Annotated in this window: 45 protein-coding genes; 12 read left to right on the forward strand and 33 right to left on the reverse strand. The window is 54.5% G+C overall.

The annotated features are described in order from the left end of the window. The 4 genes from araJ to fdnG form a co-directional block, all read right to left on the reverse strand. On the reverse strand, positions 1-1,005 hold a 1,005-nt coding region (araJ, locus tag RW65_RS00615), incomplete at its 3' end, for an MFS transporter AraJ (RefSeq protein WP_039054717.1). Positions 1,006-1,179: 174 nt separating this feature from the next. After that, entirely contained in the window at positions 1,180-1,836 is a 657-nt protein-coding gene (fdnI, locus tag RW65_RS00620; RefSeq protein WP_039054718.1) for a formate dehydrogenase-N subunit gamma, read from the reverse strand. Next, positions 1,829-2,710: a formate dehydrogenase subunit beta gene (fdxH, locus tag RW65_RS00625; RefSeq protein WP_039054719.1), complete on the reverse strand. Its 882-nt coding sequence runs from the start codon at positions 2,708-2,710 to the stop codon at positions 1,829-1,831. The genes fdnI and fdxH overlap by 8 nt, the downstream gene beginning before the upstream one ends. A gap of 12 nt (positions 2,711-2,722) precedes the next feature. Continuing rightward, the gene (gene fdnG / locus RW65_RS00630) at positions 2,723-5,770 is read right to left on the reverse strand and encodes a formate dehydrogenase-N subunit alpha (RefSeq protein ID WP_156123939.1); all 3,048 of its coding nucleotides are present in this window, start codon (positions 5,768-5,770) and stop codon (positions 2,723-2,725) included. Between the two features lie 220 nt (positions 5,771-5,990). On the opposite strand from fdnG, the gene yddG reads away from it, so the two are divergent. Beyond that, entirely contained in the window at positions 5,991-6,881 is an 891-nt protein-coding gene (gene yddG / locus RW65_RS00640; RefSeq protein WP_039054722.1) for an aromatic amino acid DMT transporter YddG, read from the forward strand. Here yddG and RW65_RS00645 read toward each other — a convergent pair. Then, entirely contained in the window at positions 6,878-8,365 is a 1,488-nt protein-coding gene (locus tag RW65_RS00645; RefSeq protein ID WP_039054723.1) for a SmvA family efflux MFS transporter, read from the reverse strand. The genes yddG and RW65_RS00645 overlap by 4 nt on opposite strands. 120 nt (positions 8,366-8,485) lie before the next feature. On the opposite strand from RW65_RS00645, the gene RW65_RS00650 reads away from it, so the two are divergent. Then, positions 8,486-9,061: a TetR family transcriptional regulator gene (locus tag RW65_RS00650; RefSeq protein ID WP_039054724.1), complete on the forward strand. Its 576-nt coding sequence runs from the start codon at positions 8,486-8,488 to the stop codon at positions 9,059-9,061. Here the strand turns inward: RW65_RS00650 and RW65_RS00655 are convergent. The 4 genes from RW65_RS00655 to RW65_RS00670 all read right to left on the reverse strand — a co-directional run bounded on the left by RW65_RS00655 (position 9,058) and on the right by RW65_RS00670 (position 13,344). Further along, the gene (locus RW65_RS00655; RefSeq protein ID WP_039054725.1) at positions 9,058-9,900 is read right to left on the reverse strand and encodes an arylamine N-acetyltransferase; all 843 of its coding nucleotides are present in this window, start codon (positions 9,898-9,900) and stop codon (positions 9,058-9,060) included. The two genes, RW65_RS00650 and RW65_RS00655, sit on opposite strands and share 4 nt — an antisense overlap. 75 nt (positions 9,901-9,975) lie before the next feature. Beyond that, entirely contained in the window at positions 9,976-11,631 is a 1,656-nt protein-coding gene (locus RW65_RS00660; protein WP_039054726.1) for an ABC transporter permease, read from the reverse strand. Between the two features lie 46 nt (positions 11,632-11,677). Then, complete coding sequence (locus RW65_RS00665) at positions 11,678-12,646, reverse strand: ABC transporter substrate-binding protein (protein WP_039054727.1); 969 nt, start codon at positions 12,644-12,646, stop codon at positions 11,678-11,680. Then, positions 12,643-13,344 (reverse strand): ABC transporter ATP-binding protein, encoded by a 702-nt coding sequence (locus RW65_RS00670; protein ID WP_039054728.1) that lies wholly within the window; start codon positions 13,342-13,344, stop codon positions 12,643-12,645. Before RW65_RS00670 ends, RW65_RS00665 begins: the two co-directional genes overlap by 4 nt. Before the next feature lie 231 nt (positions 13,345-13,575). Here RW65_RS00670 and RW65_RS00675 point away from each other — a divergent pair, with 231 nt between their 5' ends. Next, the gene (locus RW65_RS00675) at positions 13,576-15,354 is read left to right on the forward strand and encodes a diguanylate cyclase (RefSeq protein ID WP_039054729.1); all 1,779 of its coding nucleotides are present in this window, start codon (positions 13,576-13,578) and stop codon (positions 15,352-15,354) included. A 167-nt stretch (positions 15,355-15,521) separates the two neighbouring features. On the opposite strand, the gene RW65_RS00680 is transcribed toward RW65_RS00675, so the two are convergent. Next, the gene (locus tag RW65_RS00680) at positions 15,522-16,619 is read right to left on the reverse strand and encodes a Rossmann-fold NAD(P)-binding domain-containing protein (protein ID WP_039054730.1); all 1,098 of its coding nucleotides are present in this window, start codon (positions 16,617-16,619) and stop codon (positions 15,522-15,524) included. Continuing rightward, a complete protein-coding gene (locus tag RW65_RS00685) occupies positions 16,619-18,817 on the reverse strand; it encodes a M23 family metallopeptidase (protein WP_039054731.1) in 2,199 nt (732 codons plus the stop codon). The genes RW65_RS00680 and RW65_RS00685 overlap by 1 nt, the downstream gene beginning before the upstream one ends. 599 nt (positions 18,818-19,416) lie before the next feature. Between RW65_RS00685 and RW65_RS00690 the strand changes: the two genes are divergently transcribed. Then, complete coding sequence (locus tag RW65_RS00690) at positions 19,417-19,995, forward strand: flavin reductase family protein (RefSeq protein WP_039054732.1); 579 nt, start codon at positions 19,417-19,419, stop codon at positions 19,993-19,995. Between the two features lie 4 nt (positions 19,996-19,999). On the opposite strand, the gene RW65_RS00695 is transcribed toward RW65_RS00690, so the two are convergent. From RW65_RS00695 to RW65_RS00755, 13 genes are all read right to left on the reverse strand, one after another. Beyond that, positions 20,000-20,935 carry an alpha/beta hydrolase gene (locus RW65_RS00695; RefSeq protein WP_039054733.1) on the reverse strand — a complete coding sequence of 312 codons (936 nt, stop codon included), beginning with the start codon at positions 20,933-20,935 and terminating at the stop codon, positions 20,000-20,002. Between the two features lie 148 nt (positions 20,936-21,083). Continuing rightward, positions 21,084-21,314, reverse strand: coding sequence for a tautomerase PptA (pptA, locus tag RW65_RS00700; RefSeq protein WP_039054734.1), 231 nt, complete (start codon positions 21,312-21,314; stop codon positions 21,084-21,086). Positions 21,315-21,423: 109 nt separating this feature from the next. Then, positions 21,424-22,056 (reverse strand): glutathione S-transferase family protein, encoded by a 633-nt coding sequence (locus tag RW65_RS00705; RefSeq protein ID WP_039054735.1) that lies wholly within the window; start codon positions 22,054-22,056, stop codon positions 21,424-21,426. 33 nt (positions 22,057-22,089) lie between these two features. After that, on the reverse strand, positions 22,090-22,617 hold the full coding sequence (locus RW65_RS00710; protein ID WP_039054736.1) for an AAA family ATPase: 528 nt from the start codon (positions 22,615-22,617) through the stop codon (positions 22,090-22,092). Between the two features lie 4 nt (positions 22,618-22,621). After that, on the reverse strand, positions 22,622-23,635 hold the full coding sequence (locus RW65_RS00715) for a LacI family DNA-binding transcriptional regulator (protein ID WP_039054737.1): 1,014 nt from the start codon (positions 23,633-23,635) through the stop codon (positions 22,622-22,624). A gap of 435 nt (positions 23,636-24,070) precedes the next feature. Beyond that, positions 24,071-24,964: a transporter substrate-binding domain-containing protein gene (locus tag RW65_RS00720; RefSeq protein ID WP_039054738.1), complete on the reverse strand. Its 894-nt coding sequence runs from the start codon at positions 24,962-24,964 to the stop codon at positions 24,071-24,073. A 9-nt stretch (positions 24,965-24,973) separates the two neighbouring features. Beyond that, the gene (locus RW65_RS00725) at positions 24,974-25,747 is read right to left on the reverse strand and encodes an amino acid ABC transporter ATP-binding protein (protein ID WP_039054739.1); all 774 of its coding nucleotides are present in this window, start codon (positions 25,745-25,747) and stop codon (positions 24,974-24,976) included. Further along, the gene (locus tag RW65_RS00730; RefSeq protein ID WP_039054740.1) at positions 25,731-26,654 is read right to left on the reverse strand and encodes an amino acid ABC transporter permease; all 924 of its coding nucleotides are present in this window, start codon (positions 26,652-26,654) and stop codon (positions 25,731-25,733) included. Before RW65_RS00730 ends, RW65_RS00725 begins: the two co-directional genes overlap by 17 nt. Positions 26,655-26,663: 9 nt before the next feature. Further along, positions 26,664-27,173 (reverse strand): GNAT family N-acetyltransferase, encoded by a 510-nt coding sequence (locus RW65_RS00735; protein ID WP_039054741.1) that lies wholly within the window; start codon positions 27,171-27,173, stop codon positions 26,664-26,666. A 10-nt stretch (positions 27,174-27,183) separates the two neighbouring features. After that, positions 27,184-28,113, reverse strand: a complete 930-nt coding sequence (locus RW65_RS23290; protein ID WP_039054742.1) for an ABC transporter substrate-binding protein — start codon at positions 28,111-28,113, stop codon at positions 27,184-27,186. Between the two features lie 14 nt (positions 28,114-28,127). Continuing rightward, a complete protein-coding gene (locus tag RW65_RS23295) occupies positions 28,128-29,444 on the reverse strand; it encodes an LLM class flavin-dependent oxidoreductase (RefSeq protein ID WP_039054743.1) in 1,317 nt (438 codons plus the stop codon). 65 nt (positions 29,445-29,509) lie between these two features. Further along, positions 29,510-30,631 (reverse strand): amidohydrolase, encoded by a 1,122-nt coding sequence (locus RW65_RS00750; protein WP_039054744.1) that lies wholly within the window; start codon positions 30,629-30,631, stop codon positions 29,510-29,512. Then, on the reverse strand, positions 30,628-31,644 hold the full coding sequence (locus RW65_RS00755; protein WP_039054745.1) for an MsnO8 family LLM class oxidoreductase: 1,017 nt from the start codon (positions 31,642-31,644) through the stop codon (positions 30,628-30,630). Before RW65_RS00755 ends, RW65_RS00750 begins: the two co-directional genes overlap by 4 nt. A 462-nt stretch (positions 31,645-32,106) precedes the next feature. Between RW65_RS00755 and ansP the strand changes: the two genes are divergently transcribed. Beyond that, positions 32,107-33,600 carry an L-asparagine permease gene (gene ansP / locus RW65_RS00760; RefSeq protein ID WP_039054746.1) on the forward strand — a complete coding sequence of 498 codons (1,494 nt, stop codon included), beginning with the start codon at positions 32,107-32,109 and terminating at the stop codon, positions 33,598-33,600. 79 nt (positions 33,601-33,679) lie between these two features. Here the strand turns inward: ansP and cynR are convergent, their stop codons facing one another. Next, positions 33,680-34,576 (reverse strand): transcriptional regulator CynR, encoded by an 897-nt coding sequence (gene cynR, locus RW65_RS00765; protein WP_039054747.1) that lies wholly within the window; start codon positions 34,574-34,576, stop codon positions 33,680-33,682. A 111-nt stretch (positions 34,577-34,687) separates the two neighbouring features. Here cynR and RW65_RS00770 point away from each other — a divergent pair, with 111 nt between their 5' ends. The 4 genes from RW65_RS00770 to pqqU all read left to right on the forward strand — a co-directional run bounded on the left by RW65_RS00770 (position 34,688) and on the right by pqqU (position 39,529). Continuing rightward, on the forward strand, positions 34,688-35,329 hold the full coding sequence (locus RW65_RS00770; RefSeq protein WP_039054748.1) for a carbonic anhydrase: 642 nt from the start codon (positions 34,688-34,690) through the stop codon (positions 35,327-35,329). Between the two features lie 31 nt (positions 35,330-35,360). Beyond that, complete coding sequence (cynS, locus tag RW65_RS00775) at positions 35,361-35,831, forward strand: cyanase (RefSeq protein WP_039054749.1); 471 nt, start codon at positions 35,361-35,363, stop codon at positions 35,829-35,831. 100 nt (positions 35,832-35,931) lie between these two features. Continuing rightward, a complete protein-coding gene (locus tag RW65_RS00780; protein WP_039054750.1) occupies positions 35,932-37,155 on the forward strand; it encodes an amidohydrolase family protein in 1,224 nt (407 codons plus the stop codon). Positions 37,156-37,414: 259 nt separating this feature from the next. Then, positions 37,415-39,529 carry a TonB-dependent receptor PqqU gene (gene pqqU, locus RW65_RS00785; protein WP_039054751.1) on the forward strand — a complete coding sequence of 705 codons (2,115 nt, stop codon included), beginning with the start codon at positions 37,415-37,417 and terminating at the stop codon, positions 39,527-39,529. A gap of 106 nt (positions 39,530-39,635) precedes the next feature. Here pqqU and RW65_RS00790 read toward each other — a convergent pair whose 3' ends face one another. The 6 genes from RW65_RS00790 to curA all read right to left on the reverse strand — a co-directional run bounded on the left by RW65_RS00790 (position 39,636) and on the right by curA (position 45,999). Then, positions 39,636-40,058, reverse strand: coding sequence for a hypothetical protein (locus RW65_RS00790; RefSeq protein ID WP_039054752.1), 423 nt, complete (start codon positions 40,056-40,058; stop codon positions 39,636-39,638). Continuing rightward, the gene (locus RW65_RS00795) at positions 40,055-40,759 is read right to left on the reverse strand and encodes a hypothetical protein (protein ID WP_039054753.1); all 705 of its coding nucleotides are present in this window, start codon (positions 40,757-40,759) and stop codon (positions 40,055-40,057) included. The genes RW65_RS00790 and RW65_RS00795 overlap by 4 nt, the downstream gene beginning before the upstream one ends. 230 nt (positions 40,760-40,989) lie before the next feature. Then, entirely contained in the window at positions 40,990-41,856 is an 867-nt protein-coding gene (locus tag RW65_RS00800; protein ID WP_039054754.1) for a GNAT family N-acetyltransferase, read from the reverse strand. Between the two features lie 66 nt (positions 41,857-41,922). Next, positions 41,923-43,860: a methyl-accepting chemotaxis protein gene (locus tag RW65_RS00805; protein WP_039054755.1), complete on the reverse strand. Its 1,938-nt coding sequence runs from the start codon at positions 43,858-43,860 to the stop codon at positions 41,923-41,925. 193 nt (positions 43,861-44,053) lie between these two features. Then, on the reverse strand, positions 44,054-44,710 hold the full coding sequence (locus RW65_RS00810; RefSeq protein WP_039054756.1) for a GntR family transcriptional regulator: 657 nt from the start codon (positions 44,708-44,710) through the stop codon (positions 44,054-44,056). Between the two features lie 251 nt (positions 44,711-44,961). Next, positions 44,962-45,999 carry an NADPH-dependent curcumin/dihydrocurcumin reductase gene (gene curA, locus RW65_RS00815; RefSeq protein ID WP_039054757.1) on the reverse strand — a complete coding sequence of 346 codons (1,038 nt, stop codon included), beginning with the start codon at positions 45,997-45,999 and terminating at the stop codon, positions 44,962-44,964. 258 nt (positions 46,000-46,257) lie between these two features. Here curA and RW65_RS00820 point away from each other — a divergent pair, with 258 nt between their 5' ends. Both RW65_RS00820 and RW65_RS00825 read left to right on the forward strand, forming a co-directional pair. Further along, on the forward strand, positions 46,258-46,773 hold the full coding sequence (locus RW65_RS00820) for a GNAT family N-acetyltransferase (protein WP_039054758.1): 516 nt from the start codon (positions 46,258-46,260) through the stop codon (positions 46,771-46,773). Beyond that, the gene (locus tag RW65_RS00825; protein WP_039054759.1) at positions 46,773-47,222 is read left to right on the forward strand and encodes a DMT family transporter; all 450 of its coding nucleotides are present in this window, start codon (positions 46,773-46,775) and stop codon (positions 47,220-47,222) included. Before RW65_RS00820 ends, RW65_RS00825 begins: the two co-directional genes overlap by 1 nt. On the opposite strand, the gene RW65_RS00830 is transcribed toward RW65_RS00825, so the two are convergent. Both RW65_RS00830 and RW65_RS00835 read right to left on the reverse strand, forming a co-directional pair. Then, positions 47,223-47,456 (reverse strand): DUF2526 family protein, encoded by a 234-nt coding sequence (locus RW65_RS00830; RefSeq protein WP_039054760.1) that lies wholly within the window; start codon positions 47,454-47,456, stop codon positions 47,223-47,225. A 10-nt stretch (positions 47,457-47,466) separates the two neighbouring features. Further along, positions 47,467-49,065 (reverse strand): ABC transporter substrate-binding protein, encoded by a 1,599-nt coding sequence (locus RW65_RS00835; protein ID WP_039054761.1) that lies wholly within the window; start codon positions 49,063-49,065, stop codon positions 47,467-47,469. Between the two features lie 279 nt (positions 49,066-49,344). Here RW65_RS00835 and RW65_RS00840 point away from each other — a divergent pair. After that, positions 49,345-50,197, forward strand: an 853-nt coding sequence (locus RW65_RS00840; protein ID WP_039054762.1) for an SrfA family protein, incomplete at its 3' end; no start/stop codon positions are given.

Raw genomic sequence — 50,197 nt, forward strand, 5'->3', positions numbered from 1 at the left:
GAGGTTAAAGGCCATCTGCCCGCCCGCCGCACCCAGCATCTCACCGCCCTTCGCATTTTGCAGCAGCATAATCTGCAGCGGTGCGGAGAGGGCGAACAGACCGGCGCAGCAGACAAAACCAAGGGTTAGCGCCCCCACTTTGCTCACACCCGCGACAAACATCACCAGCATGGCGAGCATAATCATCAGCTCCGTCACCACCGCAATGCGTAGCGGGCTGAATCTAACCGACACTTTGCCGCTGAACATATTGCCCAGCACCATACCCAGCCCCATGAGCATCATAATCAGCGTCATCGCGGTCTCGGTAAAACCCGGGACGTTAACCATAAACGGCTTCACATAGCTGAACCAGGCGAAAACCCCTGCATTGCCAAACATGGTGGCGGCGAAAATCAGCCACGGTTCCGGCTTTTTCAAAAAGTGAAACTGCGCACTCATGCGGCTTGTGCGAGTATCAAACAGCGACGGTACCCAGAAAATGACCGACACGATGACCAGCGCAAAGAAAACGGCGATCATTAAAAAGGTGTAGCGCCAGCTAAAGGCGTGGCCAATCCACGTGCCGAGCGGAATGCCGATCAGGTTGGCAACGGTCATCCCGGCGATCATACCGGCCACCGCCATCGTCACTTTGCCCGGCGGGGCAATTTTCGACAGGATGATAGCCCCCACGCCGAAGATCGCGCCGTGGGGGAAACCGGAGATCAGCCGGGCGATAATCAACATCGTATAGGAGGTTGAGAAGGTAAACAGCGCATTGCCGACGAGGCACAGGGCCACCAGAAACAGCAGCGTGCTTTTAAGGGAGAAACGGTTGGAAAACAGCGCCATGATCGGCGCGCCGATCACCACACCAAATGCGTAAGCGGAGATCATATGTCCCGCTGACGGAATAGAAATGCCAACATTGTTGGCGAGTTCCGTTAACACGCCCATAAGGCCGAACTCCGCCATGCCCAGACCAAAGGTCGCAAGTGCCAACGAAAAAACGGTTTTTTTCATACCACTAACCACTTGTTAAAAGATTGCGACTGGCATTATTGACTATTCACCGCGGGCAGACCAGTTTAAATGGCCAAGCTGGCACATACGTCCATCATTTCAGGCAGGTTTTTGCATATGCGGAACGTGTGACGGGAGGAAACGCTCCGGCGAATTTACCGGAGCGTGGTTGACTCACTTAATGCCTTCGGTGCTCTCTTTTTTCGCTTCCAGACGCTCAACGTCGCGATACCAGCGCGGGTGGTGTTTCTGCGCCCAGCGGCGGCTCACCTTTCCTTCGATCATCCCTTTGATCGAGCCTTTGACCCAGAACGCCATATACATATGGATCAGGATCGCGTGCAGCAACACAATCGCCGAAGCCGCATGAATGAGCAGGCTGTAGCGGATCACTTCAATCGGGAAATAGGGAGCAAAATAGGGCCGCCAGATAATCACGCCGGTCACCAGCAGCACAAAAATCATGCTCATAATGGTCCAGAACATCATTTTCTGTCCGGCGTTATATTTGCCGACCTTCGCCACCTTGTGTTCATTGCCTTTCAGCACTTCGACAATGTTTTTCAGCCACGGCAGATCTTTGCGGTCCGGGATGTTGTGATGCACAAAGCGCACAAACATAAACATCAGCGCGAGGAAGATCACCACACCAAAGAACGGGTGCAGAATGCGCCCCATCTGCGGCGTACCGAAGGTCTCCGTTAGCCACTGCAGCGTCGGGAAGAAAAAGGAGATGCCCGACAGCGAGACCAGGAAAAAGCACACCACCACCGTCCAGTGACAAGCGCGGTCAATAAAGGTGGTGCGCACAATCATTTTTGACTTACTCATGATGTTCCTCGTCGTCGTCCACTTCTTTATTCGGCCCGATGCCAATGTAGTGGTAAATCAGCCCGGCGAAGGTGGCGAGGAAGCCCGCCGCCGACAGCGGTTTTAGCACCCCTTTCCACAGATTCACCGCCGTGTCGATCTGCGGATCTTTTGGCAAATTGTGGTACAGCCCCGGCTGGTCGGCATGATGTAGCACATACATCACATGGGTACCGCCCACGCCCGGCGGGTTATAAACCCCGGCGTTGGTGTAACCGCGTGCTTTCAGCTTCGCCACACGTTGTTCGCCCAGCTCCAGCATCTCGGCTTTGGTGCCGAAATGAATCGCCCCGGTCGGACAAGTTTTCACACATGCCGGTTCCTGACCGACGCTGACGCGATCGACGCAGAGGGTGCATTTATAGACCCGGTTATCCTCTTTATTGAGGCGCGGGACGTTAAATGGACATCCGGCGATGCAGTAGCCGCAGCCGATGCAGTTCTCCTGCTGGAAATCGACGATGCCGTTGGCGTACTGAATAATCGCCCCCGCCGACGGGCACGCTTTCAGGCAGCCAGGATCTGCGCAATGCATACAGCCATCTTTGCGGATCAGCCACTCCAGCTTGCCGTTCTGATCCGTTTCGCTAAAACGCATCACCGTCCAGGATTTGGCGCTCAGATCGGCGGGATTGTCATACACCCCGACGCAGTGCCCCACTTCATCACGGATATCGTTCCACTCGGAACAGGCCACCTGGCAGGCTTTGCAGCCTACACAGGTGGAAACGTCGATAAGCTTCGCGACTTCCGCTTTGTAATCCCTTGCACGCGGCGGTTGCGTAACCGGATTGGTGGCGGAGCGTTTCAAAATGTCTTGCGTTTCCAAAGCCATAATTGCGCCCCCTTACGCCTTCTCAATGTTGACTAAAAACGCTTTGTACTCCGGCGTTTGCGAGTTCGCATCACCGACGTTCGGCGTGAGCGTATTGGCGATATAGCCTTTTTGCGCCACCCCTTCAAAGCCCCAGTGCAGCGGAATGCCGATGGTTTCCACCTGCTGACCGTGCACCTGCAACGTCTGCAAACGACGCGTCACCACCGCAACAGCGCGTATAAAGCCGCGTTTGCTGCTCACCGTTACGCGATCGCCGTTGTTGATGCCTTTTGCCGCCGCCAGGGTTTCGCTGATTTCGACAAACTGCTCCGGCTGCGCAATGGCATTGAGACGCGCATGTTTGGTCCAGGTATGGAAATGTTCCGTCAGGCGGTAAGTGGTGCCGACATACGGGAATTGATCCTTTTTACCCATCCGTTTGGCATCGTCCTCGAACAGACGCACCACCGGGCTTGACACTACGTTCGGGTGCAGCGGGTTAGTACCGAGCGGTGTTTCCATCGGCTCGTAGTGTTCCGGGAACGGTCCTTCCGCCAGCTTATCGAGAGCGAACAGACGTCCCAGCCCTTCCTGCTGCATGATGAACGGCCCGGTATTGCTGCCCGGCGGCGCGGTGTTAAAGTCCGGGATATCATTCCCGACCCACTTCGCACCGTTCCACTTGATCAGCATCCGTTTCGCATCCCAGGGTTTGCCTTGTACATCCGCAGAGGCGCGGTTGTAGAGCACGCGGCGGTTCATCGGCCACGCCCACGCCCAGCCGAGGGTGTTACCCAGCCCGGAAGGATCGGCGTTGTCGCGGTTCGCCATCTGGTTGCCCTGCTCGGTCCAGCTGCCGCTGTAGATCCAGCACGATGATGCGGTGGTGCCGTCATCGCGCAGCAGCGCAAAGCTGTTCAGCAGTTGACCTTTTTTCACCAACAGCTGTCCGTTCGGGTCATAAAGATCCGCCAGCGCATAACCGTTGTTCTCTTTGGCAATCTCTTCCGAGTGTGGATTGTGCGGCTGGCTGTAGTTCCAGGACATTTTCAGCAGCGGCTCCGCGCCTTTACCGCCTTCGTGAGTGTACATTTCGCGCAGACGGTGGAGGATCCCTGAAAGGATTTCGCCATCGTTCAGCGCTTCGCCCGGCGCATCCTGGCCTTTCCAGTGCCACTGCAGCCAGCGCCCGGAGTTAGCAATCGAGCCGTCCTCTTCAGCAAAACAGGTCGATGGCAGACGGAACACTTCTGTAGCGATCTCCGCCGGAGAGACATCGTTCATCTCGCCGTGGTTCTGCCAGAAAGTGGAGGTTTCGGTGACCAGCGGATCGATAACCACCATGTACTTCAGCTTGCTGAGCGTACTGACGACTTTGTTCTTGTCCGGGAAAGAGGCCACCGGGTTAAAGCCCTGGCAGATATAGCCATTCACTTCGCCCTTCGACATCTTGTTGAAGTACTTGATCACATCCCAGGACTGATCCCACTTCGGCAACCAGTCAAAGCCCCAGTTATTCTCTTTCTGCGCCGCATCGCCGTAGAACGACTTCATCAGGCTGACAAAGAATTTTGGGTAATTGCTCCAGTAGTTGACCTGATCCGGCAGCAGTGCTTTCGGCGTATTGGCCGCCATGTACTGTTCCAGCGTGGTCTGTTTTTCCGACGGCAACGTCAGGTAACCCGGCAGACTGGTGGATAACAGCCCCAGATCCGTCAGCCCCTGAATATTTGAGTGACCGCGCAGGGCGTTCACCCCGCCACCGGCCATCCCCATATTGCCGAGCAGCAGTTGGATCATCGCCATGGTACGGATGTTCTGTGCACCCACGGTGTGCTGTGTCCAGCCCAGCGCGTACAGGAAGGTGGTGGTACGATCGACCGCGCTGGTAGAAGCTAATACTTTGCACACTTTCAGGAAGTCGACTTTTGGCGTACCGCAGATATTCTCGACGGTTTCTGGCGTATAGCGATCAACGTGCTGTTTCAGCAGGTTCCACACGCAGCGCGGATCCGTCAGCGTATCGTCGCGTTTGGCATAGCCGTTTTCGTCAAACTGATAGTTCCACGAGGTTTTGTCGTACTGGCGTTTTTGCGCGTCATAGCCGCTGAACAAGCCGTCTTCAAAGGCAAAATCATCCCGCACCAGCAGCGCGGCGTTGGTGTAGTGTTTAACGTATTCAGCGTTGATCTGATTGTTTTCGATCAGGTAGCGCAGCACGCCGGAGAGGAAAGTAATATCCGTCCCGGAACGTATCGGCGCATAGATATCCGCAACCGAAGCCGTGCGCGTAAAGCGCGGATCGACGACGATCAGCGTCGCATCATTGTTGTTTTTGGCTTCCATCGCCCAGCGGAAACCGACCGGGTGGGCTTCAGCGGCGTTGCCGCCCATCACCATCACCACGTTGGCGTTTTTGATATCAACCCAGTGGTTGGTCATCGCACCGCGACCAAATGTTGGAGCAAGACTTGCTACCGTTGGTCCGTGTCAGACGCGCGCCTGGTTATCTACCGCCAGCATCCCGAGGGAGCGCACAAATTTTTGCGTCAGCATGCCGGTTTCATTACTGGCCGCCGAGGCACATAACATACCCGTTGAGAGCCAGCGATTCACTTTTACGCCTGCGGCGTTGGTCTCTTCAAAGTGGGCATCGCGATCCGCTTTCATCAGGCGGGCAATGCGCTCAAAAGCGTCGTCCCAACTAATGCGCTGCCATTTGTCTGAACCCGCTGCACGATACTCCGGGTAGCGCAGACGGTTTTCACTGTGAACGTAATCGAGCAAACCGGCCCCTTTCGGGCACAGCGCGCCGCGGCTGACCGGATGATCCGGATCGCCTTCAATATGATAGATGGCCTCTTTTGCGTTTTTTGCACCATCGCCCAGGCTATACATTAATAACCCGCAACCCACGGAGCAGTATGTACAGGAATTTCGCGTCTCTCTGGCACGGAGTAATTTATAGTTTCGTGCCTGTGCCAGCGCCATTTTGGGAGTGAATCCCAGCATGGCCGCTGTGGTTCCTGCCATCCCGCCCGCGCAGATTTTAAAAAACTTTCTGCGGCTGACGTCCATTGCTTTCCTCAATTATTGTCTACGACTGCGGCGGGAAACTAATCATTTCAGCGCGGCAATTAATTGCGGTAAATCAATAACGCCGGGGGCGTGATACCTAATAGTTTCGCCCGGCAAATTTTTCTTACTCAAAATAGGTAGCTACCGAGTGATGAATTTCACGTAAGCCGTTTTGCCGTGTTATAAGTTTTGCTTTGTTTTTTAGGGAAAATACGCGGTGATGAATAAAAAACGCGCAACGCTAATCGGTTTACTGGCGGTATTACTCTGGAGCACGATGGTTGGTTTTATTCGCGCCGTCAGTGAAGGGCTCGGCCCCGTCGGCGGCGCGGCGATGATTTATACCCTGAGCGGTCTGCTGTTGATTATCACCGTTGGCTTTCCGGACTGGCGTAAATTCTCACCCGGTTATCTTATTGCTGGCAGCGTGCTGTTTGTCAGCTATGAGCTGTGCCTGGCGCTCTCGCTGGGCTTTGCTGCCAGCCGTCAACAGGCGATTGAAGTCGGCATGGTCAATTATTTATGGCCGAGTCTGACGATTATGTGCGCAATATTATTTACCGGGCAAAAAGCGAACGGCTGGATTATTCCCGGTTTATTACTGGCGATATTGGGCGTTAGTTGGGTACTCGGCGGCGACAGCGGACTGAATATCGACAGTATCAAGCAAAATATTATCAGCAGTCCGTTAAGTTATGGGCTGGCCTTTGTCGGGGCCTTTATTTGGGCCATTTACTGTACGGTGACGACGAAATATGCCAACGGCGCAAACGGTATTACGCTGTTTGTCTTGCTGACGGCGGCGACGCTGTGGGTCAAATTTGCCCTGACGTCGCAGCCGGATATGGTCTTTACGCTGCCGGTGGTAGTAAAACTATTGATGACCGCGACGGCGCTCGGTTTGGGATACGCGGCGTGGAATATCGGTATCCTGCACGGCAACGTCACGCTGCTGGCAGCGGCCTCGTATTTCACGCCGGTGCTCTCTTCCGCGCTGGCGGCGGTGGTATTAAGCGCCCCGCTCTCGTTTTCCTTCTGGCAAGGGGCGCTTATGGTGTGCGCGGGATCGCTGCTCTGCTGGTGGTCAACGCGCACACCTCGCAAAGCTTAGGTGTTTTCCACCCGCGCGAGGCTAAACCAGATGCCTATCGCCAGCAGCATCAGCAGCGTTCCGGCGGTGCCGAGGGCAACGCTGTGGGAGTGAATAAAGGCGCTTTTCGCCGCACCGATCAGCGCCTGAGCTATATCGGGCTGTACCTCATGCGCCAGGCGGAACGCTTCGCCAATCGATGAAGAGGCTTGCGCCGCCGCATCATCGCTCAACCCCTGGGGCAGCACAATGGAGGCCGAGAAGGTGCGGGTTAAGATCAACCCAAACAGCGCAATACCTAATCCGGCACCCAGCTCGTACGACATCGCCTCTATTGCCCCTGCGGCAGCGGCTTTCTCTTTTGGCGCGGCGGCCATAATCGCCGCCGTCGAGGCCAGCAGCGCGCTTGCCGCACTAAAGCCCAGCAGCGCCATCAGAATGCCCGCCTGCACGCCCTGGGTGGCGAAATTGGTGGCGGAAAGCCCGAGAAAACTGACCGCGCTCAATGCCATGCCCCCTGCGGCGACCAGCCGTAAACCGAGTTTCGACACCAGCCAGCCTGCAATGGGGCCGCTAAAGCCGCTTGCCAGCATCAACGGCAGCATAAACACCCCGGCGGCGAAGGGGGTAAACCCGTGTACAAACTGCAGCTCCTGGGCCATTAACAGTTCAAAACCGACCAGCGTGACCATCGCCATTATCGCCATCATCACACCGCTTAGGATCACGCGATGGGTAAATAAGCGCATATCGATCATCGGCGTTGCCGCTGCCAGCTGCACACGCACAAACCCTGTCAGCAATGTCGCACCCGCTAACAGCGCAGTAGTCACCATCCACACGGGCAGCGTTCCCTTCAGGGCGGTTTTTGCGCTCCACACCAGCAGCAGAATGGCGGCAATCACGCACAAAGCCTGATTGAGATACAACGGCTGATCGGCCCGCCCTTGCTGGCGCGGCACCAGCCGTGCGGTTAACGCCATCACGGCAAGGACAATCGGCACGTTAATTAAAAACACCGAGCCCCAATAAAAATGCTCCAGCAACATCCCGCCAATCAGCGGGCCGAATGCCGCGCCGCCGGAACCCACCGCAGCCCAGACGCCGATCGCCATGTTGCGCTGCTGCGCATGGGCAAAGGTGTTGCGGATCCCGGCGAGGGTCGCCGGAACGATCATCGCCGCGCCCACCGCCAGCAATGCGCGACAGGCGATAAGCCAGCCGGCGCTGGAAGCGAATGCGGCGAGAAAGGAGGCCGCGCCAAACAGGCCGCTGCCGATTAACAGCAGCCGTTTAAAACCAATTTTGTCGCCCAGCGCGCCCATCGGCAGCACCATTCCCGCCATTACCAGCGAGTAAATATCAATTATCCATAACAGCTCATTGCCGCTGGCATTTAACACCGCGCTTAGTGTGGGCGCGGCGACATGCAGCACCGTCGCATCAATAGCGACTGGAATATAGACCAACACAATAATGACCAGCGTTAACCACTGACGAAACATACTTCTCTCCAACATTTTTCATTCCTGGACAGACGTCCAGGTAGCGATCCTACGGAAAGTTGAACGTATGTCCAGACTTTTGTTACACTTCGCATCTTTCCCCTGTTGCCCTGAGGTGATATGCGTTATCTGAATAAAGAGGATCGCCGTGAAGTGATCCTCACCGCCGCGATGCGCGTGGCGCTGGCGGAAGGCCTCTCTGCCATGACCGTTCGCCGCGTCGCCAGCGAGGCCGCTGTTGCTACCGGGCAGGTTCATCACCACTTTTTGTCGTCGAACGATCTCAAAGCCCAGGCGTTTATCCGCTTGATTGCCGAACTGCTTGAGGTGCAAGTGGTGCCCGACAGCGCGCCGTGGCGCGATCGGCTGCATTCAATGTTGGGCAGCGATGAAGGCGGGCTTGAACCCTATATCCATTTATGGCGCGAAGCGTTACTGCTGGCGAGTAAAGAGCCAGAGATCCGAAGCGCTTACCTGCTAACCATGGAGATGTGGCACAGCAAAGTGGTGCAGATGATTGAGCAAGGCCGCGCCGCCGGGGAATTTAGCAAGGGTGATACGGCGCAAAATATCGCCTGGCGGCTGATTGCGCTGGTGTGCGGCCTCGACGGGATTTGTGTTCTCGGCATGCCAGATGTCGATGATGCGGCGTTCAATCGCCATCTGGCGTTTATGATAGAAAAAGAGCTCGGTTAAGCTTTCTCGTCATGCTGTGCAAAACCGGCCATCACCGCTTCCAGCTGTTGCAGGCTAAAGCCGTGCCGGGCATCGCTCACACCAAGCCCGAAACGGGTTTGCAGTGCTTCATAGAGGGCGGCAACATCGGCAAAGGTCTGCGATTCCTGCACCTGTCCATGCTGCCACTGGGTGAAATGGAAGTTGGTTAAGGTCTGCTTTACGCCATCCGGCAGATGACGACTCATTAGCAAATGGTGGCGAAAATGGGAGGTGGGCCAGTGCGCCGTATGAAAGTTGCCCATCACAAAATCCGCCTGATACTGCTGTCCCATCTCAAACTGATACATTGACTGCCAGCGCTCATGGTGGCGGAACTGCAGTATCCAGTCATCGCCGTTGCGCTGCAAACGGTAAAGCCCGTGTGGCGTGGCCTGCTCAATCCCTTCCTGCAGGCGGATCGGTGCGGTCAGCGACTGCCCGCCAAAGCCAACGTCGGCAATCCACGGCTCGCCCGCCAGCTGTATCAGCAGAATACGATGGGTGCGCGGTGGCATATCTGGCGGATCGGCAATGATCACCCGTCCCAGCAGGCTGCGCACCGTGAACCCCACCTCTTTCAATACCCGTTCAAATAATCCGTTCTGCTCGAAGCAGTAGCCGCCGCGTCGGGCGACCACCAGTTTCTGAAAGATCCCTTCATCGCTCAGATCGATTTCATGGGGCAGGATCACGTCGATATTTTCAAAGGGGATCGCGCCGTTGTGATGTAAATGCAGCCCGCGCAGGGTTTCCAGTGAGACATCGGGGGTTTGCGTCCAGCCGATGCGCTGCAGATAGGCAGTCAAAAAAGGGGTCATACAGGCTCCTTGCGAATGATGTCCCCTTGTTATAACGCATTTTTTTTGCGACGCCGGTAATTTCGTGCCCTTGATTTAGCGCTTTGTGCCACGCTGCATGATGCCAAGGGCCACCAGCATCAGCGTCAGTCCGGTGATAAGCGTCAATGTCGCCATCGCCATCCCCTGTCCTACTGAGCCTTGTTCAAACTGTCGCCAGATAAACACCGCCACGGTTTGCGTGCCCGCCGGGGCTAACAGCAGCGAGGTGACCAGCTCCCGTGAGGCAATGGCGAACACCATCAGCATTGCCGCCAGCAGCGCCGGGAAGATCAACGGCAGCACAATCAAACGCAGCGCCTGTAACGCGCTGGCGCCGTGCACCCGCGCGGCGGGCTCCAGATTCGCGCCGAGCTGGCGCATGGCGCTGCTGATATAGCGCACCGGCCACGGCAGCAACAGACAACAGTAAGCGATAAGCAACATTGCCCAGGTGTTATAGGGCGAAACCGGCCAGAAACTGCGATTCCACAATAAAATCAAACCGACGCCCACCACTACGCCGGGCAACGCCGCGGGCATTAGGGATAACGCATCAATAACCCTGCGCCCTTTTATCTTTTGCATCACCACTAACCAGGCGGCGCATAAACCCACTGCGCCGGTAATCAGCGCCGTGCCGAACGCCAGCGATAAACTGGTGCCGAGGGCGGGCAGCGCATCGCCGCGCTGGGCGAACAGTGCCGCAAAGTGCTTCACCGTGAGGTTATCCAGCGACAGGCCGCCGGAAAGCGTGGCGCTAAAAGCCGTCAGTGTCATCGACAAACCGGGCAATACGACGGCGAGAAAGGCAATGAAAGCCATCACCAGCACGATTGGCAATGTAGCCAACCCGAGCTTTGCGCCGATATTTTCAGCAGGTTTACCGGTGACGCTGGTGACATCGCTATCGCCGGTCAGTTTGCGCTGTAATCCCCAACCGCACAGCGCAATGGCTACCAGCACTAACGACAGCAATGATGCGCCGGGCAGATCGATAGGCCAGTCCGCCAGCTTCTGTTCAATGCCTACCGTCAACATGATTACCCCGGAGCGGCTGCCAAGGGCGGCAGGTACGCCGAACTCTTCCACCGCGAGGGTAAACGCCAGCAGCATCCCGGCGGCCAGCGCCGGGGCGAGCAACGGTAGCGTGATATGGTAAAAGGCCCGCCATGGTGTCGCGCCGTGAATCCGTGCAACCAGCGCCAGACGCTGCCCGCTGGCGAGCAAACTGCGCGACACGGCAAAATAGACCACCGGAAAGATATTCAGCGTCATCACCAGAATAATGCCGCTTTTGCTGAACAGCAGATTATTGAGATCCAGCCCGGTGAGCTGCATCAGGTAGCCCTGCGTTTGCAGTACCAGCATCCATGACAGCGCGGCAATATAGGGCGGCGTTAAAAAAGGAATCAAAAACAGCAGATCCCACAGTTTCGGCGAGGGTAAATCAAACAGCCCGCGCACCACGCCGAGGGGCAAACCGATGATCGCGCTGCACAGGGCTACACCCAACGCAATATGCAGCGTTCCACCAAACATTGCAGGCAGCTGCGGCTCTGCCAGTAGCTGGGGGATGGCGGAAAACGGTGCGCGAAAATCCCCGGCGCTAAAGTGCGGGAACAGCGCCTGCAAAAGAATAAACAGCATCGGCAGTGCTACCAGTATCAGCAGCAGCGCCAGGGTTGCGTGCGCAATTAATCTCTGATTCACAGCGTATATCCTGCAGGCGGGGGTTGCCCCCGCCGATAGAGAGGGATTATTGTGCGAAGAGCGTATTAAAACGTTTCAGAACCTCGCCGCGCTCGCTGCTGCCGCCGCTTTGGGTGGGCAGTACTTTCAGGGCATTAAACAACGGTCGTTTGGCTTCCACATCGGTGCGGGCTGGCATCAGCCAGGCGTCGGCGACCATTTTCTGCCCCTCAGGCGAAAGCACATAATCAATAAAGGCTTTGGCATCGTCTGCATGCTGGCTGGTTTTGAGGATCATCATCGGGCGCGGCGCGATAACGGTGCCGCTGGCCGGGAAGATCACCTTCAGGGATTCGCCCTGCGCGATATTGCCATAGGTGACATAATCGACCGCGCCAAACACCGCTGCTTTTGCCCCCTGCATCACCGGCGTTACCGCCTGCGCATTCGGGCCGCTGACCACCATGCCGTTCTTTTTCAGCGCGTCAAACAGCTGCCAGGCCTTATCGCCCATACCGTTTTGTAGACCGATCAGCAAATCGAGAGAAGCACCGGAAAGCGCCGGATCCGGCGTGGTGACTTTATCTTTAAATTCCGGCAGGGTTAGATCGCGCCACTCTTTCGGCTCCGGGGTGCCGCTTTGGGTGTTCCAGACGATCCCCAGCGCCGAGATGCCCTGAGCGATTGAGTCCGCGCTTTTCATCGTTGCTGGCACGTTATCAGCATTCTTACTGGTAAAAGGCAACAGCCAGCCGCGATTGTGCAGATCTTCGGCGGTATCCCACGAGGCGGAAATCAGAATATCGGCCTGTGGGTTGGCCTGTTCCGCTTCCAGCCGCGCCATCACTTTACCGGTGGTGGCCTGGAAGATATTAACTTTGATCCCGGACTGCTGTTCAAAGCCAGCGGCGAGGTTTTTCGCCAGTGACCCTGGGCCTGCGGTATAGACGGTCAGCGCATGGGCGCTGGAGAAGAACATCGACGACAGTACCATAGCGACTGCGACTCCTTGTTTCACGGACAATAAAGCTTTCATGCAATTTCCCCTGCGGATGGCGTAACGGTGTGGACAGATTCAACGGTGCCGGATGCTAAATGCACAATGCGGTCGGCAAGCCAGTGGGCTTCGCGACGATCGTGGGTGACATAGACGGCAGTGGTGCCAAGCTGGCGCAGCAGATGCGCCATCTCATGACATAAGGATTCACGCAGTGCGCTATCCAGGTTGGAGAGCGGTTCGTCAAACAGCAGGATCGCCGGTTCGGCAATAATCGCGCGCGCCAGCGCCACGCGCTGCTGCTGCCCGCCGGATAACCCGGCCGGTTTGCGCTCGGCAAATTCAGCCAGCCCGACCCTGTTTAGGGCAGCCATCACCCGCTCTTCGCGCGCTTTGCGCGGTACATTGCGCATCCTCAGGGGAAAGGCGACGTTCTGCGCCACGCTCATATGCGGCCAGAGGGCGTAATCCTGGAATACCATGCCAATATCGCGCGCTTCCGGCGGCAGTGCCCAGCCCGCTTTTGCCACCAGTCTGTCGCCAAACCAGATTTCGCCCTCTGCCGGCGTGCTTAGCCCCGCCAGCAGGCGCAGCAGCGTACTTTTGCCGCAGCCGGATGGCCCAAGCAGCGCCACGATAGAACCTGGTTGGATATCTAAGTCGATGTGATTGAGAACCGTATGCGTACCAAAGGCGAAGGAAACGCCGTTGAGCCGGATGTTAGTGAATGCGGTCATCATCCCCTCCCGCGCAAGCAAAAGGTGACGAACCCGCCGTATTGCAGCGGGACGCATCCACCTGAACAGAAGTCAGGGGGAGCAAACATATTGTTATCCTCTTTGGGATTTGATGCCGCTGACTATATGGAAGGAATATGACGGATAAATGACGTCAATATGTCTTATTGATTTTTAACTGAATGTCTACACTAAAAGGCATTACTCTCTTCTCCGATCAAAAGGTTCCTTGTGCGCATCGCAACAATCACCAATTTTGCTTATGTCGCCACCGTTGTGCTAACCCTCTCCTCAGGCGTGGCGCTGTTTATGGCCTCGAACGCGGAGCATGCGGAGCGTGAGGCCGTTGCGCAAAGCCGTATTGTCGATTCGCTGACGGATGCGCTGGAAAAAGAGGCCTGGGCGTTAAGTGATATCGCACGCGAAGCGGTGATCAAAAAACAGCCGGAAACGGTGCAGAGCTGGAAAACCCGTCAGCAGCAGGATGTGGATCTTGAAAAACATCTGGCCGCCCTGCGCGACCGCGGCGCGTCCGATGAGGAGTTGTCGATCCTGCGCGATGGTCTGGCAACGCTGGATCAGCTGGAAGATGAGCAGCGCATCGCTATTGCCGATATGCAAGCCGGGAACGCAAACGAGGCGATGAACCTGTTGTATAGCCCGAGCTACGAAGAGCGGCTTTCCGAGGCGGAGTACCGTTTTGCGCACTTTCGTAGCCTGGCGGATCAGCGCGTGCAGTCGGCGATTTCGGAGGCTACCGAGCGCTCTCTGCGCTTACGCACGGTGTCAGAAATCATGGTCGGGCTGACCGCCCTTTTGTTTCTGTTTGTGCTCGGTTTTATTATCAAACACCGCATCCTGCGCCCGGTGGTGACACTGAGCGATGTGGTCAATCGACTGGCCACCCAGGATTACAATGTCGAAGCGCCGGTGCTGGCGCAGGTGGATGAAATTGGTGATATGGCGCAGGCGATCCGTATCTTTCGTGAAAACGGCCTCACCCGACAGCGGCTGGAACAGGAGCGCGACGCGGAATGGGCGACGCGTACGCTGCTGGCGCGCATGACGCAGCGCCTGCAGGGGTGCGATTCCCATCAGGCCATTTTTCGCGTGGTCAGCCGCTTTGCGCCGCAAATTATTCCCGATATGGGTGGGCGATTGTTTATCCTCAACGCGCAGACGAAACGCATGAAATGCGTGGCGCGCTGGGGCCTGCCGCCTGGCGAAGATGCGCCCTTCGCGCCTGAATCTTGCTGGGCATTGAAACGGGGACAGCTGCACAGCCCCGCCAGGGACAGTATTGATATGCCCTGCGAACACCTCGCGCCAGCCCAGGCTTTGCAGGCGATTTGCGTGCCCCTTAACGCGCAAAATAAAAGTATCGGTCTGCTCACGTTTGATAACACGCATGCCGATAAAGAGCCGCCGTGGATCTACCTGGAACTGCTGGCGGAAACCCTGGCGCTGGCGCTCGCCAATCAGAGCCTGCGCGACACGTTGACGGAGCGGGCGATGCATGACTCGCTAACCGGTCTGTTTAACCGCCATAGCCTGGATGAAACTCTGCGCAATATGCTCGACCACGCGATGGTGGAAAGTTCGCGGTTAAGCGTCCTGATGGTGGATGTCGATTATTTCAAAAAGCTCAACGATCGCTACGGTCACGATGCCGGCGATAAGGTGTTGCGCGAGATGGCGCGGCTGATTAACGAGACGCTGGATGATACCAGCGTCGCTTTTCGCTACGGTGGCGAAGAGTTTCTACTGGTGCTGCCCGGTGCCGATGAGACGCAGGCGAAAAAAATCGCCGAACAGCTTCTGCGTAACGTTATGAACGCACAGATGATCTATGAATCGCAGGATATTGGTCCGGTTTCGGTCTCCATTGGGCTGGCGACCTGGCCGCGTCACGCCCGTGCCGATAACCTGGTGCGTGCGGCGGATCTGGCCCTGTATCTGGCGAAGGAACAGGGGCGCGGGCAGATTGTGGTGGCCCGAAATGCCGTATAAGGCATCAGGGGCTAAGTACAACGAAAATACGCGCGAATCGATTATGGCGGGCTAGGTAAGCAAAAATTTTTGTTGCCAGTCCTCCATCAACGCCGCAGTGCGTTACTAACGTCGCTGACAGAGAATGTTATGCTCAGTTGATTCCGCTGGATCTTCCGTAGGGCCTATTATAAAGGAATATTTTCCTCTCTTGATTTCCAGGCGCTTTTTATAGATTTTATATGGCGAAACCCCGTAATCGAGTAAGTGCCAAGTATCTCTAAATCCTTCGGCGCACTGATGGTAATAAACTCACCACGACCAAAATAGCTTTCGACGGAGCCAATAAAACACATTCCGTTCAACCAAACAGGGATAACTGCGATAGGTTGCGTGACATAATTCCCAGCAATGCCCGATCTATAATTATCTACGTCTTCTGTTAATGTGCCTGCTGGTATGGGACAAATTGGCTTTGATACATGTGGCTGTTGTTTGGTGTAGTATTCCTGTGTATTGAGGGATTTTATTAACTGTTTTTTATCATGGGCGTTTAGTTTTAGATTCAACTGTTCCCCTTTATCTTGTGGTTCAATTGATAAGACATCGTATTCATGTTGATAAAAAATAGTTATGCTTGGGACCAGGGCATCTTTACTAAATGGCCGTAACAAATAAAAGGTATCTTCATCATATTCACCATTGAACCAAAGTGCATAGACTTGGCCATTAATACGTACCCACTCGCTCCACTGATTGGCTCCGCGCCCATTTTCTGAATATAGTGCTCCAGTTATCGCATGGGCACCATTGTCAGTATGGTTATTTATAGCGATAAATTTGTCACCAACACGCTTTAGGACCCCAGTGTAACTAAATAATCCAGTACCCCCTACATAGCTGTTAATAATAAGGTCTCTCTTACCGTCATCATCGATATCAACAAGTTTGCAATTTATCTTTCCATTTTCCGATTCCGCGTTGAAATTTGTGTTGATAAATGCTTGCCATTCATCGTTGCTAATTTCAATTGACGGTTTTTTGAATGTTTTTTTTGATGTATTCACATCGATTGTAAAGTCAGTGCTGCCAGTTAACGGGAAATCCTTAGCAATTTTTTCTAATGCTTGCTTTGGTTCAGTTTGCAGCTTTTTTACAATCGTATTATGAAGTAATGTCAATGCATAATTATCAGACTCAATGTCCTGTTGGCTTCGAGATTGAGCAGTGACAAGAGAGGGGACAATAAATAAAAGCACAATCGGAAATATTAAATATCGGTTCATTACCCTCTCCTTAGCTGATTTGATTCTGGTTTTTCGATAATTACATTGGCATTAATATCTGGAAATTTCTGCTCAGTGAGAACTGAAATGGCACTACCGTATACGCAGCAGCGATCAATAAAACCATTGAGGGCAACGGAATAGAGTGTATTTATTCTCCCAGGTAGATTAACTGAAGCACTGGCCTTCCAGAAAGCAGGGCTTCGGTAGTAGATTCTCATTCTGAGGTTCGTGTTAATGCTACATCTTTCAAGTATATGCTCTGCATCAGAATAATAAGCCATAGATTTTGAAATCCAGTAAAAACCAGCGCTGCTTACGACGTTGTAGTCGTTACTGCTAACATTATCCCTCCACATAATAACGTCATCAGGAGTATCATTTTCTACATCTGAAAGACGATTGTCTGTCAGCCTAATGTTACTATTTGCATATAATCGATTGTATTCTGAAGATAATCTGTTTTTTATGTCATTTGTGTACACACGTCCGCAAAAGCTAAAATAATCAAAGTAATTGCTGGGGCTGGTGAGTTGCAATAGCCCCCGCCCATGCCAGGGATGATACCAAACTTGTCGGTTTCCAAACTCTTCTCTTTGGGATAGCCACTGCGTCTCCTGTATGGCATTCCCAAGGAAACAGGCGATACGCAGAGGTGTAATGATAAGGTATTTTTGCATTGCCTTATTCAGGTGAGTTCGAATACTTTCTGCCATACTTCCGGTTGTATCTCTATAGGCTATGGGTTCCCAAAGATAATTATTGCGACGAGCCATTCTAATTACGTTAAGGGGTATCAGCTGTTTCAGTTCAGATTTACTCAACCAGCAGCACTTACGAAAATGGCTAATGAAAGCCTCAGGATGGAAATGCCACATCCTGCCTGTTCCGAGCTCACCTGTTTCAAAACACAGTGCAGTAGCATGACTTTTCAGTTCTTCATAGTCCGTATCTGACATGACCGGGATATCGTCAGCTCCCGTTTTCAGCCAGGCATAACGTTGATCAAACGTGGAGGAATTCCATTCCAGCGGGAAGTTACAGATGAGCCGGTTTCTCTGTTCCCCAAAGTTTTCGCTTTCTTGCAGGACGGCAATAAAAGGAGAATTGCACTGGCTGTTTGTGTCCGTATCGTCATCAACCATTCGCCACCCCGTCCAGTGTGGGAAGTCGGCATCGCTGAATTTTTTAATGTTTGAAAAGGCCAGATTTACCATGCCCGTACCACCGGGAAAGTTGACGGTACGCCACAGTGGGGCATTGACCGGTGTCAGGGTTTCATATTCAGTATTGATGATCCGGCCGAAGCGAAGCAGTTCAAAACCAGCTGATGGGTTCTGGGGGTACAGGCGATTTGCAGTGTTGTAGAGGTTGTACTCATAGCGCAGCACGGTATCTTGACCATTATCCAACTGATCAGCATCGGCATTCACCAACGGATCACCCACCATATTGAAGAGTGTCACTATTGTGGAATTCTGCCTGCGAGTGACCATGGTACAGTCGCCTTCTGCGAAGGTCATGCTGACGTAGAGCGGCTCTGTGCTGGTATGGACTGCATGCAGATAAGCTGTATCCGGTGAGCGTGGATCAGGTACAGATTCATAAAAACGTGTACCTGCTGGCAGATAAAAATGAATGTCGCCATAAACAGTGTCGGTTCTGCCGTCACGGGTGATATCCAGTTCGGGGGCGGTGCGCCCGGTCAGTTTCAGCATATTCGCGTTGTCACAGAACACCTGGAAGTGGAAGGCATTCACGTTATCCACCATACCGCTCTGCCCGACAGTATCCTTGCGCCAGATCCGGGCCCCCTCACTGATAGCGGGATCCAGCCTGTCCCGGAGGTGCATATAGAGGGAGTAATACATAATGCTGCAATTTTCACCGATATCGGTTTCATGCCTGAGCAATACATAACCGTCATTGGTTCTGCCATTATAATTCAGCGGGAAGGTATCACGTTTGTTGTCGGTGGAGGGCCTGCGAAAAGAAATAACCACACCATCAGCAATCGCCCGGACCATTTCGGGACGGTGACCGGTGTCGGTATGCGTGATATGTACACCACCATGCCATGATGCGTGCGCATTGAGCGGGAAATTACGGCGGCTGTCCACGGGCATCATCCTTGCAACCCATGAGGCATCACTTTCACCATCGTTTCGAGGACGGATAAACGGCGGGCTGATTATCATACTGACTCCATGTCAGATTTCAGATTTAATGGAGCATAAAATAGCGTAATTTTATTTAAAAAAGCATTGTCCAATGGCAATGAAAATGCGGAATACTTACGCTCCACCTAATAATTTTATAGTTCGTGGAGCGGGCAATATTCAGTCGGCGGACTATTTCTGATGTCTTAGTCTTCCTTTTGAAAAGTGCAGTTGCCATAGTCATTTAATCACGATGTGCATGGTGAGATAAGAAAGCGATAAACTAACGGTCAAGAAGATCAGTTTGGAGCGCTGGGCGTCGTGTTTAAGAGCGCTATTTTATGCAGGCAACCTTGGATAATCTCGGAGCGTAAGGTGAAATACTAACTTTCAAAGATATCGCACGCCTCTGCCGTTTTGCGCCGTACATATCAATATGCTTAGCCACTGAGCTTTTACGCGGTCAAAACTTGGGTCCAAAGTACAGCTATGACCATTAGATGATGCATCAGAAGTAGAAGATATTTGCTTAACTTGGGTTATCTTTTCACTAAGCTTTAGACTCTACAATGCACAGGCTTGCTTTTCGCGCCGCTTCAGGCCTTTAATGCCGAATACTTTTGCACAGAGGAACTGCTATGAGCCATTTCCGACCTGTGGCGTTAGAACACGCCAGCCGCCTGCTGAACCACGGTCCGACCATTCTGATTACCAGCCGCGATGATGAGATCGATCGTCGCAATATTATGGCGGCAGCCTGGTCGATGCCGGTGGAATTCTCGCCGCCGCGCATAGCTATCGTGGTGGATAAAAGCGCCTGGTCGCGAGAGCTTATTCTGCGCAGCGGGATGTTTGGCATTGTGGTACCGGGGGTGGCGGCCACCAACTGGAGTTACGCTGTCGGCAGCGTTACCGGGCGCGATGAGGACAAATTTAACTGTTATGGCATTCCGGCGATTGCCGGGCCGGTACTGGGCCTGCCGGTGGTAGAAGAAAAGTGTCTTGCCTGGATGGAGTGCCGCTTATTACCGCCGACCGCGGCGCTGGAAAAATATGACACACTGTTTGGTGAGGTGGTTTCCGCCGCAGCCGATGAGCGCGCCTTTATCAACGGCCGCTGGCATTTTGACGACGACCAGTTGAATACCCTCCATCATCTCGGCGGTGGCACCTTTGTAACCAGCGGCAAAATCCTTACCGCCGGTGCCGGTAAATAGCCGGTTATTTCGGCAGCGCTTCAATCCAGTTCATCACCAGTTCCGGCCAGACGGCGGCAGGCAAATGCGTTACGCCGCGCACGCCAAAGCCGTGCTGCCCCTGGCTAAACAGGTGCATTTCCGTCAGCACATTGTGCGCATGTAGCGCGTTGAACATCACCAGCGAGTTGGCGACGGGCACCGAAGGATCGTCCACGGCGTGCAGCAAAAATGTCGGCGGCGTTTGCGCCGTGACGTTCAGCTCCGGGGAATAGTGTTTGATCTGCTCGGCGGTAGGTGTCTTGCCGATCAGCGCTTCACGGGATCCAGGGTGAGCAATGGCAGCATCCATGGAGATTACCGGGTAACCGAGTACCACAAAATCCGGGCGCGCGCTCAGCTTATCGATACTATCCGTTGCCGGATAGACCGTCTCGTCGTAACGGGTTTCAAGGCTTGCTGCCACGTGTCCGCCCGCCGAAAAGCCCATCACGCCAATTCTTTTAGCTTCAATCTGCCCCGCAGCTGCCTGCGCGCGTAAAGTGCGTAGCGCGCGCTGCGCATCGGCCAGTGGCGCATTGGATTTTTCAGCATGTCCATCTTCCGGCATGCGATAGGTCATCACATATAATGTGTAGCCACGGGCATTAAAGGGTTTGGCTAAATCGCTTCCCTCTTTATCGAGTACCACCCGTTTATAAGAGCCGCCGGGCATCACCAGAAGCGCCGTGCCGTTAGGTTTTTGCGACGCATAAACGGTGATTTGTGGGGCGCGAATGCCGGTGACTGCCCGGTCCGGCAGCGCGGGATTCTTACTTCGCTCGGTTAAGTTAAAGGTGACCGGGCTATTTTTCGCGCCGGGGGCATCCCCCGTCGGCCAGACGGGGAAAGAGGTGTCGGCAAAAACGGCGGGAGTGATAAGCAGCCCGGCAAGAGCCAGTGAGGTGAGTGTCCGCGACATAATGTTCTCCATGGGAAAAAGAGTTATGTAGCATTAACCCGCGCGCTAAAAATTCGAAGCACGCCACAAAACGGTGTTTCATTAAAATTGAAAAATCCGCAAGGGAAAAATCATAGAAGCCCACGCTGCGCTGTGGGCTGGCAGGCGATTAGAGGGAGTAACCGGGTTTCTTAATCAGCATTTCCATCTGCGGCGCAATCTCGGTATCCCATACTTGCGCTTTCCAGTTTTCCTCAGCGACAGCGTTAAGCGCCACGCTCACCGAACTCTCTTTACTGTTGAAATGGCGAATAATCACTTCGGTGATAGCGTTGGCCAGCGCCGTTTTTTGTTCATCGTTAAAATCACGGGGAAAAGATTTGATATCGACATGTGGCATAGCACGCTCCTGAATAAAGAGATGTCACCCGGCAAAACCGGGCGGCATAAAAAGGGGACCGGTTGATAGTAGCCCGCCCCGCTTATGACTATTTTCGCTTCTGTGCGTTTTACCGTTGATCCGCCCCGATAATCTCATTTTTTTGCAGCACGCTTTGCAGTTGCGGCAGCCGACAGACGGCGTCGGCAATGGCGGTTAACTTCGGCGTATGCTCGGCAAACCAGGCGTGGCGCGGGCCCCAGCTACGCATCACGCAAAGGTAGATATCCAGCAGCGTGAGCTGTTCGCCAAAAGCGTAAGGTGTGGCCTGCAGCTGCGTTTCCAGCCACAGGTAGAGCGTTTTGCGATACTTCTGGCAATTTTCCACCAGCTGATCCGCTGCGTCCGGGGCGAAGCGTTGCGGATAATCGGCGTAGGTAAAGGTGGGATAAACATTGGCGACCAGCCAGACCAGCAGCCGATAAAACTGTTGGCGTTGATGGCTCCCTGCGGCGGGCGCTAAATCGGGACGGGCATCGAGGATCATCAGCGCCACGGCGGCTGATTCCGTCATCACGCTGCCGTCATCCATCTCCAGGGTTGGCACCTGACACAGTGGATTGAGTTTTCGCAGTCTATCCTGCTGCGGGCCGGGTTTATCAAATCCATCGACATCGACGAACTGATAAGGAATTTCCGCCAGCGTCAACATCACTTCGCTGATAGCGGATCCCCAGCCGGGAACACCATACACCTTGATCATCGCATCACCTCTGGTTCAGAAGAAACCTTAAGCTTAGGACAAACTGGCGATAAATTCGTCAACCTGCTGTGGCGAGGTCAGGCGAACAAAACGCAGATGCTGATAGCGCGGATCGGCCATATCGCGCAGATAACGCGTGCGGTTGCTACGCCAGGTTTTTAGCGACCAGAGGATGATTGATTCGCGGCTCAAAAAGGCACGGCGCAAGCTTTCCCGATTGCCGGTACCCGGCCACAGCTCCTGCTTGCTGCGGGCGCGTTTAATGGCGCGCAGTGTGACCTGGCGCAGGGTGCGCCAGAAACCGTAATCGATCCACACCACGATATCGACCTGCCGCCACTTGATGTCGCGGCTGCGATTATAGTTGCCGTCCAGCACCCAGCCAGGCTGTTGCAGAAGCTGCTCCAGACGCGCATAGAGTTCCGCGTCCGGCGTACCCTGCCAGTCGGCACGCCAATAGAGGCTGTCCATTTCGATATAGGGCACGTTAAGCGTGCTCGCCAGCCGCTTTGCCAGCGTCGATTTACCGCTGCCGCTGGTGCCAATCACGTTGATTCTCATAAGATCAGGCTGATTCCCGCTCAATAAAGTGAAAGCCGATATCGACGATCTCCTCCGTGAGCTCCATCCCTTCAATGCGCTCCATCAGCATCGTTGCTGCGCGTTGACCAATAATCTGTCGGTCGACGCTCACCGTGGTGATCGAGGGATGATTGCCAGCGGCGAAATCGAGATCGCCAAAACCGATTACCGCCAGATCCTGGGGTATACGAAGGCCGCGGGCTTGTGCTTCGACAATAGCTCCCTGCGCCAGGGTATCCGAGCTGCAGACCACCACGTCAAACTCGCCGCGGGCAAGCAGTTCGCGTAGCCCTTCTCGCCCGGAGGTAAAGCGTGCCGGTAGCGCAATGTCAACGACAGAGGGGTTGGCGATACCGTTACGCGCCAGCGTGTCGCACAGCCCGTTTTTACGCTGCGCCGCGCGTTTATCCACGGCCCACAGCAGGCCTGGACGGCGATAGCCTTTACGCAGCAGGTATTCCGCTGTGGCCTGTCCCACTTTTTCATGGGAGAAACCGACCAGCATATCCAGCGGCGTCGGCGTTAAATCCCAGACTTCCACCACCGGCACGCTGGCGTTAAGCAGCACTTTTTTTAAATCCGCAGAATGGTGAATCCCCGTCAGCACAATACCGTCGGGACGGCGCGACAGCAGCGCAGATACCAGCTCCGCTTCCGTTTGTTGGGTATAACCAGCAACGCACAGCAGCATATGATAGCCGCGCAGCGCCAGCGCATCGCTGATGGCCTGGATAGTATCGACAAACATATTGTTATTGATTTGCGGCACCACCACGGCAATCAGTTTACTGCGCCGCGACGCCAGCCCGCCGGCCAGCGCATTCGGAATATAGCCGGTCGCTTTTACCGCGGCGAGCACCTTTTCCACGGTTTTTGGGCGCACCAGCTGCGGCGTGTTAAGCGCCCGACTTACGGTCATTGAGGAGAGCCCCGCCGTACGGGCAACATCATCAAGGGTCGGCGCACGCGGCGGCAAAGGACGAGCAGATTTTGGCATGAGTGACTCACTGAGTATCAGCAGTATATGTCGGACAATTAGTGTTGCGTTGTAGTATACGCCTTTCTCCTTTCATTGCCGCTCTTTCCGCTAAATCAGTGGGTTACATCATGTTTTTATTATTAATGTTAGCGCTATCAATTTTTAGACGAAAGGAAATGGATCACGTTATAAAAGAGGATGAGTGAGCATTAAATGCTCCTCATCATAAAAATATATGTTCCTCTTTTGAGGAGTCATTACCTCTATTTGTTGTGCGGAAATTGTTACTTCTTAAATGTTAGCGCAAACGCTTTATTGTCCAGATGTGCTGATTGTGACCGTAAGCGCCAGTTACGACGCCGTGATCTTCGCTAACACTGTAAATTCGGCAAACGTCTTTATCCTCGCGCCAGGCTGTTGTCCCTGCTCAATCAGGGCAACAGCCTGATTGAGTTACTCGTAGGTGATACCCGGCGGATTGACCTGCGAACGTTCAACGGCCTCCCCTGCTTCTCCCCAGCGCGCCAGCACCTGCTGATATTCACCCCGTTCGATGGCCCCCTCCAGCGCCGCCTGCAGAGCGTAAACCAGCCCGTTGCCTTTTCTGGTGGTCGTGGCAACCCAGGCTTTTTTTGGCCCCAGCCCAACCACTTTACTCTGGCCGTTCAGTGCGGCTTTATAAGCGGCGACGGATTGCGGGCCAAAAACCACATCGGCGCGCCCGGATTGAATATAGAGATTGCCCGAGGCGTCATCCGTCAGGTAGATCGGCTGCGCGGGCGCCCGGCCAGCCGCCTGGTTCTCTTCATTCCAGCGCAGCAAAATGCGCTCCTGATTGGTCCCTGATCCGACAATCACTTTACGCCCGGAGAGATCCTGCGGACCGCTGATTGATTGAATAGCGCTGGTGGATTTCACCGAAAAAGCCAGCGAATCGGCACGGTAAGTGGCGAAATCAAACTTCTGTTTTCGCGCCTCGGTGACGGCAATATTCACCAGCGCCAGATCGTAGCGCCCGGAGGTAATGCCCAGCGGCCAGTCTTCCCACGCCGTCGGCACCAGCCGCAGCTTCAAACCGAGGCTTTGCGCCAGTAAGCGGGCGATATCCGGATCGCTACCGATGCGCGTGCGGTTATCGCTGGCCACCAGCGCCAGCGGCGGCGAGTTCAGCGCCGAGATCGCCACCGTTAAGGTTCCCGGTTCGACAAAACGGTAATTTGGCGGGATTTTGGCAATCGCCGCGTCATTGCGCTGCACGGCGATCGGCTGTTCATTGGCTTTTATATCGAGGCTGCTTTGGGCAAAACTGCCCGCGCTGACCAGCAGCAGCGCCAGTAATCTTTTCATCCTGGTTCCTTATAAGACTTTAGAGAGAAACTGGCGCGTACGCGGATGCTGTGGACGGTTTAACACCGCCTCACTGCTCCCCTGCTCGACAATTTTGCCCTCGACCATAAACACCACCTGATCCGCCACTTCGCGGGCAAAGCCGATTTCATGGGTTACCACCACCAGCGTCGATCCGCTACGCGCCAGCTTTTTGATCACATCCAGCACTTCACCCACCAGTTCCGGATCCAGCGCCGAGGTCGGCTCGTCGAATAACATTACGCGTGGGCGCAGTGATAGCGCGCGGGCAATGGCGATGCGCTGCTGCTGGCCACCGGAAAGATGGCGCGACCAGGCATCGGCTTTATTGCGCAGCCCCACCACATCCAACAGCGCATAAGCCTGCTCAATCGCCTCTTTGCGGCTCAGTTGTTTATGGGCAATCGGCGCTTCAATCAGATTTTCCAGCACCGTCAGATGCGGGAAGAGATTGAAGTTCTGAAACACGTAACCGACGTTGACCCGCTGGCGCAAAATCTCCTTCTCTTTAAGCTCATACAGTTTGTCGCCCTGCAGGCGATAGCCGATGTATTCACCGTCAATACGAATAAACCCTTCATCGACGCGCTCCAGATGGTTAATAGTGCGCAGCAGCGTGGATTTACCGGAGCCGGACGGCCCAAGGATCACCGTCACCGAACCGGGTGGGATCTCAAGGGAGATCTCATCCAGCGCTTTATGGCGACCAAAATATTTGCTGACGCCGGTTATCGAAATATGGCCATTAAGAGAGGTTGGCATGTACAGGCTCCTGCGGCTGCGCCACGCGTGGGCCAGCGGTTGAACGAACGCGAACAGGGGAAATCGCCGAGCGGCGTTCACTACGCGCCAGCCAGCGTTCCACCAGATATTGAATCCCTGACAGGACGCTGGTGATCACCAGATACCAGACGGCGCCCACCATCAGCAGCGGGATCACCTCTTGCGTACGGTTGTAGATCATCTGAATGGTGTAGAACAGCTCCGGCATCGCCAGCACGTAAACCATTGCCGTCCCTTTGGCCAGGCTGATGATTTCGTTAAAACCGGAAGGCAGAATCGTGCGCAGCGCCTGGGGCAGAATAATACGCCGCGTGCGCCGCCAGGCCGGTAAACCGAGAGCCGCCGCCGCTTCGTACTGACCGTGATCGACGCCGAGAAACCCGCCGCGAATAATCTCGGCGGTGTAGGCACTTTGTACCAGCGTCAGCCCGAGAACCGCCGTCGAGAACTGCCCGAGCACGTTGATGGTGTTATAGCGCGCCCATTCGATGCCGGTAAAAGGAATGCCCAGCGACAGACTGTCGTAAAGATAAGAGAAGTTGTAGAGAATAATCAGCACCACGATCAGCGGTAGCGAGCGAAACAGCCAGATATAGCCCCAGGCAAGACTGCTCAACAGCCACGACGATGAGAGCCGGGCCAGCGCCAGCAAGCCGCCGAATATCACACTCAGCACGGTGCCAATCAGCGTCAGCAGTAATGTCTGCCCTAACCCTTCGAGGATCACCGGATCGAAAAACCAGCGGGCAAATACCGACCATTCCCAGCGGGGATTAAAGGCCACCGATTGAACAATAGCCGCCAGCACGAACAGGGCGACCACCGCGCCAACGGTGCGCAGCGGATAGCGCGCCGGGACCACTTTTATCGTTTCTGTACTCTTCATTGCTGTTCCTCAGGCGGTTTGGCTTAAGCGCGCCACCGACAACGCTTTGGTAAAGCGCAACCGGCCGTCATAAGGCGGCAGGCTGTACTCCTCCGGGTTGCGATGGATATCGAACTGCGGTTGATAACCCTGGCTTAGATAGAGACGCACCGCTTCCGGCTGGCGAAAGCCGGTGGTCAGGTAAATATGGCTGTAACCGGCAAGCAGCGCGCGATGCTCCAGCTGCTGGACGATTTTCGCCGCCAGTCCCTGCTGGCGCAGCTGCGGGTGGGTCCAGATGCGTTTGATCTCAGCCGTCTGCGCATCAAAGGGTTTATATGCGCCGGTGGCGATAATTTCGCCGCCGCGCTCCAGCACCAGAAACAATCCCTGCGGCGCTAAATACCACTCGGTTTGCTCCACTTCGGCGCTGCGGGAAAAGTAGTCGCCATAGCGTGCAGCATATTCCGCAAACAGCCCGTTGAGGATCGGCTGTAGCTCTGCCGCTTCTGGCGAAACATCGCGGAAACGATCGCGCATAATGTTCTCCTTAATCGCCAAGACCTGCCGGATTAATCTCCGACGCCGGAATACGTTCAACACCCTCACCCCAACGGTTGAGCACCTTGTCGTAGTCACCGTTTTTAATCGCCCCGTTAAGCGCCGTTTGCACCGGCTGCGCCAGCCCGCTGCCTTTACGCAAGGTGACGGCGATATGTGCCGCTTTCGGCCAGCCACCGTCGACGCTGCCCACAAGTTTGGTTTTACCCGTTAACGCCGCTTTCCATGCGCCAATCACGTTCGGGCCGAAATAAGCGTCGGCGCGCCCCGATTGCAGCGCCAGGGTCTGGGCGGCATCATCTTTGGTATAAACCGGGGTAAAGGGCTTGAGCCCTTTTTTCACATTCTCAGCGTTCCACGCGAGCAGGATCGCCTCTTGATTAGTACCGGACCCGACAATAATACGCAGCCCGGCAATCTCTTCCGCTTTGCTAATAGACTTCAGCGGGCTGGTCGATTTGACATAGAAACCGAGGGAATCCTTGCGATAGGTCGCGAAATCGAACTTCGCTTTGCGCTCTTTAGTGACGGTGATGTTGCTGATGGCTGCGTCATATTTGCCAGAGGTTACGCCGAGCGGCCAGTCCTCCCACGAAGTGGGCACCACGTTGAGCTCCAGCCCAAGGCTGCTGGCGACCAGCCGGGCAATGTCGACTTCGCTCCCAAGCAGGGTTTTATTGTCATCGGCGAAAACCGTCAGCGGCGGCGAATTGAGCGCCGCTACGGCGACGGTGAATTTCCCCGGCACCACAAAAGCGTAATTTTTCGGCAGTTCGGCGATGGCCTTTGGGTTTTTCGCCGTTACGATCGGCGCTTTATTGGCGTCCAGGCTGACGCCGGTGCCGTTGATGGTGACGTTTTCAGCCCAGGCCAGCGGCGCAGCCGCCAGTATGAGCGAAAGGATGAGCGATGTTTTCATAGCGGATTCTTCTTTTATTGTTGTGTGGCGGGATGAACCGGAACGGCAAGCCCTAAGCTTTCGCGCAGTGTGGTGCCGGGATATTCCGTACGAAACAGGCCACGCGCCTGCAGCAACGGCACCACTTTTTCTACAAAGCGCGGAAAGGTATCGGGCGTTCCGCCCTGGATGATAAAACCGTCGGCAGCGTGGTTTTCGAACCACTTTTGCAGCCCATCGGCGACCTGCTGCGGCGTACCGGAAAAACGCGGGCGCGGCGACGTGCTCTCCAGCGCAACCTGGCGCAGGGTTAACCGACGCTCGCGGGCAATACGTTTGATCTCATCGGTGGTGCTGCGAAAGCTGTTTTGCCCTAAATCGCCGACGTTCGGAAACGGCTCATCAAGGGGATACTGGCTAAAATCATGATGTTCGAAGTAGCGCCCGAGGTAATTCAGCGCATCTTCAATGGAGACCAGCGCGGCGGTGGTTTGATACTGCTGCTCGGCATCCTCTTCGCTGTCGCCGACAATCACGCTGACGCCCTGGAAAATATGCAGTTCGTCATGGCGACGGCCATATTTTTCCAGCTGATTTTTCACATCGCGATAAAAAGCCTGCGCTTCTTCGAGGGTTTCCTGATGGGTAAAAATAGCGTCCGCATGGCGCGCCGCCAGCTGTTTACCGTCGTCGGATGCGCCCGCCTGGAAAATAACCGGCCTCCCCTGCGGCGTACGGCCTATATTTAACGGCCCGGCGACCTTGAAAAAGTCACCGTGGTGATTGAGGGGATGTAATTTACCCGCATCGAAGAACTGCCCGCTCTGTTTATTACGCACAAAGGCGTCTTCTTCCCATGAATTCCACAGCCCTTTCACTACCTGCAAATATTCATCGGCAATCCGATAACGCAACGCATGATCCGGATGCTGCGCGCGGGAGAAATTTTTTGCCGAGCCTTCCAGCGGCGAGGTGACCACGTTCCAGCCAGCCCGTCCCTGGCTGAGATGATCGAGGCTGGCGAACTGGCGCGCAACGGTAAAAGGTTCGCTGTAGGAGGTAGAAAGCGTGCCCACTAAACCGAGATGATGAGTGACGCTGGCGAGCGCCGATAATACCGTTATCGGTTCGAAGCGATTTAAAAAATGGGGGATCGATTTTTCATTGATATATAACCCGTCGGCGACAAACAGAAAGTCCAGCTTCCCCTGCTCGGCAATGCGCGCCGTGTCCTGCACAAAGTTAAAATTAATACTCGCATCGGCAATGGCCGCCGGGTGACGCCATGCGGACATATTCCCCGATGCGCCATGTAATATCGTGCCAAGCCGTAGTTGTCGTGCTGTAGACATAACCGATCCTCATTTTTGGGCAACAGGTGGCCCGGAGCATCCGCCCCAGGCAAACTAAGTGGCTATTAAGGTTGCAGCAGCGCTTTTTCCGCCAGCAGGGCGAAATAACGCGCCGCCTGTTCAATTAATGCTTCATCCGGATTAAACGCCGGATGGTGCAGACCGTATTCACTGTGGCTACCGATGCTGACAAACGCGCCGGGAATCTGCTGCAGATAGACGGCGAAATCTTCCCCACCCATGTGCAAATCCGCCTCCTGCGTCTGATAGCCATGCCCATCGGCAACGTCGCGGGCGAAGGTAGCCCAGCTATCGTCATTGACCAGCGCGGTCGGCCCGGCAAACCAGCGGACGTCGATCTGTGCGTTAAACGCCTGCGCCAGCCCGGCGGCAATGTCGTTGACTCTTTTTGTGACGTTGTCACGAACCGTTTGCCGATGGGTGCGCAGCGTCCCTTCCAGCTCGACCTGTTCTGGCAACACATTCCAGGTATTACCGCCCTGAATGCGCGTGACGCTGAGCACGACGGATTCCAGCGTGTTGACGTTGCGACTGGCAATGCTTTGCAGCGCCACCACTAACTGACTGGCGAGTAATATGGCGTCGTTGCCTTCGTGGGGACGTGCGGCATGCGCCCCTTTTCCACTTACCGTCAGTGAGAAGCGATCGACGTTGGCATAAAACGCACCGCCGCGGGTGGCAAAGGATCCCACCGGTAAACCGGGTTCGTTGTGCATACCAAAAATCGCGCGAACGTTATCCAGCGCGCCGGCGCTGATTAAACGTTTAGCCCCGCCAAAACTCTCTTCTGCGGGCTGGAACAGGATGCGCACCCGGCCTGCCAGCTGCGACTCTTTCTGTTTGAGCAGCAGCGCCGCGCCCAGCATTACGCTGGAATGAATATCGTGGCCGCAGGCATGCATCACCCCCGCGTTGCGCGAGGCAAACGGCACATCGACTTTTTCTTCAATCGGTAAGGCATCGATATCCGCGCGCAGGGCAATCACTTTCTCACCGCGGCCCACTTCCGCCACCACGCCGGTGGGGAGGTTCAGTGGCAACAGCTTTAGCCCGGCGTTTTCCAGCCAGTGGCGAATACGGCGAGTGGTTTCAAACTCCTGCAGCGACAGTTCTGGGTGCTGGTGCAACTCGCGTCGCCAGTCGATCAGTTGTTGCCCGAAGCTCATCCCGTGACCTCCTGCGAAGTGCTGGCACCGGCATGCGCCTGCGCCAGCAGTAACACGGAGGTCAGTCGCGCCGCGCCTTCGCTAACCGGCGTGTCGATAATAAATTCATCAATGGCAAACTGCTGATGCAGGGCGTCCAGCTCCGCCAGCACCTGCTGCGCCGTACCGGCAATCAGCGAGTGCGGTCGTTTGGCGATCCGTACCGCCGGGCTGCCGGCCTGGCGGGCGAAAGCCTGGCCCTGCGCTTCACTGGCAACGCTCACCCGCTGGCCGTTTGCCAGCTCCACGCCCCAAATTTCCACCTGTTGCGCCAGCGCTTTCGCCTGGGATTCGCTCTCGGCGACAATGACCTGCACCGCTACCAGCGTGTCGCGCTGCGTCTGTAATTGCCACTGCGTGACAACGTCACGCAAAAGCGCTTTATCGCCGTTGAGATGGGCGGCAAAAACGAAGTTCCAGCCGAGCCTTGCCGCCAGGGCCGCACTTTCCAGGCTGGCGCCGAGTAAAAATCCGTCGGCACGCTGCGGCGGTAAGGGCATGGCAAGGACGGTTTCTTCCGCCACATCATCTTTTGTCAGCGACAGCCAGTTATCCAGCTGTGCCAGCTGGTCGGCGAAACTGCCCTTTTCCGCCAAATTTATCCCTTGCTGTAGGGCGCGGGTAGACAGCGGCAGCCCGCCGGGGGCTTTACCGACGCCAAGATCGACGCGCCCAGGCGCGAGGGTCGCCAGCAGGTTAAAGTTCTCTGCCACCTTAAACGGGCTGTAGTGTTGCAGCATTACGCCGCCGGATCCGACGCGAATACGCCGCGTCTGAGCAAGGATCCAGGCGATAAGCAGTTCGGGCGACGGGCTCGCCAGCTGCGCGGTGTTGTGATGTTCGGCAATCCAGAATCGGTGATAGCCCCAGTTCTCCGCCTGCTGCGCCAGTTGCAGCGTGCGGGCCAGGGCGTCCTGCGCGGTTTCGTGTTCCGCAATCGGGCTTTTATCCAGCAGACTCAGGCGATAAGACATGCAGTGCACTCATGTTAGAGAAGATAAGGCCATTAAACGGGGGATGAGCACCTGCTGTGAAACAATTAATTTACATTACATAAGCAAAAAATTTGCATAGCCGCTAATACGCAGCACCTGGAGCCGGTCTTAGGTAAATTCATTCACTCACTGTATGGTTAATTTGTTACATATTTGTTTTGTTAATATTGGTGTTTTCTGTTGCAATTTTAACCATCCTGAATCATTTACTCTGTTTGAAGCGGTCAGGTTCACAAATTCCGCTAATAGTGACTCTTTATGACACGGGTATGTTTTGCGTCCTCAAAAGAATGCGGTTACGATGCTGCGCCATGTTATGTCTTATCCATACGAAGAAAGACTGGAAAGACAGCGCATTACCCCAGGGCAGGCAATCGATTGGTATTTTGCCGTCCGGGTTGAAGAATTCCGCAAGGCTCAGACAGGTCAACAGGTAACGCAATGAAAAAAGACAACAACGTCACGGATCATCACGCCGCGAAACGACGCTGGCTCAATTCCCATGAAGAAGGCTATAACCGCGCGATGGGGAATCGCCAGGTGCAAATGATTGCCATTGGGGGCGCAATCGGGACAGGTTTATTTCTGGGCGCAGGCGCCCGACTACAGATGGCGGGGCCGTCGCTGGCTATCGTTTATCTGGTATGTGGGATTTTCTCCTTCTTTATTCTGCGCGCGCTGGGCGAACTGGTATTACACCGCCCTTCCAGCGGCAGCTTTGTTTCCTATGCCCGTGAGTTTCTCGGTGAGAAAGCCGCCTATGTTGCCGGCTGGATGTATTTTATTAACTGGGCAATGACCGGGATTGTCGATATCACCGCCGTGGCGCTGTATATGCACTACTGGGGTTCTTTCGGCGATGTGCCGCAATGGGTGTTTGCCCTCGGCGCGCTGGCGATTGTCGGCACCATGAACATGATTGGCGTGAAGTGGTTCGCCGAAATGGAGTTCTGGTTTGCGCTGGTAAAAGTGCTGGCAATTGTGGTGTTTCTGGTGGTTGGTACCGTTTTCCTCGGCAGCGGCAAACCGCTGGACGGGAATGCGACCGGTTTCCATCTGATTACCGATAACGGCGGCTTCTTCCCGCACGGCCTGCTACCGGCGCTGGTGCTGGTGCAAGGGGTGGTATTCGCCTTTGCCTCTATCGAACTGGTAGGCACAGCGGCCGGAGAGTGTAAAGATCCGCAGACTATGGTGCCAAAAGCCATTAACAGCGTTATCTGGCGTATCGGTTTATTCTATGTCGGTTCCGTGGTGCTGCTGGTGCTGTTACTGCCGTGGAACGCTTACCAGGCGGGGCAAAGCCCGTTCGTCACCTTCTTCTCGAAGCTTGGCGTGCCTTATATTGGCGACATTATGAACATGGTGGTGCTGACCGCGGCACTTTCCAGCCTTAACTCAGGTCTGTACAGCACCGGGCGTATTCTGCGTTCGATGTCGATGGGCGGATCCGCACCGAAGTTCATGTCAAAAATGAGCCGTCATCAGGTGCCTTACGCGGGCATTCTGGCGACCATTTTCGTGTACATTTTCGGCGTGTTCCTGAACTATCTGGTGCCGTCACAGGTGTTTGAGATCGTCCTTAACGTTGCATCCCTTGGGATTATTGCCTCCTGGGGCTTTATCGTGGTGTGCCAGATGCGCCTGCGCAAAGCTATCCGCGAAGGTAAAGCGGCGGATGTCAGCTTCAAAATGCCTGGCGCGCCGGTAACGTCCTGGCTGACGCTGCTGTTTCTGCTCAGCGTGCTGGTGCTGATGGCGTTTGATTATCCGAACGGCACCTTTACTATCGCGTCGATTCCGCTGATTGCGATCGTGCTGTTTGCAGGTTGGTTTGGCGTGCGTAAACGCGTCAATGAGATCCACAGCACCGCGCCGGTTCATCCGGATGCGGCGAAAGCGGCCCCGCTGGTCGAGAAGCAATCCCATTTATAATCACGCGTATTAACAGAAGCCGCGACGAACCTGTTGCGGCTTTTTTTTTATCTAAAAATACCCTCCCCTGGCCGGTGTATCACCTGCCTTCCCCTTGCAGCGACGTCGCTACCTCGCGGGCAACGTCGAAAAAGGCGCGCGCCGCCGAGGAGTGATACATCCCCCTGCGCTGCAGTATAACGGCGGTGCGCTGAAGTCTTTCCGGCCCTAACTCAATGGCATGAAGTTCGGGATGCGCCCGCGCAATGGCCGCTGGCAACAGGGTCGAAAGCGTGGTTCTGCGCACTACTTCGATTAACGCGCCAATGGTATTGGCCTCCATTAATACACGGGGATGAATATTGTGTTCGTTGCAATAGCGGTCAATCTGCTCGCGGGTGGCGAACTCTTTGCTGAGCAGCATTAAAGACTCTTCCTGCAGCGTCTTAAGCCCAATGGTTCGCTCCCCGACCAGCGGATGCAGGCTACCGACCACCAGCGCCAGGGTTTCCACCATCAATGGCTGAGCTTCGATATCCGCCGCGTGACCTTCTTCAAACGCGATGCCCACGTCTAACTCGTCAGCCAGTAACTGTTTCTCCATCTGTTCCTGGGCGACTTCATGGATCTGCACGGTTATTTTGGGGTATTTGCGGTGAAAGGCTTCGATCAGCGGGCCAACGAGGTAACTGGTAAACGTGGGCGTTACCGCAATGCGCAGCGTTCCCCGGCTCAAATCACCGACATCATGGAGGGCGCGTTTCCCCTCCTCTAACATCTGTGCTGCGCGCCGGGCATGGAGCAGGTAAACCTCCCCGGCGTCCGTCAGTCGCGTCTTGCGTCCCGAACGGTCAAACAACTGCACGCCGAGGCTCTCTTCAAGCTGCCTGACCTGCTGTGAAAGCGCCGGTTGCGAAACATGCAGCGCGGCTGCCGCATGGGTAAAGCCTTGATGTTCCGCCACGGCAAGGAAGTATTGAATGTCGCGAGCCAGCATACTTTTATCCATAAGATTATGTTATTTAGTTCATCATATATGAGTCTTTTACCTTATGCATAATGTTGCGTAACCTTGTCTCCATCACCTCGCTACCCACCGGAGACATGTATGAAAGAGATCATTGACGGTTTTTTGAAATTCCAACGGGAAGCCTTTCCCGAACGCGCCCGGCTGTTTAAAGACCTGGCGACGCAGCAAAATCCCCGCGCGCTGTTTATCTCCTGTTCCGACAGCCGCCTGGTGCCGGAACTGGTCACCCAGCGCGAGCCGGGCGATCTGTTCGTCATTCGTAATGCGGGCAACATCGTACCCTCTTACGGGCCGGAACCGGGCGGCGTTTCCGCCTCGGTCGAGTATGCCGTTGCCGCGTTGAAAGTTGCCGACATTGTGATTTGTGGACATTCGAACTGCGGCGCGATGACCGCCATCGCCACCTGCCAGTGTCTCGATCATATGCCCGCCGTTGCCAGCTGGTTGCGCTACGCAGAGTCCGGGCGGGTGGTGAATGAATCGCGCAGCCATCGCGATCAGCGCGCCAAAGTCGACGCTATGGTGCGCGAAAATGTTATCGCCCAGCTCGCCAATATCCAGACGCATCCCTCCGTGCGCCTTGCGCTTGAAGAGAAACGCCTGACGCTGCACGGCTGGGTTTATGACATCGAAAGCGGCGCTATCGATGCTTACGATGGCACCACCAGGACATTTGTTTCGCTGGCGGAGTGCCCGCAGACGCGCGCGGTTACCTGTTAATCACTTTCCTTAAACCTTACGGAGACACATTATGATCCAGTCACAAATTAATCAGCATTCTCGCCTCGCCCTGACGGATACCCTTCTGTTAGCCAAGGCGCGCAAAGACCTCACCTTTGCGCAGATTGCCGAACCTACCGGCCTGTCTGAAGCCTTCGTTACCGCCGCGCTGCTCGGCCAGCATCCGCTGCCTGCCAGTGCCGCGCAAAGTGTTGCCGACACGCTGGATCTTGATGCGGACGCCGTTGCTCTGCTGCAAACCATTCCGCTGCGCGGCAGTATTGGCAATGGCGTGCCGACGGATCCGACGATCTATCGTTTCTACGAAATGATTCAGGTTTACGGCACCACGCTAAAAGCGCTGGTTCATGAGAAGTTTGGCGACGGCATCATTAGCGCCATCAATTTCAAACTCGATGTGAAAAAAGTCGACGATCCGGAAGGCGGCTCCCGCGCCGTGATTACCCTCGACGGCAAATATCTGCCGACAAAACCGTTCTAATGCCCCACTAAGCCTTCAGCAGCACGGGTCACGCCCGCGCTGCCGGGACTTATCCCCGATCTGCTTTTCTCGCTGTTGCGGCTCTCTGAGGTTTGACGCTATGGATTTACTCTTTCGCAATGTACGTATTGATGATGCACAACCCTTAACGGATGTGGCGGTGGATAACGGCAAAATCACCGCGATCGCTCCGAACATTCCCCTGCAGGCAAAGCAGGAGGTTCAGGGCGAAGGTAAAGTGCTGATTCCGGCTTTTGTCGAAGGTCATTTGCATTTGGAAAAAGCCAACGTTATGCAGCGTAAGGCGAATCGATCCGGCACGCTGCAAGAGGCTATTGCCGTTACCGCCGCGCTAAAACCGACCTTGACGGGTGAAGATATACGCGAGCGCTCAACCGCTGTGTTACGCGCGCTGGTTCAGTCGGGCAGTACCCATGTACGCGCCCACGCCGAGTTCGATCCGGCACAAGGCTTTACCGGCTTTGATGTGGTGATGGAGCTGCGGGAATCGTTTCGCGAGATGATTGATATTCAGGTTGTGGCTTTTCCGCAGGAAGGGATCCTGAAGCTGCCGGGGATGAAAAAAATGATGGTTGAGGCCATGGAGCGCGGCGCTGATGTGGTGGGCGCTATTCCTTATAACGATAGCGCGGCGATTGAACATATTGATTATGTCTTTAGCCTGGCGCAACAGTATGACAAGGATATCGATTTTCATCAGGACTTTGCCGACAACGCCGACGCGATGACCATTGAATATCTGGCGAACAAGACGATTGCCGAAGGGTATCAGGGCCGAGTGTGTGTCGGGCATTTAACCAGCCTCGGCGCGGTGACAGCTGAAAAACAGCGCGAGATCGCCGCACTGCTATACCAGGCCGGAATTAGCGTGATGTGCCTACCGGCAACGGATTTACATCTGGGCGCCCGTAACGATACGCATAATGTGCGGCGAACGCTGACGCCGGTGCGCGTGTTACGTGACGCAGGCGTCAATGTCTGTCTGGCCACCAACAATATTCGTAACGCCTTTACCCCTTTTGGCTCCGGCGATCTGCTTAATATTGCCCAGCTTGCCCTGCCTGCCTGTCATTTGGGCGGCGCGGATGACCAGGCGACAGTGTTGTCGATGCTTACCACAAACCCGGCTAAAGCGCTGGGGCTTAAGCATTACGGGCTGGCAGTGGGCAACGATGCCGATTTGCTGCTGCTCGATACGCGCGCCGTCAGCGACGTTATTCTCGATCTGCCCGCGCGTCTGATGGTGCTTAAGCGAGGAAACGTGGTGGCGACGTCGGCCTGTCAACGTTGGATTGCCTTTTGATCGCCCGAGGTGCCTGCGTGTGCCCCAAATGCGCCCTTTTGCCGATCTCCTCCACACGATCCCCTCCTTTGCCAAATGAAAAAAATGAATAAAAAATTGATCTACTCACAGCATTATGTGCTGTTGCAACAGCAGGATTGCCCCCCTCCGTTACACTGTTTCTTAACCAACTGTGCGCTTAAAGTTTTCAAATCATTTACATACGTTTTAACATATTGGCGTATGTTCCATTTGGCTCGCTTTTTAATTTGGTTCCTTTATGACTATCGCTTCCACCACCAAGGCCGCTTTGCCGGTGCTGTTACTTCCGGCGGCACTCTCCGCCTCCGTTTATGCGGCCGACAATGAACAAACGATGATTGTCAGCGCCGCGCCGCAGACAGTTTCAGAACTCGATAGCCCCGCCGCCGTCAGCGTCGTGCAGGGTGAGGATATTCGCCAGGCTGCACCGCGGGTAAATCTCTCCGAGTCATTAAACAGCGTCCCCGGTTTACAGGTACAAAATCGGCAAAACTACGCCCAGGATCTGCAGTTGTCGATTCGCGGCTTTGGTTCGCGCTCCACCTACGGCGTGCGCGGCATTCGCCTGTATGTCGACGGTATTCCGGCGACCATGCCCGATGGTCAGGGACAAACATCGAATATCGACTTAACCAGCGTTGAGAGCATTGATGTGCTGCGCGGTCCCTTTTCCGCCCTTTACGGCAATGCTTCCGGTGGGGTCATGAACGTCACGACACAGACCGGCCGTCAACCGGCAACCGTTGAAGCCAGCAGCTATTACGGCAGTTTTGGTAGCTGGCGCTACGGGCCGAAAGCCAGCGGTGCGATGGGCGACGGAAGCCATGCGGGCGATGTCGACTACACCGCATCCAGCACCCGCTTTGTGACCCATGGCTATCGCGATCGCAGCGGCGCGCGTAAAAATCTCGCCAACGCCAAACTCGGCGTGCGTATCGATGAAGCCAGCAAGCTGAGCCTGATTTTTAACAGCGTCGATATCAAAGCCAACGATGCGGGCGGTTTAACCCGCTCTGAATGGCAGGATAATCCCCGTCAGTCGCCCCGCGCGGTGCAATACAATACACGCAAAACCATTAAGCAAACCCAGGCGGGCTTGCGCTATGAGCGCCAAATAAGCAGCCAGGATGATGTCAGCCTGATGATGTATGCCGGTGAGCGGGAAACCACACAGTATCAATCGATCCCGCGCGGCCCTCAGCTCAATCCCACCCATGCGGGCGGCGTGATTGATTTAGCGCGCCACTATCAGGGTATTGATAGCCGCTGGACGCACCGCGGTGAATTCGTCGTGCCGGTGACCTTTACCGGCGGGCTGAACTACGAAAATATGAGTGAACAGCGCAAAGGCTACGAAAACTTTGTCATGGACGGCGCGACACCGCTTTATGGTGAAAAAGGCAATTTGCGCCGTAACGAACGCAACCTGATGTGGAATCTCGATCCCTATCTGCAAACCGCCTGGCAACTGACGAACAAGCTGTCGCTGGATGCCGGTATTCGCTACAGCTCCGTCTGGTTTGACTCTAACGATCATTACATCACGGCGAAAAACGGCGATGACAGCGGCGAAGCGAGCTATCACAAATGGCTGCCCGCCGCGTCGCTGAAATATGCGATCAATGATGGCTGGAATGTCTATGCCGCCGCCGGTCGCGGCTTTGAAACACCCACCATTAATGAACTTTCCTACCGTGCGGATGGTAAAACCGGGCTTAACTTCGCGCTAAAACCTTCCACCAACGACACGCTGGAAATTGGCAGCAAAACGCGTATTGGCAACGGCCTGCTGACGGCGGCGCTGTTTCGTACCGATACGGATAATGAGATCGTCACCGATACCAGCAGCGGCGGGCGTACCACCTATAAGAACGCCGGAAAAACCCGCCGTCAGGGCGCTGAACTCTCTCTCGATCAGCAGTTCGCCGGTAACTGGCGGGCGAAAGCAGCATGGACGTATCTCGATGCGACCTATCGCAGCGAGGTGTGTGGCGACAGTGACTGTAACGGCAAACGTATTCCGGGTATCGCGCGCAATATGGGCTTTGCCTCCCTTGGCTGGATCCCGGAACAGGGCTGGTACGCCGGTGCGGATGTGCGTTATCTGAGCGATATTATGGCCAATGATGAAAACAGCGCCAAAGCCCCTTCCTATACCGTTACCGGTTTGAACACCGGATATAAATTCAGCTACGGTAGCTGGATGGTGGATCTGTTTGGCCGCGTCGATAATCTGTTCGATCGCAAATATGCCGGTTCCGTGATCGTCAATGAAGGCAACGGCCGCTACTACGAACCGGCTCCGGGACGTAACTACGGCGTGGGTTTATCGGTGGCGTGGCAGTTTGAGTAAAAAGATAGCCCCTTGGGAAAGGGGCTAGCGATCGCTGATTTCATGGCCCGGCGACGGATGAGCGGCTTTTTATCAGTCGCCAACGGCATCTGTGAATTCTAAAGAGTTAATCATCATATAACCGCCGATAAATCTGCACAAACACCGCTTTTTCTGAACGCAGATTACCGATGCTAACGTCGTCATGGCTGGCAGCATGATTCCAGCACTCTGCGTCGACATCACAAGATGTTTGCGGTTGATAGCCCTCTGAGATTAAAAACCGTCTTATCACCTCGGTATCCGTTACCCCATAAAACCTTAAGGTAAATACATTTGCTTCTGTACCGGTGACCCTGCCGAAGCTGAAAGAATAATCTTTTGATATTCTTGGGATTTTTTTAAAGAGATCGGGCGTGTAATAGTTATACTGACGCTTATCCTGTTCGGTATACCAGGCACTGCTCGCGAATTCCATCTTTATATAAGGCCAGGCAAGCGTTACAGCAATGGCAAAACTAGCCAGCACTATTGCTGATAGTTTTCTCATAGCCCCATCCTGCCGCTGCGAGACCCCAGAATAATAAAGGTCTTGTCTTGCAATGGGATAGTCACCTTGTCTGACTTGAAATCATTATAGGGTATGACGGTACGCATAAAAGGTGGCAGCGTGCCTCGTAAAGGTCTGGCATGAGGATTTTCTTTAGGGTCGGGAAACAGTAGAGGTTCAAATGTCTTGTTTTTCCACTGACCAATTTCTCCATAATAATCCCAGCGTTCCAGCGCTTCTTCTTTGCTGATTGGCAGCAGTTGTGGGAACGGGTTTTGTTGAGAAATAACACGGTAAAAGCCCAACAGATTGGAAACAAGATCCTCACCGCTAAAGCTGCTGTCAGTCACTATATTGTTTGGAAAAGCCCCCTGGAATGCCTCAAACTGATACGACATACTTATCATCATTGCCAATGCAATTTGTTCGCGCTCCCAGTAAGGTCTGCCACGGCGGATTTTCCAGCTCATCACTTTACCTGAACGCATCACACCAAAGGGGGCTGTCATTCCCTGCGTGTACCTGACATCGTAAGATTCCATTTTCGATGCTTCCCCAAGCTCCATTTGGGACAAAAGTTTTTTGATGTCATTACCCTGTGCATGTCCTAAATCAATCCAACCCAGCAGTTCCGTATAAATTAGGCCGTATTTGGCTATGTATGCATCTTGTCCATCAATGATATCTGAACGTTTACTCATCCTGAGTTTCCTTGTCTGATTTGAATAACTTAGGGTTTTATTTTACGCGGGTAACGCCGGGCTATATTTTAAGCATGGCGAAGGCTGGCAACAACTTCATTAGTGCAGAACCGCCTAAGACCTCTCATACACCGTTAACAGATTTGATGGCATGCCCGCTCAATTTTTTGGGGTTAAAGCGTCTACCGGTAGATTGGTGAAAAAAAGCCCCTTCTGAAAGGGGCTATTTTTTATGCATGGGACAATAACGGCAGCATCAGCTTATGATCGCGAAACACATTCTCTTTCGCCTGCCAGAGATAAAGCGTGTCGTCGTCGTCAATCATTGTGCAGGTACAGTCTGCGGTTTCGCTTGGGGTGAAGCCTAACAGCACGCGCTGCGTCTGCTGGTTGGCCAGGCCATTGACGATCTGCTGCAGCGTTGCGCCCGGTGCTGCGAAGATGTCAAAGCACAACAGTGTGCCTCTGTTTTGCGTGGCAACGGCGATGGTCCGCAGTTTTTTGGAATAATAGACGCAAGCTTTTAAATACGACGCGCAGTAAAACATCAACAGACCGAAGTTGTTGTTCATTGGCAGCGCCGAAAAGGGATTCGATTTTTCATAAAAGCGCGCCAGCTGCTGCCGGTCGGCAGCATTATCCATATCCAGCCGCTGAAAATCGCTGGCTGCGGGCGTGGCCTGCAGGCTGTACTGATATTCCCTCGCCGCTTCGAAACCAAATTTCGGGTAAAAATCACTCGCTGAGGCGTTGGCATAGAGGTAAATCGCATCGGCATCCTGCTGCCATTCGGTGAGGATTTCCGTCAGCAGCGTTCGCGCCAGCCCACGATGACGGTAGCTTTCATCGGTCATCACCGTGCCTATCTGCAAATAACGCTTACTCTCTCCTCGCCAGCGCGTATCGATCACGTTGACGGAAGCATTCGCAATCACACTGTCGCCATCCACCAACACGTAAGGAATATAACGATCGGTCCAGTAACCCGCCTGATGCCAGGCGTGAAGGGACAAATCAAAGGTCTTTACCGCTAAATCAAGAAAGCTGTGGCGCAGACGACCATTATCTTTTATTTGCTTTACCAGAGGGTATTTCATTCATGTCGTCTCCCATAAAAAAGCCCGGTTGCATCGTGCTTCCGGGCTGCATTGCGTCAGTCTCGCTTAAAAGGTGGTCCATCCCTCTTCGCTGCTCGCAGTTTCACGCGGCATAGTGGGCGTTTTTAGATCCGGCTTTGCGCCAGCTTTGCCCGCCTTCGCCGCCGGTTTGGCCGCATTTTTATCGAGACGGAAGGTGGCGACCAGTTCCTCTAATAAGCGCGCCTGCTCTTCCAGCGAACCCGCTGCTGATGAAGACTGGCTCACCAGCGAGGCGTTCTGCTGGGTGGTGCTGTCCAGTTCCCCTACCGCGCGAGCGATCTGCTCAATGCCGCGGCTCTGTTCTTCAGAAGCCGAGGAAATTTCGCCCATAATATCGTTGACGCGGGTAACGGACTGCACCACTTGATCCATAGTTTCACCGGCTTTTGCCACCAGTTGGCTACCGGTATTGATGCGGGACACGGATTCGCTGATCAGTTGCTCAATATCTTTTGCCGCCTGCGAACTGCGCTGCGACAGGCTTCTGACTTCGCTTGCTACTACCGCAAAGCCGCGGCCCTGCTCGCCCGCCCGCGCCGCTTCGACAGCGGCGTTGAGCGCGAGAATATTGGTCTGGAACGCGATGCTGTTAATCACCGCAGTGATATCGGCAATTTTGTTGGAGCTGTTGTGAATATCGCCCATGGTGTCGACGACTTCGCGCATCACCGTGCCGCCTTCACTGGCGGTTTTCGACGCCTGCGCCGCCAGACTGCTGGCATTGCGCGCGTTATCGGCGTTGTTTTTCACCGTCGCGGTCAGCTGTTCCATACTGGCGGCGGTTTCCACTACTGCCGATGCCTGCTGTTCGGTACGGGACGAAAGATCGGTGTTACCCTCGGCAATTTCCGTTGCCGCGCGCGACACCTGGGTAACGCTATTGCGCACTTCGGAAATCATGTCGCGCAGGGTGTCGTTCATACGTCCCATTGCGCCGGTTAACTGCCCCAACTCATCGGTGCTCTGGGCGCGAATATGTGAGCTCAGATCGCCGCTGGCTATCAGCTCCGCCAGCGCCAGGTTACGATCGATAGGACGAGTAATCTGGCGGATAACCCACCAGGAGACAATCACGCCGAGCAGGATGGCAATCACCCCGATAATGGCCGCAATGGTGCTGGAGGTGTACGCCAGTTCATCGTTGTGCGCTTTTACCAGCGAAATGATCTCTTTGAGGGATGCGCTGCTCTCATCCCCGCCGACTTTCACTTTATCTTCTGCGGTTTTTAAAGCCTGGAAAGCGGTGAGGTAATCGAGGCTTAACGCGCGGTATTTCACCGTGTCATTCCACAGGGATTGCAGCGGCGCTTGCAGCTCGCCCGGTAGCCTGGTTATCAGGGCCTGAACGCTACTTTGCGTCGCGGCAAAACGGCTCTCAAGCGCCGCTTTAGCGTCGTTGCCTGGGCTATAACGAACAACCAGTGCGGCGTCACGTACCGCGCTGATGGCAAAAAGCTGCTCGTAAATTTGCGTGGCCAGCGCAGGATCGGCAACGGGTGTACGCACAAGCGTGGTGTAGCGCGCAGAAAGATCCTGCGCCGCCAGTGTGTCGAGGGATTCACGCACGGCCTTAATATCGCCGCTGGCTTTTTGCATCTCGCCGATTGCACTCTGGAATTGATCCAGATGGCCAGCGACATCGCTGATAATCTGTTGTTCTTTGGTTGACCAGGAGAGGTTATTCGCGCTGGCGGTAAGTTCAGAAGCGTGACGAACGTAACCTGACATTACCTGGCCTGATTTATCATCACCATAGAAATATTTCAGGCGGTTAATTTTCGCCTGGAATACTTCGATATTGATGTTGTACATCAGGTTGGTTTTTTCATACACGTCGCGTATCTCTTTGAAGCGCAATACGCTGAGAATGGTGGCGATAGCAACCAAGAAAAGGACTAAACCAAAACCTACCGACAGCTTTCGACTAATTTTAATATTGCTTAACCGCTGGTGAAATGACATTCCGGGCTCCCTTGCTAAACACCGATGTTAGCGCCTGACTGCGCTAAAAAAGGTTATCGGCAAAAAAGCTCGTTAATTCAGCGATCAACTGGTCTTATCAGTCAAAAGCGTGATATTGATGCGCCCCTTTCGCAAATTCTCGCCGGGGAGCATCAATATATTAACGACATTGACGATATCGCTGGGTAATTACTTAGCGGTAAAATTGTTTGTGAACGATGTTTGCGCCCTCATCAATAGCACGCCATAGCGCACGCTCACTGGCAAAAGCGTCACCTTCTTCTAATGCGGACAGCAGATCGCCGTAATTTTCAACGCGCATTAAATCTTCGGAATTAGGATAAAGATAGTTATAACAAGGGCCAATACGCACCCATAATTGTTCAATCAATGCGGTTAGCGTCGGCATGCCGGCATGGCTATAGACGCTAAAACGAAACACACGGTTGGCCTGCAGGCCCTGCTCGGTGTTACCGCTTTTCATCGCCTCATGAAAGTTGTTCGCCATAGCGCGCAATTCACGAATTTTCTCCTTTGTCATATGCTGGCTGGCGGCGCGCACCGCCATGCCCTCAAGGGTTTTACGAATCTGATTGATTTCGTTATAGCGATCGAGACTCACTTCAGGAACCAGAAACGCCTGCGCCGGTGTTGCATGGAGCGCGCCTGCGGAGACCAATCGCAGCAGCGCTTCCCTCACCGGCGTAATGCTGGTACCTAACTGATCGGCTATTTCCTTTGTAATGAGCCGGGCGCCAGGTTTAAGGGCGCCAATAATAAGCGCACTTTTAAGACTCGCCTCAACTTGCATTGTCAGGCTGGTTCGTTGCGCTTTTTCCAAATCAAGCATGTTTGTATCCCGTATAATTTCTTATGTTTTCTCAGCCTGGTAGCGTGTCCGTGTTTAATGCTTATGAATATATTATGTAAACATGCCTGGTATTGGATGGTCGCGTAAAGTTAAAGCAAATCGTATTTATTATGCACAACTACCAGGAACCGCCTTCACAAGGTAATCAGTTCCTTATGCTTATCTAATTAAAGACGTTTTTCAGAATTTTGCACTATTTCTGAAGGCGGTTTTTTACCGCCATCATTCTTTTAGCTTATTGGGCCGGTTTGTACTACTACTTTACCAAAATTTTTTCCTTCGAGCAGGCCAATAAAGGCCTCTGGTGCGCTCTCCAGCCCTTCGGTCAATTGCTCACGATAGTGAATTTTTTCTTCGCGGATCCATTGCCCCATATCTTGCTGAAATTCATAAATACGGTGACCATAATCCTGGTTGATAATAAACCCTTGCAAACGAATCCGTTTTTTCAGCACCGTCGCCATTAATAACGGAATACGATCGGGCCCGGCCGGTAGATCGGTGGCATTATAACCACTAACTAATCCGCACAGAGGTATTCGTGCTGCGGTATTTAATAATGGCAGCACGGCGTCGAATACTTTTCCGCCGACATTCTCGAAATAGATATCAATTCCCTGCGGGCAGGCCGCCGCCAGTTGGTCGGCAAAATCGTCTGCGCGGTGATCGAGGCATTTATCAAAACCCAGTACCTCAACCGCGTGACGGCACTTCTCAGCGCCTCCGGCGACACCGACAACGTGACAACCTTTGATTTTACCGATTTGCCCCACCGTTGCGCCGACCGGGCCTGTCGCCGCGGCGACCACCAGGGTTTCGCCGGCTTTTGGCTGACCGATATCCAAAAGCCCCATATAGGCGGTAAAACCCGGCATCCCGAGAATACCCAGCGACCATGATGGATGTGTTGGATTCGCCCCTAAATTGACCAGCCCTTCGCCGCCCGAGATGTCGTAATCCTGCCAGCCGCTATAGCCCAGTACCCAGTCGCCCTCGGCAAAATCTGGATGCTGGGATTTAACGACCCGGCTGACGGTACCGCCGCACATCACTTCACCGATTTTCACCGGCGGCGAATAGGACGGCGCATCGCTCATGCGACCGCGCATATAAGGGTCTAACGAAAGATAAACCGTACGCAGCAGCAATTGGCCCTCGCCCGGGGTGGCTATGTCATCTTCTTCGAAACGAAAATTGTCGACAACGGGTGCACCGTGCGGGCGGGAAGCCAGTACCCAACGGCGATTGCGGTTAGACGTTTGATTCATGATTCACTCCTTTGCGTGTCAGTTTTACTAATGATACTAGTCGCAGAACGTCCCTGGCGCGTTAAGTTTCCGTGCGGGCGGCTGTGATTCGCCCCCCATAACCGCGACAAACTGCCGCGTTTAAAACATCCAGAGTCTTTCCCGTGAAAAATCTTCATCCCCGACACATGGGCTGACTAATGCGTTGATTTCTCTTGTCTGAGATAGTATTCATATCGCAACCAGAGGGTACAGATGTGCACAGTTTGAGGTAAAAGCATGACAATTCGTTACGCCGGAAAAGAGGATTGCGCTGAGATCGTCGTCATTTATAACCACGCGGTAGTGCATACCGCCGCGATCTGGAATGACCAGACGGTAGATGTTAATAACCGTATTGCCTGGTTTGAGGCGCGCGCCTTATTGGGGTATCCGGTGCTGGTCAGTGTTGAAAATGGCGCGGTGACGGGTTATGCCTCGTTTGGCGACTGGCGCGCGTTTGATGGTTTTCGCCATACCGTTGAGCACTCGGTGTATGTCCACCCGGATCACCAGGGCAAAGGCATCGGCAAGGCGTTAATGGTGCGCTTGATCGAAGAAGCGAAACGCATCGGTAAACATGTTATGGTGGCGGGGATCGAAGCACAAAATCACGGCTCGATTCATCTGCACCGAAAACTCGGCTTTACCGTTACCGGACAGATGCCGCAGGTCGGCACCAAATTTGGCCGCTGGCTGGATCTTACTTTTATGCAGCTGCAGCTGGATGATCGCAGCGATCCGGATGCCATGTAATGAACTCCTCGTTAACCCTCACCTTTTTGATTGCCGCCGGTATTGGCCTGGTGGTGCAAAACACGTTAATGGTGCGTATCACCCAATCGTCGTCGACGATCCTTATTGCCATGCTGCTTAACTCGCTGGTCGGCATTGTGCTGTTTGTGACTATTTTGCTCTTCAAGCACGGCGTTGCCGGGTTTCAGGAGCTATACAGCAGCGTAAAATGGTGGACGCTAATCCCCGGTCTGTTGGGATCGTTCTTCGTCTTCGCCAGTATTAGCGGCTATCAGTATGTCGGTGCGGCCACCACCATTGCGGTACTGGTAGCAAGCCAGCTTATCGGCGGGTTGGCGATGGATATCATCAGAAGCCAGGGCGTTGCCCTAAAAGCGCTTATAGGCCCGGTATGCGGTGCGGTATTGCTGGTGATTGGCGCCTGGCTGGTGGCCAGACGCCAGTTTTAATTACAGAATCGTGCCGCCTTTGGTGAGCTGTTCGCGGCGCGCTTCCATATCTTCTTTATGCTGCCGACCGTGCTGGGCGATCGTTTCCCGCAGGCGCTGCTGCTGGCTATAACGCTCTTCACGGCTAAGTTCGGCGTCGTTACTCAATTCCACCAGCAGTTCATTCATGCCGATAATCGCCCCCTGCGCGATTGCAGCGTCAACGCGGGCGATAACTTCTTCCAGATGTGACATACCCTCTCCTTTAATTGAGCTTCGCTTTGGAAAAATCGCTGCCCATCATGCTCACGGTATAGCCGCTCACGTTACTGCGGGTGGCGAAGAAGGTTTTGCCGTTCGCCAGCGTTAGCCACGGTGCCTGCTGATAAAAAATCTCCTGCGCCTGGCTGTAAAGCCTGGCGCGCTCGGCCGGATCGCTGGTCACTTTCGCTTTCTGTACCAGCCCATCATAGCCTTTATCACACCAGCGGGCGGCGTTAGAACCGGTTTTGATGCTGTTGCAGCCGAGCAGCACATCGGCGAAGTTATCCGGGTCGCCGTTATCTGCCATCCAGCCGTACAGTGCGGCGTCGTGTTCGCCTTTACGTATCCCCGCCAGATATTCGCCCCATTCATAGGAGACAATCTTCGCCTTCACGCCGACTTTCGCCCAGTCCGCCTGGATCATTTCGGCAATGCGGCGCGAATTCGGGTTGTACGGGCGCTGCACCGGCATCGACCACAGCGTGGCTTCAAAACCCTGCTCAAGCCCGGCCTGTTTCAGCAACGCTTTGGCCTTTTCGGGATCGTAAGCGTAATCCTTCAGCTCTTTATTAAAGCCGAGCATATTCGGCGGCAACGGAGATTTCGCTACCGTACCGGAGCCCATAAACACCGCGTTGACGATGGCCTGTTTGTCGGTGGCATAGTTCAGCGCCTGGCGCACCAGCACATTATCAAAAGGTTTTTTCTGCGTGTTAAATGCCAGGTAGCCGACGTTAAGGGCATCGACGGTGTGCAGGGTCAGATCTTTGTTGTTTTTGATTTGCTCAAACTGTACCGGTGCCGGTGCGGGAATAATCTGGCACTCGTTGGTTTGCAGCTTCGCCAGCCGGGTTTGTACGTCCGGGGTAATGGCGAAAATCAGATGTTTGGTCGGCACTTCGCCATCCCAGTAATTGGGGTTGGCAATATAGCGGATTTGTGCATCGGTTTTGTACTGCTGCAGGGCGTACGGACCGGTGCCAATCGGCCAGTTATCGACATTTTCCGGCGTGCCTTTTTTCAACATCGCATCAGCATATTCTGCCGACAGGATCGAGGCGAAATCCATCCCCCAGTCGGCGAGAAACGGCGCGTTTGGTTCGTTGAGCACAAACTGGACGTGATAATCATCGATTTTTTTCACCTCTTTGATCAGCTTGTCGAGGCCGACATCGGTGAAATATTCATAGGTGCCCTGTGAAACGTTGTGGTACGGGTTTTTCGTATCCATCTGGCGCATCACGGAGAAGATAACGTCATCGGCGTTAAAATCGCGCGTCGGTTTGAAATATTTATTGCTGTTAAACTTCACTCCCTGGCGCAGGGTAAAAGTCCAGGTTTTGCCATCTTCCGACACTTTCCACTCCGTTGCCAGCGACGGAATCGGGGTGTTTTTTACCGGGTCAAAGCTCACCAGTCGGTTATACAGCACCTGCGAACTGGCGACAAAAGTCGGACCGGAGCTGGCGATTTGTGGGTTAAAAGATTCCGGTGAGGCTTCGGAGCAGTAGACAATCGTATCGTTCGACGCCGCCCAGGCGGCACTTGCCGGTAACAGTGCGCTCAGCGCGAGGGCGAGCAGCGTTTTTCCCGTGGACATTTTATTAGCCTTCTATTTATACCTGAAGCAGTAATCACAGCACAGCAACTGCCAACTGGCAAATAACGATTCGGCATCAAGTTATGCTAAAGCATTTGTTTTTGCTGAAATATCCACCATGCTTAAAGAGATAATTTGCATTAAATAAAATTCATGCCGTCAAGGGGATTCGACGCGCTCAATGGCCCGAGAATTCAATGGTTTTGCGCTTACTTCTGCCCTTTACGGGTAATAAGTTTGCGTATAGTAGACGCGTGAAGAAGTCTATGGGATGAAAACGTGGCAAAAACACTCTTGCGCAGCGGCGATTTGGATGATTTCCAGGCCGTTGGCGGCGGCGGTCAGGCCGTATTCGATTCGGCATTGCAAATTCGTGAAGCACTGCGTCTGCGTAAGCAGCAGGCGCTGGTTGATTGCCTGGCCATACCCCAGGTGAATGATGAAGGCGATCGTGTGGACTGGTATTCCCCCGTCGATGGTCGCGCCGTCGCATGGAAAGCCGCGGAACCCGAGGCGCGCGCCCGCGCGCTGCGTTACCTTGAAAGCACGCTCGACAGCGCGGCGTCCCTGAGCCGTAAATGCCTGCAATCACCGAAAACTGCACAACAACTCTTTGGCTCGTTGCTGGAAAAAGCGCTGCAGTTTCCCGGGGAGAACCACGTTTTCCTGGTCGATGGCAAGCCGGTTATCACCTTCTGGGGCTTTGTTAATCTCAATGAAAGCGCCCGTGAAAGCGTGCTGGAATGCCTCCATGAGCCGGAGCCAGAGGTACCGGAAATCTTTATTGAACCGGAACCGGAGCCGGAACCCGAGCCGGAGCCGATAGAAGAAGCGGTGGCGGAAGTAACCTTTAACCAGGCCGATGCGCCGCTGTTAATGCCGCAGCCGGAAGCCAAACCGCAGCCCGTTGCCGCGCCACCTGTGCCGCCAGCGGAGCCGGTAGTTACGCCGCAGCCCGCGCCGCAGCCGCAACCTAAGCCAGTGGCGAAAAAACGCCGCCGTTACGGTCTGTGGATGCTTCCCGTTGCCGCCGCCGTCGCCGCGGCGGTTGCCGTGCCGCTGGTGCTTAATCAGCCGCAGCAAGCGCCCGCGCCTGTCGCTGTCGTAACCAAAGCAGAGCCGAAAGATATCG

Origin of the sequence: Enterobacter sp. Bisph1 (assembly GCF_000814905.1) — a bacterium.
Taxonomy (GTDB): Bacteria; Pseudomonadota; Gammaproteobacteria; order Enterobacterales; family Enterobacteriaceae; genus Kosakonia.

What these genes read in the sequence shown, in the direction of transcription:
- RW65_RS00795 (WP_039054753.1), bottom strand. Translation starts at nt 40,759, where the DNA reads ATGAGTAAACGTTCAGATATCATTGATGGACAAGATGCATACATAGCC.
- RW65_RS00715 (WP_039054737.1), bottom strand. Translation starts at nt 23,635, where the DNA reads ATGCCAAAATCTGCTCGTCCTTTGCCGCCGCGTGCGCCGACCCTTGAT.
- fdnI (WP_039054718.1), bottom strand. Translation starts at nt 1,836, where the DNA reads ATGAGTAAGTCAAAAATGATTGTGCGCACCACCTTTATTGACCGCGCT.
- RW65_RS00695 (WP_039054733.1), bottom strand. Translation starts at nt 20,935, where the DNA reads ATGTCGCGGACACTCACCTCACTGGCTCTTGCCGGGCTGCTTATCACT.
- RW65_RS00755 (WP_039054745.1), bottom strand. Translation starts at nt 31,644, where the DNA reads ATGTCTTATCGCCTGAGTCTGCTGGATAAAAGCCCGATTGCGGAACAC.
- RW65_RS00790 (WP_039054752.1), bottom strand. Translation starts at nt 40,058, where the DNA reads ATGAGAAAACTATCAGCAATAGTGCTGGCTAGTTTTGCCATTGCTGTA.
- RW65_RS00690 (WP_039054732.1), top strand. Translation starts at nt 19,417, where the DNA reads ATGAGCCATTTCCGACCTGTGGCGTTAGAACACGCCAGCCGCCTGCTG.
- RW65_RS00735 (WP_039054741.1), bottom strand. Translation starts at nt 27,173, where the DNA reads ATGCGCGATCGTTTCCGCGATGTTTCGCCAGAAGCGGCAGAGCTACAG.
- RW65_RS23290 (WP_039054742.1), bottom strand. Translation starts at nt 28,113, where the DNA reads ATGAAAACATCGCTCATCCTTTCGCTCATACTGGCGGCTGCGCCGCTG.
- RW65_RS00770 (WP_039054748.1), top strand. Translation starts at nt 34,688, where the DNA reads ATGAAAGAGATCATTGACGGTTTTTTGAAATTCCAACGGGAAGCCTTT.
- RW65_RS00830 (WP_039054760.1), bottom strand. Translation starts at nt 47,456, where the DNA reads ATGTCACATCTGGAAGAAGTTATCGCCCGCGTTGACGCTGCAATCGCG.
- RW65_RS00805 (WP_039054755.1), bottom strand. Translation starts at nt 43,860, where the DNA reads ATGTCATTTCACCAGCGGTTAAGCAATATTAAAATTAGTCGAAAGCTG.
- RW65_RS00645 (WP_039054723.1), bottom strand. Translation starts at nt 8,365, where the DNA reads ATGTTTCGTCAGTGGTTAACGCTGGTCATTATTGTGTTGGTCTATATT.
- RW65_RS00730 (WP_039054740.1), bottom strand. Translation starts at nt 26,654, where the DNA reads ATGAAGAGTACAGAAACGATAAAAGTGGTCCCGGCGCGCTATCCGCTG.
- RW65_RS00825 (WP_039054759.1), top strand. Translation starts at nt 46,773, where the DNA reads ATGAACTCCTCGTTAACCCTCACCTTTTTGATTGCCGCCGGTATTGGC.
- RW65_RS00820 (WP_039054758.1), top strand. Translation starts at nt 46,258, where the DNA reads ATGACAATTCGTTACGCCGGAAAAGAGGATTGCGCTGAGATCGTCGTC.
- ansP (WP_039054746.1), top strand. Translation starts at nt 32,107, where the DNA reads ATGAAAAAAGACAACAACGTCACGGATCATCACGCCGCGAAACGACGC.
- cynR (WP_039054747.1), bottom strand. Translation starts at nt 34,576, where the DNA reads ATGCTGGCTCGCGACATTCAATACTTCCTTGCCGTGGCGGAACATCAA.
- yddG (WP_039054722.1), top strand. Translation starts at nt 5,991, where the DNA reads ATGAATAAAAAACGCGCAACGCTAATCGGTTTACTGGCGGTATTACTC.
- curA (WP_039054757.1), bottom strand. Translation starts at nt 45,999, where the DNA reads ATGAATCAAACGTCTAACCGCAATCGCCGTTGGGTACTGGCTTCCCGC.
- RW65_RS23295 (WP_039054743.1), bottom strand. Translation starts at nt 29,444, where the DNA reads ATGTCTACAGCACGACAACTACGGCTTGGCACGATATTACATGGCGCA.
- RW65_RS00800 (WP_039054754.1), bottom strand. Translation starts at nt 41,856, where the DNA reads ATGAAATACCCTCTGGTAAAGCAAATAAAAGATAATGGTCGTCTGCGC.
- RW65_RS00810 (WP_039054756.1), bottom strand. Translation starts at nt 44,710, where the DNA reads ATGCTTGATTTGGAAAAAGCGCAACGAACCAGCCTGACAATGCAAGTT.
- RW65_RS00670 (WP_039054728.1), bottom strand. Translation starts at nt 13,344, where the DNA reads ATGACCGCATTCACTAACATCCGGCTCAACGGCGTTTCCTTCGCCTTT.
- pqqU (WP_039054751.1), top strand. Translation starts at nt 37,415, where the DNA reads ATGACTATCGCTTCCACCACCAAGGCCGCTTTGCCGGTGCTGTTACTT.
- pptA (WP_039054734.1), bottom strand. Translation starts at nt 21,314, where the DNA reads ATGCCACATGTCGATATCAAATCTTTTCCCCGTGATTTTAACGATGAA.
- RW65_RS00705 (WP_039054735.1), bottom strand. Translation starts at nt 22,056, where the DNA reads ATGATCAAGGTGTATGGTGTTCCCGGCTGGGGATCCGCTATCAGCGAA.
- RW65_RS00780 (WP_039054750.1), top strand. Translation starts at nt 35,932, where the DNA reads ATGGATTTACTCTTTCGCAATGTACGTATTGATGATGCACAACCCTTA.
- RW65_RS00665 (WP_039054727.1), bottom strand. Translation starts at nt 12,646, where the DNA reads ATGAAAGCTTTATTGTCCGTGAAACAAGGAGTCGCAGTCGCTATGGTA.
- RW65_RS00680 (WP_039054730.1), bottom strand. Translation starts at nt 16,619, where the DNA reads ATGAACCGATATTTAATATTTCCGATTGTGCTTTTATTTATTGTCCCC.
- RW65_RS00720 (WP_039054738.1), bottom strand. Translation starts at nt 24,964, where the DNA reads ATGAAAAGATTACTGGCGCTGCTGCTGGTCAGCGCGGGCAGTTTTGCC.
- RW65_RS00685 (WP_039054731.1), bottom strand. Translation starts at nt 18,817, where the DNA reads ATGATAATCAGCCCGCCGTTTATCCGTCCTCGAAACGATGGTGAAAGT.
- fdxH (WP_039054719.1), bottom strand. Translation starts at nt 2,710, where the DNA reads ATGGCTTTGGAAACGCAAGACATTTTGAAACGCTCCGCCACCAATCCG.
- cynS (WP_039054749.1), top strand. Translation starts at nt 35,361, where the DNA reads ATGATCCAGTCACAAATTAATCAGCATTCTCGCCTCGCCCTGACGGAT.
- RW65_RS00725 (WP_039054739.1), bottom strand. Translation starts at nt 25,747, where the DNA reads ATGCCAACCTCTCTTAATGGCCATATTTCGATAACCGGCGTCAGCAAA.
- RW65_RS00655 (WP_039054725.1), bottom strand. Translation starts at nt 9,900, where the DNA reads ATGACCCCTTTTTTGACTGCCTATCTGCAGCGCATCGGCTGGACGCAA.
- RW65_RS00710 (WP_039054736.1), bottom strand. Translation starts at nt 22,617, where the DNA reads ATGAGAATCAACGTGATTGGCACCAGCGGCAGCGGTAAATCGACGCTG.
- RW65_RS00650 (WP_039054724.1), top strand. Translation starts at nt 8,486, where the DNA reads ATGCGTTATCTGAATAAAGAGGATCGCCGTGAAGTGATCCTCACCGCC.
- RW65_RS00750 (WP_039054744.1), bottom strand. Translation starts at nt 30,631, where the DNA reads ATGAGCTTCGGGCAACAACTGATCGACTGGCGACGCGAGTTGCACCAG.
- RW65_RS00835 (WP_039054761.1), bottom strand. Translation starts at nt 49,065, where the DNA reads ATGTCCACGGGAAAAACGCTGCTCGCCCTCGCGCTGAGCGCACTGTTA.